Source organism: Microbacterium terregens, from assembly GCF_039534975.1.
Classification (GTDB): domain Bacteria; phylum Actinomycetota; class Actinomycetes; order Actinomycetales; family Microbacteriaceae; genus Microbacterium; species Microbacterium terregens.
Genome location: NZ_BAAAWH010000001.1, coordinates 2,621,360 through 2,677,243, shown reverse-complemented (window position 1 = coordinate 2,677,243; position 55,884 = coordinate 2,621,360). Strand labels below are relative to the sequence as shown.

Sequence of the window (55,884 nt, the reverse complement as noted above, 5' to 3'; positions counted from 1 at the left end):
AGCGTGTTGCGTGCCAGTCGAGGACGCCGGCTGCACGCGAGGTGTCGAAACCGCCGACGTGGTCCGGGAAATCCCGTCTGCGGGTAGCGGTCGGGAGGTGACGGTCGAGCAAGTCGCTGGTGGGGGTGTGCGAAAGGGTTTCGTCGCTCGCGATGACGACCGCTTCGTAGCCACGGTGTCCGCTGCGCGGATGCAGGGCGAGCACGCACGCTCGGGCGGCGTCCTCGAGTTCGACCCAGCCCCACAGGTTCGCCGCGCCCTCGGCGTCGTCGGCGACGTGGGCGACGTGCTCAGCCTCGGCCGCGGAGAGGATCCAATGCAGCCGGAGCGCCGTGACGGTCATCCCGCGTCGGGCGTACATCTCACCCATCCGCTCGGTGAAGTCCTTTGTCAGCGCATACGGGTCGACGAACTCGAGCGGCGTCGACTCGTCGACCGGGACGGCGGAGAAGGTGAGCGGATCAGGGGAGAACGCGGTGCCGTAAATGGACCCGCTCGATGCCAGAACGGCGGTTCGCACCCCCGCTTGCCACGCCTGCTCGAGTGCGTTGAAGCAGGCCATCGTGTTGTTGCGAACGAGCTCGCTGGGCTCGACGTGCTCGGGGCTCGGGATCGCCGCGCAGTGGATGATCGCAGACGCGCCGCGCATGGACCTGGCGACCGCCCCCGCATCGGTCAGGTCCACGCCGGTCGGTCCTCGCAGATCAGCCTCGAGAACCTCCACGCCGACGGCGCGCAGCTGCCGGCACACTGCTCGCCCGAGCTTGCCCTGCGCACCGCTCACCCACACCACCGACGAAGCAGTCGTCGCGCCGATTGACGCGTCAAGGGTGCTGAGGTTCACGCGTCGACCCCATGACCGTCCGGCTCCGTCGGGTACCCAGGGACCGAGCGAGTCCGCCTTCGGCACGTCCGTGGCTGGTCGTCTGCACGCGCGCCGACTCAGCCCGATCGGAACACTTCCACGTGGCGGCTAGGCGCACGAGAAGCGAGCACGAGGGCGATGATCCCGAGGCCGAGCGTCCGCGAGAGGAAGCCCAGCGTTCCCAGTATGACCGCAGCCCCGACAGCATTCTGGGAACCGACCGGGCCGGCGAAAGCGAACAGCAACTGGGGGAGCACCCCGCCGGCGACGGATGCGAGCAGCGCCCAGAGTGGCGCCCACTGCCATGGCCTCGGGATGATTCCCGCCCGCGCGATCTGAACGACGGCGATCAGCGCCGCGGCGAGCGAGACGAGGAGGTTCACGAAGAAGACTGTCGTCAGCGCGCCTTCGGCGGCACGATATGCGTCTAGGCCAGCCTCGAACGTGGCGGCGTCGATCGTCGGCAGGAGCGGTTGCGCAAGGTGAACGACAAGCGGCCACAGCGCGACGACCACGAGTGCGGTGACGCCGAGCGGACGTCGCGCAACCACGCTCGCTTCCTCCGACAGTCCGATCGCGAACAGAAGCACGGAGGCCGCGAAGACAACGTCGCGCGTGATTGCGATGGCTGAACCACCGCCGGGGAGGGAGTACTGCATCATCCCGATCACCGCGCAAAGCACCAGGCCGCCGCCGCCGATCGCCCAGGTCAGCCTCACCGCTCGCATGCTCCGACCCTAGACCGCGAGGCGACTCCGCTCTCCATGGAGCAGAGCGGGGGCTGCTAGACGAGGCGCCGCTGCGCGCACCTGTGCTTGTCGTGCCGTCCGTTCGCGGCGTACCGTGTCGGTCATGCAGCCGAAGGCGCGTGCAGCCGTCATCATCATCGCCGTCGCCGGAGCGACCGCAGGGATCGCGGCGATGCGCGTGCGTCGCCGGGCCGCGGAGTACGAGTACGAATACGGCCTGTCGCCGGCGACGACGCCGGCGCCGGCACCGGGGGATTCCGATCGACCCGGCGGAGCTTCTCCGTGAGCGAGAACGAGGACCCGCCGCGTACCCCGCCGATCACGCGCCCGCCGGCTGACCCGCAGACCCCGCCGATCACGCGGCCACCGGCCGGCCAGACCGCGGCTCAGGCCGGACCGAACCCCAACCCGGGTGTCACCCGCACCTCGCTGATCTGGATGGGTGTCGCGGTGATCGGGCTGTCCTTCGTGGCGTCCTTCCTGGGCGCAACACTCGCCCGCTCGCAGGACTCCGCACCGGTGGCCGAGCCCATCGCAACGACCGCCGCCACACCGACCGAGACGAGTGAGCCGAGCACCGAGGAGTACGAGGAGGCGCTCGAGGAGATCCTCCCGGCCGGAGCTGCGGTGCGTGCCGGAGCAGGGGCCCCAGAGGCCGGCAAAGGCTATGAAGGCGAGGTCTACATCGACATCGCCACCTCGGACGTGTACCTCTTCCGGGACGGCGAGTGGGTGAAGGTCGGCAACATCCGTGCCTCGGCGGCGGAGAACCTCACCGGCGAGACCGGGCCCACGGGAGAGACGGGAGAGACAGGCGCAACCGGCGAAGCGGGCGCACCGGGGGCTCCCGGCACCCAGATCTCGCTCGGCATCGGCGCCCCGCAGGACGAGACGTGCGAGACCGACGGTGACATCTACATCGACACCGAGGTCGCCGCGTTCTACCAGTGCGCGGCCGGTACATGGACGCTCTTCGGGCCGGCGGCGGGCGTCGCCCCGGCCCCCCTGCCGACCCCGACCACGGACTCCGGGACGAACGGCTGATCCCAAGCGGCCGACGCGGCATCCGATGGCACTTCCCGAGGCCATGAACCGGCACTCCTATACTGCGTCCATGAGCACGGGGGACACACGCGATCGAGTGCCGATCGAACCGCAGAGCATCGACGCACCGCTCTCACGCGCCGCCGTGTTCCTGACCGTGGTGCTCTCGGATGCGGCCGGCGCGGCCGACCAGGTCCGATCGGCGCTGGGGGACGTCGGCGGTCTCGTACGCGCGGTGGGGTTCCGCGACCTCGGCGGCCGCCTCTCGTGCAACGTCGGCATCGGCCACGACGTCTGGTCGGCCGTGACGGGTATGCCGATGCCCGCGCAGCTGCATGCCTTCGTGTCCGTAACGGGCGGCACGTACACGGCGCCGGCGACGCCCGGCGACCTCTTCTTCCACATCCGTGCCGACCGCGCCGACATGTGCTTCGAGTTCGAGAGGCTGCTGCTGCACGCGCTCGGCGGTGCGGTGACGGTCGCGGACGAAACCATCGGATTCCGCTACTTCGACTCGCGCGACCTGCTCGGTTTCGTCGACGGCACTGAGAATCCCACCGGCTCGAAGATGGCTCACTGGACGCTCGTGGGCGACGATGATCCTCCCCACGCCGGAGGCAGCTATCTCGTGGTCCAGAAGTACCTGCACGCCCTCGACGCGTGGCAGGCACTGTCCACCGAGGTCCAGGAGCAGATCATCGGTCGCACCAAGGCGGACAACGTCGAGCTCGATGACGCCACGCTGCCTCGCCCGTCGCACAAGGGGCTCACCACGATCGTCGACGCCAATGGTGAGGAGCACGACATCCTGCGCGACAACATGCCGTTCGGCCGTCCCGGTCAGGGCGAATTCGGCACGTACTTCATCGGGTACTCAAAGGATCTGTGGGTGATCGAGCAGATGCTCAGCAACATGTTCCTCGGCGACCCGGTCGGCTCCTACGATCGGATCCTCGACGTGTCGACAGCCGTGACGGGAGGCACCTTCTTCGCTCCCGCGAACGACGTGCTCGACTCGTTCGGCGATTAACGGAATCAGCTCGCCCGGTCTGCGGCAGCGAGAAGGTCGCGCCAGTCGGCCGGTACCCGCTCCGCCGGGCCTGGAACGGTCTGGTTCGCGGGGTGGCTCTCGGGTGGTGCGAGCCGCGGACCGCGCGCGTAGTCGTTCGTGACGTAGTCCCAGAACCAGTCCTCGCCCGGTTCGTAACTGCGCATGATGCGGTGTCCCGTGGCGCGGAAGTGCGCCGATGCGTGCTTGTTCAGGGAGTCGTCACAGCAGCCGATGTGTCCGCACAGCGCGCAGCGCCGCAGATGAACCCACCACGAGCCGGTCTCGTCGCATTCCACGCAGCCGTCGCCGCTCGGCGGAACGCGCGGATCGATGAACTCGGAGAGCTCGGTCATGCGTGCTCCTCATCGGGTGAGTGGAGTGCCTGCCCGCGATGGTAGCGGAGAACCGCGGCGCCCGCCCGGCCGCGTGCCGGTCTGCGGATGCTGGGAATACCCTCGGCGGTAGGTCGTTTAACTTGATACGAGTCCGCTCAAGTACCTAAACTTGACATAGCAAGACTCAACTTTCATCAGGAGAGATTCCGAGAGAAAATGCCCCAAGACTTCACACCCCAGGACGGCGAGAACGGCTCGAGTGCGTTCGACGAGTTCCTCGCGCGCTACCTCGACGGCGAGCGCGCCCGCGCGTCACGGTCCATCGACCTGACGCGGTTCCTCAGTCTGCGCACGCAGCAGTTCCTGCAGCAGGCCGGCGCGTTCGCGCTCGAGCGCGGTCAGCGTGAGCTGGACGCCCTGCACGTCCTGCGCATCCTCGTGAGCGAGGCCCCCGCCAAGGACGCGGTGGAGCGCATCGGTGCCGACCCGGCCGCGATCGCGCGTGCCGCGGAGCAGCGTCTGCCGCAGACATCCGACCCGGCCGACGTCGAAGGCGCCGTGATCACCCCCTCCGTGCAGCGCGCGCTGTTCCACGCGTTCCAGGTGGCGCGTTCGTCGGGCTCGACCTACGTGGACCCCGAACACCTCTTCTTCGCGCTCGTGCTCGGCCAGGATGCACCGGCCGGACAGATTCTCGCTCAGGCGGGCGTCACGGCCGACGCACTCCTGCAGGGCGCTCGCGAGACCGTGACTCCCACCGGTGAGCCGGTGGCAGAGCAGGGTCAGGATGCCGCGGCATCCGAAACGCCCATGCTCGACAAGTTCGGCACCGACCTGACCGCGCTCGCGCGCGCCGGTTCGCTGGACCCGGTCATCGGTCGCGAGGACGAGATCGAGCAGACCATCGAGATCCTGAGCCGCCGCACCAAGAACAACCCGGTGCTGGTGGGCGAGGCCGGCGTCGGCAAGACGGCGATCGTCGAGGGTCTGGCGCAGGCGATCATCGCGAATGCGGTGCCCGAGCAGCTGCGCGACAAGCGTGTCGTGTCGCTGGACCTGCCCGCCATGCTCGCCGGTACCCGGTACCGTGGCGACTTCGAAGAGCGCCTCACCGCCCTGATGGACGAGGTCTCCGGCCTGGCCGGTGAGCTCATCCTGTTCATCGACGAGGTGCACACCGTCGTCGGTGCGGGCGGTGGCGGCGGTGATGGCTCAATGGATGCCGGAAACATCCTGAAGCCGCGCTTGGCGCGCGGGGATCTTCACCTGGTCGGTGCGACCACCCTCAAGGAGTATCGCGTCATCGAGAAGGACCCGGCACTCGAGCGGCGGTTCCAGCCGGTTCGTGTCTCGGAGCCGAGCCTGGAGGATGCCGTGCTGATCCTGCGCGGACTCCGGCCCGCCTACGAGGAGCACCACGCCGTCACGTTCACGGACGACGCCCTGCGCGCCGCCGTCGAACTGAGCGACCGCTACGTCTCGGACCGCGTCCTGCCCGACAAGGCCATCGATCTGATCGACCAGGCCGGCGCGAGACTGCGCCTCCGGCTCGGTGTCAAGGTCGATGTCTCGGCGCTGATGGCCCGGCTCGGTGAGCTGGAGGCCGACAAGAACGCTGCCGTGGGAGCGGAGAAGTACGAAGAGGCATCGCGCATCCGCGACCAGATCGCGGAGGTCCAGGGCCGCCTGGACGCGGCCACCTCACAGCCCGCACCGACCGCGGTCGTGGACGAGCCGGAGATCGCCGCCGTGATCAGCCGCGCCACCGGGATTCCGGTGCAGCGGCTGACCGAGACCGACCGCGAGCGCCTCGCCGCCCTTGAGGACGAGCTGCACGCGCGCGTGATCGGCCAGGACGATGCGGTGACCGCGGTGGCCAAGGCCGTGCGTCGCAACCGCACCGGGATGGGCGACTCGCGCCGGCCGGTCGGATCCTTCCTGTTCCTCGGACCCACCGGCGTGGGCAAGACGGAGCTCGCGAAGGCTCTCGCGGCGAGCCTGTACGACGACCCCTCGACGGGTACGGGTACGGGCGGAAACGTGATCCGGTTCGACATGAGCGAGTTCGGCGAGCGGCACACCGTCTCGCGGCTCGTCGGTGCCCCTCCGGGATATGTCGGCTACGACGAGGCGGGCCAGCTCACCGAACGCGTGCGGCGCAACCCGTACTCGATCGTGCTGTTCGATGAGATCGAGAAGGCACACCCTGACGTGTTCAACCTGCTCCTGCAGGTGCTCGACGACGGCCGGCTGACCGACGGTCAGGGTCGCACCGTCGACTTCCGCAACACCGTCATCGTGATGACCTCGAACATCGGAAGCGAGTTCCTCGCATCCCGCTCGGGTGCGATCGGGTTCGTCGCGGACGGCGGCGGTGAGACCGGCTTCGGCAGCGAGAAGGACCTGCGCGATCGCGTCATGGGCAAGCTCCGTGAGGCGATGCGCCCCGAGTTCATCAACCGCATCGACGAGATCGTGCTCTTCCGCAAGCTCGCGCGCGAGCAGCTGCGCGAGATCGTGCGGCTCATGCTCGGGACGACCGAGCAGCGGCTCGCCGGACGCGAGGTCACGCTCGAGATCACGGATGCCGCGATCGACTGGCTCGTGGAGAACGGGTACGAGCCCGAGTACGGGGCTCGTCCGCTCCGCCGCCTGATCCAGCGCGAGGTGGACGACCGGATCGCCGAACTCTTCGTCAGCGGCCAGCTCGCCGACGGGGGAGCAGTGACGGTCGATGCGGCCGACGGTGGGGTCACCGTCTGGAGCGCGCAGGTGCTCCCGGCTGCGGCCTGAGAATCCGCAAACCCTACGACAGAGGGTGCGTCGCGATCGCGACGCACCCTCTGTCGTTTCCGCCGGGCGTGTGCGCGCGGCACCCCACCGCACCGGTTCAGCGCACGAGGGACCGCGGCTCCAGCAGCGAGCGGGCCAGAGCCGTCGAGCCTGCGACGGCGGCCGGCATCGTGGCGACCGCCCCGAGGGGCACCAGGAAGCACAGCTGCGTGGCGACGCCGAATCCCAGCACGCGTGCACGGTGCGCACGCAGCAGCTGCCGCCGCTGGCGGCGGTCCATGCCGCGTGCGGACAGCGCCCGCGACGAGAGCTCGTCGGCCAGCAGCCAGCCGGTCAGCAGCACGGCCAGGACGGTGCCGAGGACACCACCCACCACGGGGATCAACCCGGCCAGCGCCGCGCAGATGGCGACCAGGATCCCGCGCACCAGCAGTCCTGCACCATCGCGCACCGACTGCCAGAATCCGTAGCGGGCGTCGATCTCGGAGTCGCCCAGGTCGTGTTCGACCGATCGCCAGATCCGCTCGTAGAACGGTTCGCCGACGATGAGCGTGAGCGCGGTGAACGACACGGCCACCAGGACGAGGGCGGCACCGACCATGGCCGTTCCGACGGTGATGCGCATCACCGTCGCCCACAGACCCGGCCATCCGTCAGCCCACGGCGTGATCGCGACCGTGACCGTGGGCAGCGCGACGCCCAGCGCGATGAGCCCTGCCAGCAGCAGAAACCCGACGATCGCGGCGGGGATCAACCCCAGTGCCATGAGTCGGGGCTTGCGACGCCAGTAGGCGAACCCGCGCCCCAGCAGACCCATGCCTCGGATGAACTCGCGCATCGCCCACAGCTTACGGGCGTGAGGGTGCCCGCTCGCGCCCACGTAGGCTCGGAGGTTCCGCCTTCCGTCCCGCCATCCGTCTGGGAGACACGTGTTCCACGCACCCCGCAACCTGTTTCGCACACTCGCGGTCGCCGAGGCCGTCTCGTGGACGCTGCTGATCACCGGGCTGATCCTCCGGGCGACCCTCGACATCCCCGTGGCCGTCGCGATCGGCGGCGGCATCCACGGATTCGTCTTCCTGTCCTACGCCGCGACCGCCATCCTGGTCGCCAAGAATCAGCGATGGGGCGCAGCGCCCACCGCCATCGCGGTCGTCAGCGCGATCATCCCCTACGCGACCATCCCCACCGAGCTCTGGCTCGCCCGCAGCGGACGCCTCTCCGGAGCGTGGAGAATCGCGGAATCCGACGACCCACGCGACGCCGCATGGCACGACCGACTCCTGCGGGTGCTGCTGCGCCGTCCGTGGATCCTGGCGCTTCTGCTCGCGGCCGGCGTGATCGTGGTCTTCGCGGTGCTGCTGATTCTCGGCCCGCCGGGAGGACGCGAGTAGCACCCGCGCCGGGCGGCCCCGGTCAGTCGCGGGCCGGCAGTTCCTGCAGGGTCCAGGTGTTCCCGTCAAGGTCGTCGAAGGTCACGAAGCGGCCCCAGGCCTGATCGTCGACGCCGCTCGCATCGACGCCGAGGGAGCGAAGGTGCGCCAGCGCCTCGTCTGCGTCCGGCACGACAACCTGAATCGTGTTCTGCTGGCCCGGTTCCAGTTCGATGCCGAGGCCCTCCCCGAAGGCGATCGAGCATGCCGATCCTCGAGGCGTCATCTGCACGAACCGAAGTCCGTCGAACGGCACCTGGTCGTGATCGGCGACGAAGCCGACCCTGCTGTAGAACTCCTTCGCGCGGTCCACGTCGGTCACCGGCACGAAGATGAGTTCGATCTTCCAGTCCATGTTCCTGCCCTTCCTCGGGGGCGCGTGTCCGTGGCGCGCCACGATTTCCCAATGCCACGATAGGAAGCACCCCGGACACATCCGGTCCGCTTCCGGATTCAGAGGGAGCGGAAGCGCCTCAGCGTCTCCGCGGCGATCGCGTGGTCGATCACGTCCGGCTCACCCGACATCGTGATCGTGCCGACGACCTCTCCCGAGACGAAGATCGGCACCGCTCCGCCGTGGGCGCGGAAGACGGCGTGGTCGATGTCCGTCCGATCCTGGAACGGCGTGCCGGCCGCTTCATGCCGCCGCCGCACCAGCAACGACGGCTCGCCGAACCTCTCCGCCACCGCTGCCTTTCCCGCCAGCCAGACATCGTTGGCCGGGCCGGTGGTGCCCAGCTTGGCGAGGAACACCTCGTCTCCTCGCAGCACGATGCGCACGGCGAGATTCGCGCCCTGCTTGCGGATCATCTCGACGGCGAGGAGGCCGAGCGTGACGGCGTCGTCGTTGTCGAACACGGGACGATCGAACGGAGGGACCACCTCGAGATCCTCGACGGTGAACACCGGAAGCTCCGCCATGTCAGCGGCTCACCTCCAGGGCGCTGATCCCCGGCATCCCGAACCATGCGCGACCACCGTCGCCTTCGACGAAGGTCGCCAGAACGCCGTCGCAGGTGCTGCAGCGTGCCACCGTGCCCATCGCGGTCGCGTAGACGACCGCGACGGCGATCATCCCGTGCGTGCCGCACGTCGTGCAGCGCGCGTCAGCGCCGGTGGCATCCCAGCCGAGCATGTCGACAAGGCGCCCGGCCAGGACGTTTCCATCCAACTTGGTCATCACGAACCTCCGAATCTTTCCGTGCGCACATTGCCGGGCCGGTGCCCGGCCTCGATCAGCCACTCCGCCACCGCCTCGACGAACGGCGTGGGACCGCAGACGAACACCAGCGGGTCGGATGCCGCGGGCAGCGTCGCGGCATCGAGCATCTCGCGCGTGATCCGGCCGGGCGGGGTCGGCCATCCGTCGGGAGCCTTGCGCGTGTAGACGAAATCAAGCCACAGCGCGGGCGCGGCGGCGGCGAGCGCCTCGAGCTCGGAGCGGAAGAACACGTCCTGCGGCGTGCGCACCGAGTACAGGAGGCGGAACTCGGTCGCATCGCGCGCCTCCGCGTGCGCGGTCGCCATCGAGAAGAGTGGGACCACGCCCGAGCCGCCGGCGATGAGCTGCACGGGTCGGGACATCTCGCCCGCCGGGGGCGGTGCCCACACGAAATACGCGCCGAGCGGCCCGTGCAGCTCCAGCTGGTCGCCCGCGCGCAGATCGTGCACCAGGAACGGCGAGACTTCGCCGTCGGGCAGCTCGTCGACGGCGAGCAGGACGCGGGTGCCCTCGCCAGCGGAAGCGATCGAGTACGACCGGGTCGCCTGGTATCCGTCGGGTGCGGTCAAGCGCACGTCCAGGTGGGATCCGGCGTCGTTGCCCGGCCACGTCGGCACGTCCAACTCGATGCGCCGTGCCGTCGGGGTCTCGGGCAGCGAAGTGACCACGGTCGCCGCATGCCAGGCCGCCTGCCGGTGCACCTTCGCGGGCGGCGCGTCCGCCGGCGCCGGCCCGCTCACCAGTACCGCTCCTCCAGCCACGGGTCGCCGTGCAGGTGGTAGCCGTTCTGCTCCCAGAATCCCGGATCGTCGGTGGGCATCGTCACCAGCCCCCGCACCCACTTCGCGCTCTTCCAGAAGTACAGGTGGGGCACCAGCAGCCGTGCCGGTCCGCCGTGCTCGGGATCCAGCGGCTCTCCGTCGGCCTCGAACGCGATCCAGCTCTTTCCGTCGAGCAGATCCTCCAGGGGGACGTTCGTCGTATAGCCGCCGTAGGAGTGGGCCATGACGTACTCGTGCTCGGTCTGGACGCTCTCCCAGATCTTGTCGAGCGGGACACCGCGCCACGGCATCTCGAGTTTGGTCCAGTGCGTGACGCAGTGGATATCGGTGGTGATGTCCTCGATGCCCAGGGCGCGCAGCTCGTCCCAGCTCCATCGTTGCGCGCCGTTCTCGGTGCGGACGGAGAACTCCCAGTCGGCGGTGTCGACGTGGGGGGTCGGACCGGCCGAGAGCACCGGCCAGTCGCTGACGAGCGTCTGGCCCGGAGGCAACCGCGGATCGCGCTCGCCGCGGCGGCCGGAGAAGCCTCGAGTGATGAAAGACATAGGGGGAGCCCCTTCCCGTTGGGGATCACACTAGTGAGGCGACCGCGTCCCTGTCACTGGCCATCTGAGTCGGCCCGCGGCCGAGCGCGTGCGCATAGGCTGAAGTCATGTCGACCCTCCTGCTCGGGATGCCGCGGATCCACCGCGATCCCTCGAGCGCGCCCGATACGGCCGGGCGTCCGGACACGGCCGACCTGGTCGATCGCTTCGGTCGCGTCGCCCACGACCTGCGCATCTCGGTGACCGAGAAGTGCTCTCTGCGCTGCACGTACTGCATGCCCGCCGAAGGGCTGCCCAGCATCCCGAAGAGCGACCTGCTCACTGCCGAGGAGATCGCGCGCCTGGTGGGCATCGCGGGCCGCGATCTCGGCATCCGTGAAGTGCGATTCACGGGCGGCGAGCCTCTGACCCGCGCCGACCTGGTCGACATCGTCGCGCGATCCGCGGCGGCGGCGCCGGGGCTGGATCTGTCGATGACCACGAACGGCATCGGCCTCGACAAGGTCGCCGCGCGCCTCGTCGACGCCGGACTCGGCCGGGTCAACGTCTCGATCGACACCATCGACCGGGAGCACTTCGCGCGGCTGACGCGGCGGGACCGCCTTCCGGCGGTCCTGGCCGGCATCGACGGCGCTGTTCGCGCCGGGCTCGGCCCGATCAAGCTCAACGCGGTCCTCATGCGCGAAACGCTCGACGACGCTCCCGCGCTCCTGGCCTGGGCGGTCGAGCGCGGGCTGCGCCTGCGGTTCATCGAGCAGATGCCGTTGGATGCCGACGCCGCCTGGCGGCGCGCGAACATGGTGCCCGCGGCCGAGCTGCTCGAGGTGCTGTCCCGGCGCTTCACCCTGACCGAACCGGGGCGCGACGACCCCTCCGCGCCCGCCGAGGAGTGGCGTGTCGACGGTGGTCCCGCGACGGTCGGCATCATCGCGTCCGTCACGCGCTCGTTCTGCTCCGCGTGCGACCGGACGCGGGTCACCGCCGAGGGCACCGTGCGATCGTGCCTGTTCGGCGACGACGAGACCGACCTGCGCACCCTGCTGCGCGGTGGCGCGAGCGATCAGGACATCGCAGACCGGTGGCGCGCGGCGATGTGGGGCAAGCAGGCCGGCCACGGCATCTCCGACCCGGGATTCGTGCCGCCCGAGCGTTCGATGGGAGCTATCGGTGGCTGACGTGCGTGTGCGCTACTTCGCGGCGGCGGCGGATGCCGCGGGCCGAGTCGACGAGACGCTTTCCGTGCCCGGGGCCACCGTCGGTGACCTGCGGGAGCTGCTGGTGAACCGCTACGGCGAGTCGATGGCGCGCGTGCTGCGATCCGGGTCGATCCTCGTCGACGGCGTGGTCAGCCGCGATCCGGAGCGCACGCTCGGAACCGGCGCGGACGTGCTGCCGCGCTTCTCCGGCGGCTGACCCGCACCCCTCTCCTCCGCGAGACTGGATAGACGCCACGAGACAGAGGCGAACGCAGTCGGTCTCGCGGCGTCTATCCAGTCTCGCGGCCAAGCCGTGACGGCTAGAGGCCGACCCACTCGGTCGTGCCGGCGGTCAGGTGCTGTCGCTTCCAGATCGGCGTGCGCTCCTTGACGAGGTCCACCAGCTGCGCGCACACGGCGAACGCATCGGCGCGGTGGGGTGCCGCGACCGCCGTGACCAGGGCGACGTCGCCGATGGCGAGCGAGCCGACGCGGTGGACGGCCGCGACGCGCAGACCCGACGCTTCGGCGATCTCGCGGCAGACGTCGGCGAGGAAGGCCTGCGCGTCCGGGTGCGCTTCGTAGTCGAGGGCGTGCACCGCCTCGCCGTGGTCGTGATCGCGCACGACCCCTTCGAACACGACGAGGGCACCGTCGGCGACCGTCATCACGAACGCCTCGGCCGCCGCGCGGTCGATGGGCTGGTCGGTGATGAGCGCGAGATAGCGCGCGGAGTCACTCATGCCCGCCACCGTCCGCCTGATCGAGCACGTGCGCCAGGAGCGGCTCGAGCACGGCGAGTCCGTCGCGCACCCCGCCGGTAGAGCCGGGCAGGTTGACGATCAGCGTGCGTCCGGCCATGCCCGCCACCGCGCGACTCAGCACGGCCGTCGGCACGGCAGTCCGCCCTGCCGCGCGGATGGCCTCGGCGATGCCGGGCAGTTCGAGGTCCAGCAGAGCGCGGGTGGCCTCCGGGGTGCGATCCTGCGGGTGCAGGCCCGTGCCACCCGTGGTCAGGACGACGTCGGGCGCGTCGGCGACGATCCCGGCCAGGGCAGGGCCCACCGCGGCATCCGCGGTCACCGACGCGCCGCTGACGACGAACGCCCGCGCGCGCAGCCACTCGACCAGCAGCGGGCCGGTGGTGTCCTGGCGCGTACCCGCGGCTGCGGCGGTGGAGGACACCAGCACCTCCGCGGTGCGTCCCAGACCGATCGGCGCCGGCTGCGTGTCCGACTCGGGATGCCGCGTCCCGCCGTCGCGCGACCACTCGCCGTGCTTGCCGCCCGACTTCTCCAGCAGGCGGATCTCGCCGAGCTCCGCACGCGGATCGACCGCTTTGATCATGTCGTGCAGCGTGAGCCCGGCGACCGCCACCGCCGTGAGTGCTTCCATCTCGACCCCGGTGCGCGCCGTGACCGAGACCGTCGCCTCGATCTGGATGGTGTCCCCGTCGAAGTCGAAGTCGATGGTCACCGAATCCAGCGGAAGGATGTGAGCGAGGGGGATCAGTTCGCTCGTGCGCTTGGCCCCGGCGATGCCCGCGATGCGGGCGGTGGCCAGCACGTCGGCCTTGGGCAGGTCGTCCGCGCGCACGAGCCGCAGGACCTCCGCCGTCGTGGCGAGGCGACCGGCGGCCCGCGCGACGCGGCGCGTGATCGGCTTCGCGCCCACATCGATCATCCGGGCTCGGCCATTGTCATCGAGGTGACTCAGCGTGCTCATAGGTCAACGGTATCTACCGTGGCGCCCACCGGGAGCCCGATGACCTCGGGCGGCACGTCGATCAGCACATCCGCGGCCGCGAGCGCCGCGACCAGATGCGATCCCGGACCGGCGACCGTGGCTACGCCGCCATCCTCGGTCAGCCGCCCGCGCAGGAATTGCCGGCGGCCGCTGGTGGACTGCAGCGGCGCGGCGAGAGCGAGCGTCCTTCGCACGGCGGGCGGCATCCCGGCGAGCTCGCGCAGCGGCGGGGCGACGAACAGTGCGAAGCCGAGCTGGCTGCTCACCGGGTTGCCGGGGAAGCAGACGACCGCGACGTCGCGGTACCGGGCGTACGCCTGCGGACCGCCGGGCTGCATGTCGACGGTGCCGACCGTGGCGCCGAGGGGTTCGAGCAGCTGCCGGACCGGCTCGTGCGCCCCCATCGAGATTCCGCCGCTGGTGAGGATCAGCTCGGCACCCGCCGCGATCGATCGGTCCAGCAGCGCGCCCAGTCGCGCGGGGTCGTCGCCGGACAGCTGCACGTCGACCACCTCGGCGCCGGCCGCTGTGACCGCTGCGGTGATCGCGATCCCGTTCGCGTCGGGCAGCCGCCCGTTCGTGAGCGGCGTGCCCGGGGCGACGAGCTCGTTGCCGGTGCTGACCACCGCCACGCGGACGCGCGCGCGCACGGCGACGTCCATGAGGTTCGCCGCCGCCAGCGCGGCGAGGTGGCGCGACGCGAGGCGCAGGCCGGCAGGCAGCAGGACCTCCCCGGCCGCGATGTCCGATCCCTCCTCGCGGACGTAGTCACCGGCATCCCGCCCCCGGAGGATCTCCACGACACCGTCCGTGCGCCGGGTGTCCTCCACCGGCACCACCGCGTCGGCGCCGGCCGGAAGCGGCGCGCCGGTCATGATCGCGATCGCGGAGCCCTGCGGCAGCGCTGCCGGGTCGACGGCGCCCGCCGCGATCTCGCCGAGTATGGGCAGCCGCACGGGGATGCTGCGGAGGTCGGAGGCATGGACGGCGAACCCGTCCATCTGCGAGTTGCGGAAGGTCGGCAGCGCGATCGGGCTGCGCACCTCGACGGCCGTCACCCGGCCCGCGGCCAGTGCGAGAGGGACGAGTTCGACCGGTCTGGTCTGCAGCGCTGCCAGATGGCCCCGGATGATGGCGGCGTAGTCCTCGACGGCGATCCGGTGCATGCCTTCAGTATCGCGTCTGCCTACGGCCAGTACCGCGTCTGCAGAGTGCGGGTATATCGTCTGCCGGTGCCGGTCGTCTGCTCAGTAGCGGGCGAGCGTCGGATCGACGGTCCGCGACCAGGCGTCGATACCGCCGGCGAGGTGCCGCGCGCGGGCGAAGCCGGCCGCGTGCAACTGGTCCAGCGCACGCGCGGAGCGCACTCCGAGGTGGCAGTACACGACCGTCGGGGCGCCGGGGTCGAGCTCGGCGAGGCGCTCGTCCAGCTGGCCGAGCGGGATCGTCACGGCACCCGGCAGTACGCCCAGCGCCACCTCGTGAGGCTCCCGGACATCCAGCAGCACCGGTCGCGTGCCCGCGGCATCCTCCAGGATTCCGGCGAGTTCCCGAGCCGAGATCGACCGATCGGATGCCGCGGCCTCCGGCCCCGCGGCGCCCGGCGCGGCCGCGGCATCCCTGCCCGGATCCCGGGCGTAGCGAAGCTCTTGCGTGGTGCCGCTCAGGGCATCGAAGAGGAGAACGCGACCCAGCAGCGGCCGGCCGATGCCGGTGAGGAGCTTGAGGGCCTCGGTCGCCATCAGACCGCCGGTCACCGTGCAGACGGTGGGAAGGATCCCGGCGATCTCGCACGTGTCCGCCTCGGTGTCCGGCCCGCCGGGAAACAGGTCGCGATAGTCGGTGCCGGCCCACGCGATACCGACCTGGCCGCCCCAGCGCAGCGCCGAGCCCCACACGAGCGGGATGCCGGCCGCGACGGCGGCGTCGTTCGCCGTGAAGCGGGTCTCGTTGTTGTCCGTGCCGTCGATGAGGATGTCGGCTCCGGACAGGAGCTGCGGCGCCGTCGCCCGCGTGAACGATCCGCGTCGCGGGATGATCTTCGTCCCCGGGGACTGCGCCCGGATGGTGTCGGCGGCCGAGTCCACCTTCGCCCGACCGACATCGGCTGCGCCGTGCAGGATCTGGCGGTGCAGGTTCGTCTCGTCCACCAGGTCGTCGTCGATGAGGGTGATCGTGCCGACTCCGGCGGCTGCCAGGATCGGCAGCACGGCGCTGCCGAGTCCCCCCGCGCCGATGAGAACCGCGTGCGCAGCGGCAAGCTTCTGCTGACCCTCGTCGCCGAAGCCGGGCAGGATGCGCTGGCGTGCGTAACGAGGGGCCTTCGGATCGATTGTGGTCGCCACTCCGCGATTCTTTCACCGATTCCGGCGCCCCGGCCCGGCCGCGCACCCAGCAGGGCGACCGTTCGACGGGCGGGCGGCGTCGCGGTTTGCCGGACCGGACAGCGGCGACCTCGGGTAGCGTCGAATCCATGAGTTCGTCCCCGGCACGCGGCGATGCGGTTCGCGCTGCCGCGCGCTGGGCGCTGGCCGGGGTTCTGGCGGCAGCCGGTGCGTCCCACCTCAGCTGGGGTCGACGCGGGTACCGCATCGTGGTGCCCGACTGGGCGACACGGCTGACCAGGCTGGACAAGGACGCGATCGTGGTCGCCTCGGGGGCGGCGGAACTGATGCTCGCCGGGGCGCTGGTCGCGCTGCCGAGGGAGCAGAGGAGCATCGGGGGGCTGGTCGCGGCGTTCCTCGTCGCGGTGTTCCCCGGCAATATCCACCAGTGGCAGACCGGCAGGCCGGCGCCGATGCTTCGCACCGACCGGGCGCGATTCATGCGCCTCCTTCTTCAGCCGCTGCTGGTCGTATGGGCGTGGAGGAGCACACATGGCAAATGACACTCGCCTGAGTTATCGCGTCTTCGGAACACCCGGCGCCGAGCGCCTCGTGGTCCTCGTCGGCATGGGGATCGCGGTCACCCTCGACCCGCACCCCGCCGAGACGGCCGCCCGCGACATCTGCGTGCTGGCGGTCGCGCTGGCCGGCGGAGAGGTCCTGGATCCGGGCACCTTCGGCAGCGAGACACCCGCCGAGAGCACAGCGAAATCCCTCGCCGATCTGATCCACGAGTCGCTGTCCGCCATTCAGACGGCGCGCGGCGGCGACCAGACGCGGACAGCGGCCATCGTCGCGTATCGGGACGGGGTGGATGTCGCGCTGCGCGCGGCGATCGCCCTGGGCAACACGGTCGACAGCGTCGCCCTCGTCGCGGCCGGCGCGCCTCTGGCGCCGCTGGACAGGGACGATTTCGGCAGTCTGCTCGGAGCAGTCTCGGCGCAGACGCTCATCCTCAACGGAGTGGGTGAGGACTCGGCGGGCGAAGAGGCGGCGCTCTGGTACGAGGACCACCTCGCTGCTGCCCGTGCCGAGATGGTTCCGGTCGAGCACGCGCTCACCCTGCCGGCCGTCTGGGGCCGGGTGCTCGCGCACGTCGCACCCGGAACGGAACGCTGAGGCGCGCGGGGTCGACGTCGCGCAGCGCTCGGATGACGGCCCGTGTCCGGGCGGGATGCCGCGCCCGGGCGATGGACCGGCTGCTCGCGCGCTGACTCCGCCCCGCGGAGCGGCGCAGCGGGCAGACTGGTCGGATGACGGCATCCGGCATTCCGCGATCCACGCCCGCTCGCACGATCGCACGGTGGGGACTGGGTGGGGCGATGGTGTTCGCAGGTCTGTCGCACCTGTTCTGGGCCCGTGAGGAGTTCCAGGCCCAGGTGCCGGACTGGACGGCCACGGTGATCGACAAGGACGGCGTGGTCGTGGCGTCCGGTGTCGTGGAGATCATGCTGGGTGCCGCTCTGGTCGCCCTTCCGCGGGAGCGCAGCCGCGTGGGAGCGATCCTCGCGGCATTCTTCGTCGCGATCTTCCCCGGCAACATCGAGCAGTACACGAAGGCCAAGAAGGGATTCGGTCTGGCCGATGACCGGAGCCGGCTGGTCCGCCTGTTCTTCCAGCCCGCACTGGTCGCTGTGGCTCTGTGGAGCACGCGCACGCCGAAGCGCTGAACCCAGCCGCTGTCGGGCAGGAGTGGAAGAATTCGGGGATGCTGCTTTCCGATGTCGTCGCCACCGCCGAGGCCGTGGCATCCACCTCATCGAGGCTCACCAAGACCGATGCCCTCGCCGCGCTCCTGCGCCGTCTCGAGCCGGATGAGATCGTGCCCGCGGTCGGGTTCCTCATCGCCCGCCCCCGGCAGGGGCGCGTGGGCATCGGCTGGCGTGGTGTGGCTGCGCTCGCGGTCACGCACGCGCAGCAGCCGTCACTGTCCGTGCTCGATGTCGATGCCGCGCTGGAACGGCTTGCCGGGGCCTCCGGCGCCGGATCGGTGGGGGCGCGCCGCACCGACCTGGATGACCTCGCCGCCCGCGCGACGGCGCCGGAGTGGGACTTCCTCACGCGGGTGATCCTCGGCGAGCTGCGCACCGGAGCCCTCGAGGGCGTCCTGCTGGACGCGATCTCACGCGCGTCGGACCAGGACGCCGCGACCGTGCGCCGGGCGGCGATGCTCTCCGGCGACCTGGGCGAGGCGGCCCGGATCGCCCTCGCCGGGGCTCCGGGCGAACTGGCCGAGGTCGGACTCGTCGTCGGCCGGCCTGTGCTGCCCATGCTCGCGTCCACCGCCGGTTCCGTGACCGAGGCGGTCGCGACGATGGCGGCCGCGGCATCCGTCGAATTCAAGCTCGACGGCGCGCGCATCCAGGTGCACCGGTCCGCAGACGTGGTCGGCGTGTACACGCGCAGCCTGGCGGACATCACCGCGCGCGTGCCCGAGATCGTCGCGGTGGCTCGCGCGCTGCCGGTGCAGGATGTGATCCTGGACGGCGAGACGCTCTCGCTCGACGCGGACGGCGGGCCGCGCCCGTTCCAGGACACGATGGCGCGCTTCGGCTCGGAGGCCATCAGCGCGACGGTGCTGCGGCCCTGGTTCTTCGACGTGCTGCACCTGGACGGACGCGACCTCATCGACGAACCGCTGCACGTGCGGCTGGCTGAACTCGAGCGCATCGCGGGGGAGTGGCGTGTCCCTGGTCTGATCACCTCGGACCCCGAGACGGCCGAGCAGGTGTCGCGCGACGCGCTCGCGGCCGGACACGAGGGAGTGGTCGTCAAAGCCCTCGACTCGCCCTACGCGGCCGGGCGGCGCGGCAAGAGCTGGATCAAGGTGAAGCCGGTGCTCACCTACGATCTGGTCGTGCTTGCCGTCGAGTGGGGGTCCGGGCGGCGCACCGGACTGCTCTCGAACCTGCACCTCGGAGCCCTCGATCCCAGCGGTGAGTACGGATCGGCCGGAGGATTCGTGATGGTCGGCAAGACCTTCAAAGGGCTGACCGACGCCCTGCTGCGGTGGCAGACGGAGCACTTTGCCTCGATCGAGACCTCACGCAGCGGAAATGCCGTGCACGTGCACCCGGTGACGGTGGTCGAGGTCGCGATCGACGGCGTGCAGCGGTCGACGCGCTATCCCGGCGGCGTCGCCCTCCGCTTCGCGAGGGTCAAGGGGTACCGCCCCGACAAGCGCCCCGATGAGGCCGACACGATCCAGACGCTCCGCGAGCTGCTGCGGTGACCGACGCCGTCGGCGTTCCGCCGCGCATCGTGGTGCTCACCGGTGCGGGCATCTCGGCGGAGAGCGGCCTGCGCACGTTCCGTGATGCGGGAGGGCTGTGGGAGGGCGCGCGCGTCGAGGACGTCGCGACACCCGAGGGATTCGCGCGAAACCCCGACGCGGTGCTCCGCTTCTACGATGCCCGGCGCCGTGCGGCCTCCGCCGTGTCCCCGAACGCTGCGCACCGGGCGCTCGCGCGTCTGGAGGGGGCGCTCGGCGACAGCATCCTGGTCGTCACGCAGAACGTGGACGATCTGCATGAACGCGCGGGTACGCGCAATCTCATCCACATGCACGGCGAGCTGCGTCGGGCGCGCTGCACCCTCTGCGGCACCCGGAACGCGTGGGCGGCGGATCTGCTCGACCGCCCGGCGTGCCCCGCCTGCGGTGCACGGATGCTGCGCCCCGACGTCGTCTGGTTCGGCGAGGTGCCGTACGAGCTGGATCGGATCGAGAACGCCGTCGTGGCCTGCGATGTGTTCGTCTCGATCGGCACCTCCGGGGCCGTCTACCCGGCCGCAGGCTACGTCGCGCTGGCCGCGGCGTTCGGTGCCCGCACGATCGAGTTGAATCTCGAACCGAGCGACGCCGCGGTGCCGTTCGATGAGGCGCGCACCGGGCGCGCGACGCAGATCGTTCCCGCGTGGGTCGACGAGCTCCTCGGCCGCGACTGAGCGAACGCCGGCGATCAGGCCCGCGTGGAGACCGTCACGGTGAACTTCGCGTTCCGGGCCACCTGTCGCGTCCGGCCGACGAGCCGTTCCAGGGCGGCGCGGTACTGGAGCGGTGAGTTCCACACCGTCCACAGCTCGCCGCCGGACGCCAACGCGCGGCCGGCCTCGGCGAACATCGGCTCGGCGACGCCATCGGCCACTGCGGCGCCGGTGTGGAACGGCGGGTTGAGGGCGATGAAGCTCGCGCTGGCGTCGGGGCGCGACCGCAGTCCGAGGTCGCGCACCACCGCGACGCGGCCGGCGACGCCGTTCGCCTCGGACGTCGCCCGTGCCGAGGCCACCGCGATCGAAGACTGGTCGGTCGCCAGAACGGACAGCGCGGGATGCCGCAGCGCCAACCAGGTCGCGACCACGCCCGTGCCGCAGCCGAAGTCGATGACGTCGCCCTCGGCGTCAGGATCCGGAGCACCCAGCTGTTCGAGCAGGAACCGGGTGCCGATGTCGATCGACGTGCCCGCGAACGCGCCGCCGAATGCGCACACGGTGATCGGGTCTTCGAGGCCGGGGACCGCCTGCGGGCGGGCGCGGGGTTCGGGGTCGCGAGCGGCCAGCGGCCCGCGTGCGATGAGGACGCGGGACTTCTGTCGGGCGTGGGTCACGTCGACCGATCCGAAGGATCGTCGCAGCACCTCGTTCATCGCCACGGTCATGTGCTTGATGCGTCCGCCGGCGAACACGACGACGTCGGGACCCGCGTGCGCCGCGATGAGCGCGGCGATGTCCGCCAGTTCGTCGAGTGCGCGGGGGAGGCGGAGGAGCACAACGCGGGCACCGGTGATGAGCTCCGGGGCGAGCGCGAGAGAGCGGAAGGCGCCGGTCAGGCCGGCTCGTTCGGCGTTGGCCTCCAGCGCCCGCTCGCCGGTGACGAGATCCTGGTGTACGCGGATGTCGGTTGCGCCCGCGTCCGCGGCTCCGAGGGTCAGCGCACCGTAGGCGTCCCCGATGACCACCAGGCTGCCGGCCGGTGCCTCCGCGCGAGCCGCGGCCGATTCGTCCAGGAGCAGGCGGTCGGCGGCGTCGATGGCGAACAGCTCGGCGGATTCGACGTCGGGCCAGCGGCGCAACGAGTCGGGGGAGTAAGAAGGCATTCGGACAGTCTCACCTACTCGACTGGGACTTCGCCTCAGGCAGTGCCCCCCGAGCACGCGAAAAGCGCCGGAACCATCCGGTCCCGGCGCTTTCGCCGACGGTGTTCGGCTAGACCCGCGTTCCGCCGGATCTCAGCCGCGAGAGCGCGTCGACCGTCGCCGCCAGGATCAGCACACCGCCCGTGACGAGCAGGTTGATGCCCGCGGGGAGGTTGAGCAGACCCAGGCCGTTCGCGATGACCGCGATCACGAGCGCGCCGATCGCGGCGTGCATGAGCCGGCCTTTTCCGCCGAAGAGGCTGACGCCGCCCACTACCGCTGCCGCGACGCCCGACAGGACGATGTCGCGACCCACCGTCGCATCGACCGCTCCGACGCGCGCGACGCTGAACAGCGCGGCCGCGACCGCGAGCGACGAACAGATCACGAACGCCCACCACTTCACCCAGCGCACCTTCACGCCCGAGCGGCGTGCGGCCTCGGCGTTGCCGCCGATCGCGTAGATGTAGCGGCCGAACTTCGTCCGGTCGAGCACGAACGTGCCGATCCACAGGATCAGCAGCACGACGGGAACGATGATCGGCACGCCGGCCACCTCATTCACCGACTGGCCGCGGTTCTGGCTCAGGACGAACACGAACGCGCCGCCCAAGACGGCGATGACCGCCAGCTTGATGAACACGAGCGAGATCGCGCGGTTGGGCACGCCCGCCCTCGTGCGACGGCTGCGGTCCCAGAACGCGGTGCCGCCCGAGATGAGGAGGATGATGACGAGCATCGCCCACCCCGCCCACACCGGGAGGTTGCCGTTCTGCAGCGCGATGAGCTCGGGCACCTCGAGGCGGAACAGGCCACCGGGGCCGATGATGACCAGCGCGAGTCCCTGGAAGCCCAGGAACAGACCCAACGTCACCACGAACGACGGGATGCCGACCCTCGCGACGAAGAATCCGATGAACGCGCCGGTGAGGAAGCCGAAGCCGAAGCCCACCAGCAGCGCGATCGGCCACGGGATATTGAATGTCGACGCCAGCACCACGAACAGGGCCATGCCGACGCCGCCGGTGACACCTGCGGACAGGTCGATCTCACCCAGGAGCAGCACGAACACGAGCGCCATGCCGAGCACCACCAGCGGTGCGGCCTGGTTCAGCAGGTTCGCGAAATTGCGCTCGGTGAGGAAGAACGGGCTCAGCACGCTGAAGAGGATCGCGAGGACCACCAGGCCGCCGACGGCGGGAAGGGCGCCCATGTCACCACCGCGGACGCGCTGCCACCAGGCCGCCACCTGATCGGCGAGGCCGCCCTCGACGCCGCTGCCGATCATGTCGCTGGCGAGCGGGTCGGGAGCGGCTTCCGTGCGAGTCGTGCTGGTCATTCCGGTACCTCCGTCACGATCGTGGACGTGCCGATGTGCTCGATGCCGCCCAGGGTCTTGGTTCCCGTGATGTAGCCGACGACGTCGTCACGCGTGGTGTCGGCGACGTTGATCTGCGCGACCATCTGTCCCAGGTAGAGGACCGCGATGTCATCGGCCACCTGGAACACATCCGCGAGGTTGTGGCTGATGAGGATCACGGCCACGCCCTGCTCGGACAGACGCGTGACGAGGTTCAGGACCTGCTCGGTCTGCGCGACGCCGAGCGCCGCGGTCGGCTCGTCGAGGATGACGACCCGCGCCTTCTTCAGCACCGCGCGGGCGATCGCGACGGTCTGGCGCTGACCACCGGACAGTGACGAGACCTTCTGCCGCACCGACTTCACCGTACGGACCGAAAGCCCGCGAAGGGTGTCGGACGCGTCCTTCTCCATGCGGCCCTCGTCGAACGTGCCGAACGTGAGTTCCTCGCGACCGAGGAACATGTTCTGCACGATGTCCAGGTTGTCGCACAGGGCGAGGTCCTGGTACACCACCTCGATGCCGAGGTGCGCGGCATCCCGGGGTGCGTGCAGGTCCCGGTGCTCGCCGTCGATGAGGACCTCGCCCTCGTCGTACGGCTGGACGCCGGCGAGGCCCTTGATCAGGGTCGACTTTCCGGCGCCGTTGTCGCCCACCAGGGCGGTCACCTTGCCGGGGTACACCTTCAGGTCGACGCCTTTGAGGACGTTGACGGGACCGAACGACTTCTTCACGCCGACCAGCTGGATGATCGGCTCTGCTGCTGTGATCGTGTCTGACATGCTCGCTTCCTTGCGATGGCGGAACGGGAGCGCGCAGAGGGCGTCGCGCCTTCGATGACGCGACGCCCTCGCGGCTGTGGCGGTTAGGTTACTCGGTGACGCCGAACTCCGTGCAGGCTGCGGCGACATCCGGCGTGCAGACGTCGTCGAAGGATGCGTCGCCGGCGGCGATGACGTCCTTGACCTCGTTGGGTCCGACCAGCAGCGGGGTGACCTGGATGTACGGCGTGCCGTCGTCCAGCTCGGCGTCGGTCTCGACCTCCTCGCCGCTCAGGAGCGCGATCGCGACCTCGACCGCCGCGGCAGCCTCATCCGCGACCGGCTTGTACACCGTGGCCGTCTGCCATCCGAGCAGGATGTTCTGCAGACCCGCGACGTTGGCATCCTGGCCCGAAACGGCAACTCCCTGGAGGTTGTTGTCCTGCAGGACCTTGATGACGCCGGCGGCGTTCGTGTCGTTGGCCGCCCAGACGCCGTCGACCTGTCCGCCGAGCGAGGTCAGCGCCTGCTCGAAGTTGGTCTGCGACTTGGCCTGGTCCCATGCCCCCGGGGGCTCGGCCGCCGGCACGATGCCCGCGCCTTCCATGACCTCGACCGCGCCATCGTGGAACATGGCCGCGTTGCCGTCGGTAGGGTCTCCGCCGATGTAGACGACTGTCGCGTCCGCGGGCGCGACGCCCTTGGCCTCGAGGCCGTCGAGCACGGTCTGACCCTGCAGGCGGCCGACCTCTACGTTGTCGAACGACACGTAGTAGTCGGCGCCCGAGAACGGGCGGTCGTACGCGATCACCGGGATGCCCTCGGCCTTGGCCTTGGTGGCGACCGCTTCGGCGGCACCCTGGTAGTCCACGAGCAGCATCACGCCGCAGCCCTGCGTGAGCTGCTGGTCGGCGATGGTCGAGTACTTGTTGACGTCGCCCTGCGCGTTCTGGATGTCGACCTCGAATCCGGCGCCCTCCAGGCCCTCCTGGAGGTACTTGCGGTCGAAGTTCTCCCACCGCGGCGACGAGGCCGCGTCGGGCAGGATGACGCAGGCACGGCCGGCGGCATCGCCTCCACCACTGTCACCACTGTCGCTGGGCGTCGCGCCACCCGAGCCGGAACAGCCGGCGAGGAGCAGCGCGGCCGCGCCGGCGAGAGCGGCCGCGGAGAGGATTGCAGACTTCTTCATCTTTCGCCTTTCGTCTTTGAAGATGCGAACGCCAGAGAACCCCCCAGCGTGGTTCGCGCTTGAGGAAGATCCTGACGACATGGGGCGTTGGCGTCAAGACATGAACGTAACGCTTTGACAACAGCCGCAATTCGACCGGTACAGACCCGTTCGGCATTACCGACCCGCGTCGGCGTCCGACCGAAATGCTCATTCGCCCCGCACGACAATGAGCATTGTGCTCGATTCCGGCCCTGCAGCCGAGAGTTCCTTGCTTGGGCGGGTTTTTCACTTGAACGCATGAAGCGTTCAGGCTCTGCCGACGGCGGCCCGCTTCCGTCGCGAAAGCGAGTCCACGGTCACGGCCAGCACGAGCACGACACCGGTGACCATGAACTTCACCGATGAGTCGAGATTCAGCAGCGTCAGGCCCGAGGCGATGGACTGGATCACCACGATGCCCAACAGCGCAGCGAATGCGGTGCCCCTGCCGCCGAAGAGACTTGCGCCGCCGATCACGGCGGCCGCAATCGCGTTGAGGTTCACATCACCCGCTCCGGAGCTCTGGTTCGCGGCAGCGAGCCGTGCAGCCGCCAGGATGCCGCCGATTGCGGCGAGACTCGAGCAGAAGATGAACACCGAGACGTAGATGCGGTCGACGCGGATCCCGGCCCGGCGCGAGGCCTCGACGGAGCCGCCCACGGCGTAGACGGCGCGTCCCCATCGCGTGCGCGTCAGGGCGAAGTTCGCGATCACCACGAGCGTCAGGAAGAACAGGAACATGACACCGACGCCCCGCGACAGGTTCAGGTACCACGAAGCGACGGTCAGAAAGGCGAGCAGTGCCACGCTGCGCAGGCCGATCTCGAGGTAGCTCTGACTCACGAGATTCGCTGCTGCCCGCTGGCGCGCGCGTCGTGTGAGGATCCACGCGTATCCGCCCGCGGCGAGTACGGCGACAACGTACGAGGCCCACGCGGGAAGGAACATCTGCTGGGCGAAGTACACCAGCCACGAATCGAAGGGCAGATTGATGGACCCGTTCGGGCCGAGCACCCACAGCTGCAGCCCCAGGAAGCCCAGCAGTCCGGCGAGCGTGATCACGAAGCTGGGCAGGCCGAATCGCGTGAAGAGGAAGCCGTAGAGCAGCCCCACCAGCGCACCGGCGGCGATGGCCGCGACGAGGGCGAGGATCAGGTTCCATTCGAGCTGGACGAAGCCCACCGCCAGGATCGCCGACGCCAGCCCGGAGACCGACCCGACGGACAGGTCGATCTCGCCCACGAGCAGTACCAGCACGATCCCCAGTGCGATCGTGCCGATCGCCGCGCACTGCATCGTCAGGTTCACGAGGTTCGTGCTCGAGAGGAAGACCGGGTTCAGGGCCTGGAACACGGTCCAGATCAGGACGAGGCCGACGATGACCGGAAGCGAGCCGAGGTCGCCGCCGCGCACCCGGGTCAGCAGCAGCGTGACCGCGCCGCGAAGTCTTCGTGGGCTCAGCAGGCGGTCCTCTGACGGGTCCAACGCCGCCGCCATCCCGCGATCCTCACGGGCCGCCTTCATGCGCCGCCGCCGCCGGGAGCGTTCCGTTTGCGGCGTCCGCTCTTGTCGGTCATGCGGATGATCTCACCCTCCGGCGCCGGCTCGGCGTCGGGTCGGTCGGCCGCGCGACGGGTGACCGCGTTGTCGGTGGCTCCGGTGATCGCGGCGATCAGCGTCGCGCTCGTGACGTCGGCGATGTTGTACACGCCGTTGTTGCGCCCGAGACGCAGGACGACCACCCGGTCCGCGACGGCCATGACGTCGGCCATGCTGTGGCTGATCAGCACCACGCCGTGCCCCCGTTCGCGGAGGCGCTCGATGAGGTTCAGGACCTCAGCGGTCTGAGCGACCCCGAGTGCGGCAGTGGGCTCATCGAGGATGACCACGCGCGGGTCGCCGATGAGCGAGCGGGCGATGGCGACGGTCTGACGCTGGCCGCCAGAGAGCGACGCGACCGGAGTGCGCACGGAGGGGATCTTCGCCGACAGCTCCCGCAGCAGCGTCCAGGTCTGCTGCTCCATGTCCACTTCGTCCAGAGTCCGCCCGCTGCGCAGTTCGCGGCCGAGCCAGAGGTTCGCGACCACGTCGAGGTTGTCGCACAGCGCGAGGTCCTGGAAGACCGTCGCGATCCCGAGTTCCTGCGCGTCTGCAGGGCTGGTGATCTCCACGGCGTCGCCGTCGTATTCGATGGTGCCCGAGTCGGGTGCGTGGACGCCGGAGAGCACCTTGACGAGCGTGGACTTGCCCGCGCCGTTGTCGCCGATCAGCGCCACGACTTCGCCCTCGTTCACCCAGAAGTCGACGTCCGTCAGCGCTCTGACGGCGCCGAACCGCTTCGCAATGCCTCGCATCGTCAGGACGCGCTCGCGCGCGCGTCCTGTGCGGGCGGCAGGCAGCGACATCCTCACGTCCTCATCGTCGGGCGGTCTTTTCGAAGAACCCTACCTGCCGTCCCGCGCACCGGCGTCAGCAACGGATCACTCCGTCAGCAGTCCGGCGGTCACGCACGCCTCGCGGTACGCGGGGGTGCAGATGTCCTCGATCGTCCAGAACCCGTCCGCGACCACCGTGGCGAGGATGTCGTGGATCGTCACGGCGACCGGGTCCAGCAGGGTCGTCGGGGTGCCGTCGATCTCGAGCGGGGCGGTGACCTCCTCGCCATGCAGCAGCGCGACGGCGACCTCGGCGGCCAGCTCGGCCTGAGGTTTGATGGCCTTGTACACGGTCATGTACTGATCGCCCGTGAGGATCCGCTGGATCGCGGACAACTCGGCATCCTGCCCCGTGACGACGGGCCAGGGGCTGACATTCGCCGCTTTGAGCGCCGAGACCGCGCCGCTGGCCGTCCCGTCGTTCGCCGCATAGACACCCACGATGTCGGAACCGTACTGCGAGATCTGCCCGGTCACCCACTCCTGGGCCTTGTCCGGGCTCCAATCCGGAGTCGCGTACTCCGCGAGGATGCGCAGCCCGGCCGCGTCGATGACGCTGTGCGCGCCCTCGGCGAAGCGGGTCGCGTTGCTGTCGGTGGGGGAGCCGTTGACCATCAGGATGCCGCCACTCAGGTCACCGCGTTCGGTGAGCGCCTCGACGAAGGCGGTCGCCTGAAGCTGCCCCACCTTCTCGTTGTCGAACGACACGTAGTAGGCGATGTCGCCTCCTGCGACCAGCCGATCGTAGGAGACGACCGGGACACCCTGCGCGTTCGCCGCGGCCACGATCGTGACAGCGGCACCGACGTCCACCGGGTCCAGGACCAGGACGCCCGCGCCGGCGGCGAGGGCGGACTCCGCCTGCTGCTGCTGCTTCGCGGCATCCTGATCCGCGTTCGTGTACAAGACCCGGTAGTCCCCGAGCTCGGCGATGCGGTCCTCGAAGAACGGGCGATCGAAGGTTTCATAGCGCGCGGTCTTGGCATCCGGCAGCAGCAGGGCGACGGTGCCCGCCGACCCGTCGCCGTCGGATCCGGCCGGCGCCCCGGTGCACGCCGTGAGCGCAGCGCCGATCACGGCGAGCGCGACCCCGACCGCGCTCGCCCGCCGAAGGAAGCGTCTCGCCGACGCCCGGTGAGCCATCGGGCGCCTAGGCCGTGAAGGGGAGCGCGTCGGCTTCGACGATGACGTGGTCGAGGGCGATCGTGATCGCTCCGCGCGTCTCGGCCCACTCGCCGAACGATGCGGCGACGATCTCGGGCAGACCGTTGGCTGAGGCCAGTGCGGTGCGTTCGAGCGAATGGCGCATCGGCGCCATAAGGATCTCGCCGGCCTGGCCGAGTTCGCCGCCGACGACGATCAGTTCGGGATCGAACAGATTGCACAGGCTGGCTGCGGCGATGCCGATGTGCCGGCCGGCGTCGGCGATGACCCGCCGCGAACTGCCGTCACCGCTATAGGACGCCTGGATCAGATCGCTGAGGCGCTGCATCCCCTCGCTCGGCGGAAAGAGCGAGAGGAGCGCGGGGCCACCGGCGTAGCTCTCGAGGCATCCGCGGTTGCTGCACCGGCAGATCGGGCCGTTCTCGTCGATCGTCACGTGCCCGATCTGACCCGCCTTGCCGTTGACCCCCCGGAAGAGATCGCCCCCGACGATGAGGCCGGCGCTGATCGTATGACCGACGCGGATGAACACGGAGGAGGATGCCGAGCGCGCACTGCCCTCGCGTGCTTCGGCGAGCCCGGCGAGATTCGCCTCGCTGTCGACGAAGACGGGGCGGCCGATGCGCGCGGTGAGGCTCTCGGCGACATCGATGCCCTCCCATCCCCGCAGAAGCCCCGGGGTGGAGACCATTCCGGTGCGCGGGTCGATGGGTGCGGGCAGGGCCAGTCCCACGGCGAGCAGCTCCCCGACGGTGCCGCCGAGGGTCTCCATCATGTCGCTGAGAAGGATGCTGAGGCGGTCCAGCTCGGCGTCGTGGCGATGATCCAGGGGAAGAGGGAGCGTCGTCTGGGTCACCACGGTGCGGGTGGCGTCGGCGATCGCGATGTGCAGCTGGCGCGCGCTGAAATGGACACCGGCGACCAGCCCGAGCTGTCGGGTGAGCGAGACCAGCGTGGCGCGGCGTCCGCTGCGCGAGGTGATCGACGTGTGCAGCAGCCCGGAGGCGGTCAGCTCTTTGACGATGTTCGACACCGTCGCGGGTGAGAGCCCGGTGCTCCCGGCCAGTTCGACCTGAGTGAGTCGCCCGTGGCGCTTGAGTGACTCGACAAGCCGGGCTCGGTTCGCTTCACGAAGCGAGGACTGCGAGCCTGGTGGAGCGATGCGCCGTACCACAGTCGACACTGTACCCGAAGGGTTTCGCGCGGACGAGGACCGAGCCGCCCCGCCGTGCGCTACTCGCGGAGGCGCACGAGGCGTTCGTGTCCGGTTTCCTCGAGCTCCGCGATCGACTCCCGCGCCTTGACGAAGTCCGAGAACGACCGGTAGCCGAGGGCCTTCTCGCTGAACGAGGGGTCCATCCGGCGCATGTGGGTCTTGACGGCCGAACTGTGCAGCCACTCGGCGTCGTCGTCCTTGTCATGCCCGAGTCGAAGCGCGCGCTCGAGCAGGCGCGTGGCGACCTCCTGGGGGTCTTCGGACGGCTCCTCCACCGTGGGCGGCGACGCATCGACGCCCGCCGCGACCGTGGTCGATGACGCACGACGGTTGGTGCGCTTGGGCGGCGCGGCCGGCCCCAGCGCGTCGATCAGGGATGCCTCCACCGCCGCAGCGGTGTTCTCGGCGGTCTCCGCGGCCGCCGTCGGCGCCTCCGCGTCCGCAGCCACGGCGGCCTCCGCGGCCGCAGCCTCCTTGGCCGGAGTCTTGCGTCCACCTCGTCCGCCCCGGGTCTTGACGGCGGTCGCCGCGGGCGCGTCGGGCGCGGCCGCCTCACCCGTCGTCTCGGTGGCGGCATCGCCGGCCGCCGCCTCCGAGGCCGCCTCGGCCGCTGCGGCCTTGGACCGGGAACCGGCCCCACGAGAGGGCGCGCGCGAACCGGACTCCTTCGCCACCGCCGCGACACGGGCGACGCGGGGCACTCCAGGAAGCGAATCGTAGGCCTCGAACTCGTCGCAGGCGGCGGCGAGGGACTTCGCGGTCGAGCCGGCCACGCCCACCGCGACCACGTAGCGTCCGAGGCGACGGCAGCGCTGAGCGAGCGGGACGTAATCGGAATCGCCGGCGACGATCACCACGTGCGTGAGATCGGGAAGGCGGAACATGTCCTCCACGACGTCGACGGCGAGGCGGATGTCGGCGCCGTTCTTCGCGTAGGCGGCGGCGGGGAACAGCTGTACGAGGTCGACGGCCCGCGCGACCAGCTGAGTGCGGTAGACCGCGTTGACCGGTGAGGACCAGTCGGCGTAGGCACGCGTGAGCACCAGTGTCCCGAAGGATGCCGCATAGTCGATGATCGCGCCCACATCGATCGTCGCCGCGGTCAGACGCTCGGCGATCTCGGGGTCTTCCGGCGTCTCGATGATGCGCTGCCGGTCGCGGCCGTAGGAGTTGCGGCCGTGTACGCGGTCGTACCAGGAGATGACGATGTTGTCGAAGTCCAGATAGACGGCGACGCGGGAATTCTGCGAGTCGGGCATGAGTACATTCTGACAGGCGGTACCCGGCGTCACCTGTGCGCGGAGGTCCCGACGGCCGTCGCTCAGCGCTCGGTGGGGTACTGCAGCCCGATCTGCCGGCGGATCTCATCGAGCGTTTCCATGATCGCCACGGTCTCGCCGATCGGCAGGATGTCGCTGTCGTTCCGCCCGTCGGAGACGTACTGCTCCGCGGCGATCGCCTGGTACTGCATCCCGCGTCCTTCGACCTCGGACTCGTACGATTCCATGACGCTGCCGTCGGGTGCGACCAGCCGGAACGAGGTCGGGTTGTACCAGACCGGGTCGATGTCGATCCGGGCATCCGTGCCCACGATGTGCGCCGTGTTCGGACCGGCGGCGTGGGATGCCGAGATCGACGTCGACAGCGCGCCGGAGGCGTGCGAGAGGATCGTCGCGACCTCGCCGTCCACGCCCGTGGGGCCGAGGGTGGCCGCGGCGGTGACCGCAACCGGCGCGCCGAGCATGTCCCACGCGAACGAGACCGGGTAGACGCCCAGGTCCAGCAGCGCGCCGCCGCCCAGTTCCAGCGCGTTCAGGCGGTGGCTCGGATCAGACGAGATGCGCTGCGTGTGATCGGCGAAAAGGGCCCGTACGTCACCCAGCGCCCCCGTGTCGAGGAGTTCGCGGATGCGGATCATGTGCGGCAGGTACCGGGTCCACATCGCCTCCATGGCCAGCAGTCCGCGTTCGGCGGCCGCATCGCGCACCGCAGCCGCCTCGGCGCCGGTCAGTGCGAAGGGCTTCTCGACGAGCACGTGCTTGCCGTGTTCGAGCGCGAGAATCGCGTTCTCCGCGTGCATCGGATGCGGGGTCGACACGTAGACGATGTCGACGTCGGGGTCCGAGACCAGGTCCTCGTAGGAGGCGTGCACGTGCGGGATCTCGAATTCCGCCGCGAACCGCGCGGCGGAATCCGCGGATCGCGATCCGACCGCCGCGACGTCGAGACCGGCGATGCGCAGATCGTGAGTGAAGGCGTGGGCGATGCCGCCCGTGGCGAGGATTCCCCAGCGCAGTCCAGTCATGCTCCGAGCGTACCGACCGTGGCCCGCGCCGCGCGGGTCCAGACCAGGGCCGCGTCCAGATCCGCGAGGATGTCCGCGGGATCCTCCAGCCCGAGCGACAGGCGGATCGTGGTCGGCCCGATGCCCGCGTCGGCGAGCTGGCGCGGCGTGAGGTGGCTGTGCGTCATCGAGGCCGGGTGGGCCACGAGGCTGCGTGCGTCGCCGATGTTGGCGACCAGTCGTACGACCTCGAGGCGCCCGATGAAGCGCTCCACCAGCGCGAAATCCGCATCCGGGTCCCCGGTGGAGTGCAGATCGAAAGAGAAGACGGACGCCGCGCCGCGCGGCAGATAGGTGCGGGCGAGGGTGTGCCAGGCGCTGGATTCCAGACCGGGGTGATGCACGTGGGCGACGGCGGGGTGGGCGTCGAGGAACCGTGCGGCGCTCAGGGCCGTCGCGGAATGACGCTGCATGCGCAGATCCAGCGTCTCCAGCCCCTGCAGCAGCTGGAACGCGTTGAATGCCGACAGCGAGGGGCCGAGGTCGTGCACGTACTTCGTCTTCACCAGCGCGATGTACGGCGACCCGGTGGCGCCGAACCGGTCCACGAGGCTTCCGCCGGGGACGCGGCGGTACGGCTCGGTCAGCTGCGGCCAGCGGGCGGGGTCGGCGGTGAAATCGAAGGTGCCCAGGTCGACGACCGCCCCGCCGAGGGCGGTGCCGTGACCGCCGAGGAATTTCGTCGCCGAGTGCACGACGATGTCGGCGCCGAAGTCCTTCGAGCGTTGCAGGTACGGGGTCGCGACGGTGTTGTCGATCACGAGGGGAACGCCGGCGTCATGGGCGATCCGGGCCACGGTGCGCACATCGAGGACCTGCGCGATGGGGTTGGTCACCGACTCCGCGAACAGCGCGCGCGTTTCGGGTCGCAGCGCGGCTCTCCAGGCGTCCGGATCGTCCTGGTCGACGAACGTGACCTCGATGCCCCAGTCGGCGAAGGTGTCCTGCAACAGGTCGATGGTGCCGCCGTACAGCTGGTTGGCGGCCACGATGTGCTCGCCCTGCTTGGCCAATGCGAGCAGCGAGAGTGCGACGGCCGCCTGCCCCGACGCGACGCCTGCGGCGGCGATGCCGCCCTCGAGCGCGGCCACGCGCTCCTCGAAGACGAGCACGGTCGGGTTGGCGGCGCGGCTGTAGATGTTGCCGTCCCGGCGGAGCGCGAAGCGGTCTCTCGCCTCACTGAGCGAGGAGAACTCGAACGCGTTCGACTGATAGATCGGCGGCACAGCGGTGTTCTCGGCGGTGCCCGGCCGGTAGCCCGCCTGCACCTGCGCCGTCGCGAAGGAACGGGGGGTCTCGGACATGCCCCCATTCTGGCCGGGACCGCCCGTACAGGCCGTGCCGTGTGTCGAACTGTTGCACCGGGGGCTGCGTCGAGGCCATGGTGCGGATGCACCATGGGGCCATGGCGCTTCTGATCTCACCGCCCGAGCTCGCCGACCTCCGCGACTCAGGCGCCCCCGTCCGTCTGCTGGATGTGCGCTGGCGGCTGGACCGCCCCGAAGGGCGCCCGGAGTACCTCGACGGTCACCTGCCGGGCGCGGTGTACGTGGATCTCGATCACGAACTCGCCCGGAAGGGGGAGCCAGCCGAGGGGCGGCATCCGCTCCCCACGCGGGCGGCGCTGCAGGACGCGGCCCGGCGCTGGGGGCTGCGCGCCGACGAGACGGTCGTGATCTACGACGACGTGCAATCGGTCGCCGCGGCGCGGGCGTGGTGGCTGTTGAGCCGCAGCGGGATCGAGGATGTGCGCGTCCTGGACGGCGGACTGCGCGCCTGGATCGCTGCCGAGCTGCCGCTGGAGACCGGCGACGTCCAGCCTCGCCGCGGAGACATCGTCCTCACCGAGCTGACCGGCGGGGTGGCCAGCATCGACGACGCGGCCGCGTGGCCGGGGCGGGGAGTGCTGCTGGACGTGCGTGCCCCGGAACGGTATCGCGGCGACCTCGAGCCGCTCGACCCGGTCGCCGGGCACGTGCCGGGTGCGGTCAACCTTCCGACCGTCGCGCACCTGGAGGCCGGGCGCTTCCGCGATCCGGCCGCCATCCGCGCCGCATTCGCCGCCGCCGGGGCCTCGGACGGCACTCCCGTCGCGGCGTACTGCGGCTCGGGCATCACGGCCGCCCACACCGCCCTGGCCGGCGCCCTGGCCGGCATCGATGTTGCGGTCTTCCCCGGGTCCTGGAGCGAGTGGTCCCACGCGCGCGGTCGGCTCGTCGCGACCGGTCCCACGCCGCAGGGGAACGTGGGACGGGCGTGACCGACCCGCTGATCGTCGGGGCCATGGTGCGCACGCTCGGCGCGTATCCGTCCGGCTGGCGCCACCCCGGCGCGCATGCGGATCCCCGAGCGGATGCCGCGATCCTCGCTCGCATCGCACGGCTGGCCGAGGACGCCGACCTGGACTACCTCTTCTTCGGGGACTGGCTGGCCACCGGCGCGGACCTGGAGTTCCGCGACCCGTACCTGCTCGCCCGCATCGACCCGGTGAGCGCCGTGCTCTACCTCGCCGGCCTCACCCGGCGGATCGGGCTGATCGCCACCGTGAACACGACCTATGCGGACCCCTACGCGATCGCGCGTGCCAGTGCATCGCTGGATGTCCTGACCGGAGGTCGCGGCGGGATCAACCTGGTCACCGGCGCGGAGCCCCGGGCGGCGGGCAACCATGGTCGGGATGCGCACGCCGACAACGACACGCGGTACGACCGCGCCGACGAGTTCGTCGCGGTCCTGCGGCGCCTGTGGGAGTCCTGGGATGACGCGGCCTGGATCGCCGACACCGAGGCCGGGGTGCTGATCGACCCGCACCTCCTGCGCCCCGCCGCCTTCGAGGGAGCGCAGCTGCTCGTCGAGGGGCCGCTGAACGTCGCCCGCCCGCCGCAGGGGCATCTTCCGATCGTCCACGCGGGCACGTCCAGCCGGTCGCGCGCGCTCGCGGCCGAGCACGCCGACCTCGCCCTGATCGCCGGTCCTGACGCCACCGCGGCGAAGCTCGCGCGGACGCAGCTGCGCGCGGCTGCCCTCGTCGCCGGGCGCGACCCCGACCGGCTGAAGGTGATCGCCACCGTGCTTCCCGTCGTCGCCGAGACCGATGGCGCCGCGCACGCGATCGTCGAGCGACTGCTGCGCCTGGTCCCCCTGGACGACGGGTCCGGCAACGGGCAGAGAGCGTCCTTCCCGCCCGGGCGCTCGCTCCGGGAGTTCCTGACGCTCGCCGGCGTCCCCGAGGACCACCCCGCCCGCGATCGGAATGTCGACGATGTGGTGGATGCCGCGGCATCCGATCTGTTCGCCGAACCGGCCGCGCGCACGCTGCAGATCGTGCAGGAGCGTACCGGACGCACCGTCGGGGGAGCAGAACCGGTGACCTGGCGGCACCTTGTCGCCGCGCACGCGGTGCCCGCCGCGTTCCTCGTGGGAGGGCCCGCAGCGATCGCGGACCACTTCGAACTCTGGCGCGACGAGGGCGCCGCGGACGGATTCAACGTGCTGTCGGCGTTCCAGCCGCAGCAGTTCGAAGCGTTCACGCGTCTTGCCGTGCCCGAGCTGCGCCGCCGAGGCCTGCTGGGCCGGGATGGCGCCACCCTGCGGGAACGTCTCGGCATCGGCGCACCGCGTCTGCTGCATCCGCCGGTGCGCGCCGGAGCCGGAGGCGTCCGGGCCTGAGCGAATGTGACGCCGCGTGACGGCGCGTGTCCGCGTCTTGCGGGCGGTGTCACGATGTGTCTTTCGCGGTTCGCGTCGCCGGTCAGCCTCCCTAGCGTGACTTCCAGTCCTCTCACGCACATCGTCAGCTCAGGAGCAGCACCCATGTCCCGACCTCTACACCGCGCCGCGGTCGGCGCCCTCGCGATCGTCACCGTCGCCTCGCTCGCCGCCTGCGCGTCGCCCACCTCCGGTGGTCAGAACGCCGTATCCGGCGCGGAGCCCGCCGCGGGCGGCACCCTGACCTACCTCGAACACCAGACCTACACGAACCTCTATCCGCCGCAGGCGGGCTTCTACCCGAACGGCGGGATCGTGAACAACATCGCGGCACGCCTGACCTGGCAGAACCCCGCGACGCTCGAGATCGAGCCGTGGGTCGCGACGGAGTGGACGGTGAACGCCGATGCCACCGAGTACACGTTCGACATCCGCGACGACGTCACCTTCTCGGACGGAACCGCCCTGGATGCGGCCGCCGTGGCGAAGAACTTCGACGTGTACGGGCTCGGCAACGCAGAGCTCGGGCTGACCGTGTCGGAGGCGATCAACAACTACGCCTCGAGCGAGGTCGTCGACGCAGACACGGTGACGTTCCGCTTCTCCGCCCCGGCCCCCGGCTTTCTGCAGGCCACCTCGACGATCAACTCGGGGCTGCTTTCGCCCGACACGCTCGACCTGTCGCTGGAGGACTTCGGCGCTGGGCACGCCGCCGAGATCGTGGGCGCGGGACCCTTCGTGGTCACGGACGAGGAGCTCGGCACCGAGCTCACGTTCGAAGCCCGCGAGGACTACGACTGGGCGCCGACGAGCGCCGCGCACCAGGGCCGTGCGTACCTCGACGGCATCCAGCTGATCGTCGCCCCCGAGGACAGCGTGCGGATCGGGTCGCTGCTGGCCGGTCAGGCGGACTACATCCGCTACGTGCAGGCCTTCGACGAGGCCCGCGTGGAATCTGCCGGCTTCGAGCTGTACGCCCCGCAGACCCGCGGGGTGAACAACGCGCTGAGCTTGCGCTTCACCAACCCGCTGCTCAGCGACATCCGGGTGCGCCAGGCGCTGGTCGCCGGCGTGGATGCCCAGGAGATCGTGGACACGATCTTCACGGCGAACTATCCCGTCGCGACGTCGGCGCTCAGCTCGTCCGCGCTCGGCTACAAGGACGAGTCGGAGTTCTATGCGTACGACCCGGAGCGCGCCGAGGACCTGCTCGACGAGGCCGGCTGGGTGGCGGGAGCAGACGGGATCCGTGAGAAGGACGGCGCGCGGCTGTCGCTCACGGTGTACGAGGCCAAACCGCAGCCCCTGTCCAAGCAGACCCTGGAACTGGTCGCCCAGCAACTCACCGTGATCGGTGTGGAGCTGAACGTGAAATCGGCGGATGCCGGCACCTACGCCGAGGACATCAAGGACCCGCTGAAGACGCCGCTGTACCACTCGATGGTCGGCCGCGCCGACCTGGACGTCATCAAGAGCCAGTACTTCACCAAGAACCGCAACACGCTGCTCTCCGACGACGCCGAACTGGATGCGCTGCTTCTCGCCGTCGCCTCGGAGCCCGATGGCGACAAGCGCATCGCGGCATCCCAGGCCGTACAGGACTACCTCGCCGAGCAGGCGTACGTGATCCCCCTCTTCGAGGAGCCGCAGGTCTACGGCACCGCTCCCTACGTCCACGGTGTCGAGTTCGAGTCCGTCGGCCGCCCGTCCTTCTACGACGTCCGGCTCGATCAGGACTGAGCCGGTCGCCCGACCGCACCCCCACACACGGACGGAAACCGAGTCGATGCGCTACGCACTCCGACGCGCCGGGCAGGCCGCGATCGTCCTGATCGCGGCCTTCACGGCCACGTTTCTCCTGCTGCAGCTGCTGCCGGGCGACGCGATCCTGATCAAGTTCGACAACCCCGAGCTGGGGCTCTCGCCCGAGCAGATCGCCGACATCAGGGCCGCGTACGGAGCGGATGTGCCCTGGTGGCAGCAGTACCTGCACACCCTCGGAGGGTTCCTGCGCGGGGACTTCGGCTACTCGACCCAGTACGGCACCGAGGTGCTGCAGCTGATCGGTGAGGCGCTGCCCCCGACGGCCGCGCTGGCCGGGCTCGGGTTCCTCGTCGCCGCACTCCTGGCGTCTGCGATCGCGTTCCTCTCGACGCTCACGCCCTTCGCGTGGCTGCGGGGCGCCCTCCGGGCGCTGCCGGGGGTGTTCGTCTCGGTGCCCGTGTTCTGGCTCGGGATCATCCTCATCCAGGTGTTCTCGTTCGGGCTCGGGTGGGTGCCGATCGTCGGAGCCGATCCCGTCCAGGGTCTCGTGCTTCCCGTCCTCACACTGGCCGTGCCGATCTCCGCGCCCCTCGCGCAGATCCTGGTGCGGAGCATCGATGAGGTGCAGTTGCAGCCGTTCGTCACCGTGGTGCGGGCCAAGGGTGCCGCACCATCCTGGGTGCTGTGGCGATCGGTCGCGCGCAATGCGGTTCTGCCGGCGCTGACGATCGCCGGAGTGCTGTTCGGCGAACTCGTCGGCGGCGCCGTGGTGACCGAGACGGTGTTCGGTCGGCCCGGCATCGGCCGTCTCACCGAGCAGGCCGTCGCCAACCAGGACATCCCGATTCTGCAGGGCATCGTGCTGCTGGCAGCGCTGACGTTCATCGTCGTGAACCTCGGAATCGACCTGCTCTATCCGGTCCTGGACCCGCGCCTGCGCCAGGGGTCGCGTCGTGCCCGCGTCGCCTCGGAGCCGGCCGCCTCGGAGGTACTCGCATGACCGCACCCGTACTGCCCACCGACACCGACCTCGAAGCCGCGCGCCGCGTCGAGGAGTCCGCCACCGTCACCGACCCCATCGCCCTGGACGCCGGTGCCGACGCAGACCGGCCGCTCCGGCGCGCGTCGACGGCCCGCCTCTTCGCCGTCGCGCGACGCCCGTCCTGGACGCTGATCCTGGCGTGTGCGGTCGTGGCGATCGCGTTGCTGTGGGCGGTCGCGCCGTGGCTGTTCACCGCCTACGACCCGATCGACGGCGTCCCGGCCGACAAGCTGCTCCCGCCGAGCGCCGCGCACTGGTTCGGCACCGACGCGATCGGGCGGGACCTGTACGCGCGGGTCGTCCACGGGGCGATCCATTCGCTCTCGGGGGCGCTGATCGCCGTCACCGTCGGTCTGGTGGCCGGAACCCTCCTCGGCGGAGTCGCGGGGTCGGTGGGCGGCCTGCTCGATGACGTCCTGATGCGCATCGTGGACGTGCTGCTGTCGATCCCCGGCCTGCTGCTCTCGCTCTCCATCATCATCCTGCTCGGGTTCGGCACGGTGAACGCCGCGATCGCCGTGGGCATCGGAAGCGTGGCATCCTTTGCGCGCCTGGCCCGCTCGGAGGTGGTCCGCGTCCGCCGCACCGACTACGTGGAGGCCGCGTTCGGCAGCGGGGGAACGTTCTTCACGGTGCTGCGCCGTCACGTGCTGCCGAACTCCCTCACGGCGGTGATCGGGTTGGCCGCACTGCAGTTCGGCACCGCGATCCTCGCGATCTCCACCCTCGGCTTCCTCGGATACGGGGCTCCGCCTCCGACACCGGAATGGGGACTGCTCATCGCCGAGGGGCGCAACTACGTCGCGACGGCGTGGTGGCTGACGACTCTTCCAGGCCTGGTGGTGCTCGTCGTCGTGCTGAGCGCCAACCGCATCAGTTCATCTGTGGGAAGGAGCGGCCGGTGAGCGTTCTGAGCGTCGAGGGGCTGAGGGTCTCGTATGCGAATCGATCCGGGCACCGGAATGTCGTCCACGGCATCGACTTCGAAGTGGGCGAGGGCGAGGTCGTCGCGCTGGTGGGCGAGTCCGGGTCGGGCAAGTCGACGACCGCGCACGCGCTGCTCGGACTGCTGCCGGATGGGGGTCGGGTCGAAGCCGGCGTCATCCGGCTCGCGGAGCTGGACATCGCCGGGTGGTCGCCCACGCAGCTGCGCGGCATCCGTGGGGCCCAGGTGGGCCTGGTCCCACAGGACCCCGGTGCGTCGCTGGATCCGGTGCGGCCGATCGGCGTCCAGGTCGGCGAGATCCTACGGGTGCACGGAGAGCGCAACCGCGACCTCATCCGCACCCGCGTGCTGGAGCTCCTCGAGCGAGTCGGGCTGGACGATCCCGTACTCCGTGCGCGGCAGTACCCGCACGAACTGTCCGGCGGGATGCGGCAGCGCGTTCTGATCGCGACCGCCATCGCGCTCGGTCCCCGCCTGATCATCGCTGACGAGCCGACGAGCGCGCTGGATGCGACCGTCCAGCGCCGCATTCTGGACCTCATCGACGACCTGCGCCGTGAGCAGGGCACCTCGGTGCTCCTGGTCACACACGACCTCGGTGTCGCCGCCGATCGCGCGCAGCGCGTCGTGGTGCTCAAAGACGGCCGCATCGTCGAACAGGGTGCCACCGCGGCCATTCTCGAGAACCCGCAGGACGCCTACACGAAGCAGCTGCTCGCCGACGCACCCGCGCTCGCCGTGGACGGCTTCCGGCGGGCCCCGGCCCCGCTGTTCCTGCGCGATGCGGGCGCCGCTGCGGCCGAGAATCCCCACGCGATCGTCGCGGCGGGACTCGTGAAGCAGTTCACCGTGCGCGGCCGGGAGCCTTTCCGCGCGGTCGATGACGTCTCGTTCCGAGTCCGCCGCGGAACCACGCACGCCCTGGTCGGCGAGTCGGGTTCGGGCAAGACGACGACCGCCCGTCTGGTCACTCGCTTCCTTCATCCCGACGCGGGAAGCATCGAACTGAGCGGGACGGACATCGCGGGACTCGCCGGCGGCGAACTGCGGCGCCTGCGCCGGCGGATCCAGCTCGTCTACCAGAACCCGTTCTCCTCCCTGGATCCGCGTCAGACGATCGAGAAGATCATCGCGGAGCCGCTCGACAACTTCCGGGAGGGCACCCGCCGGGAGCGCGGAGCGCGCGTCGCGGCGCTCGTCGACCGCGTCGCACTGCCCTCCGACGTGCTGCAGCGTTCCGCGCGCGAGCTGTCCGGCGGACAGCGTCAGCGGGTCGCGATCGCGCGTGCGCTGGCGATCAACCCCGACGTCGTCGTCCTCGACGAAGCGGTGTCGGCCCTGGACGTCACGGTGCAGGCGCGGATCCTCGAGCTGCTCGAATCGCTGCAGCAGGAGCTCGGGCTGACGTATCTGTTCATCTCCCACGACCTCGCCGTCGTGCGCCGGATCAGCAGCACGATCTCGGTGATGCGCCGCGGACGCATCGTCGAGGAAGGCACGACCGAGGACATCTTCACCCGACCCGCCCACGAGTACACGCGCGAGCTGCTGGCGGCCGTGCCCGGACGAACGGAGGTGGCGGCATGACCGTCCCCACCCTGGCGTACTTCACCCGCCTCCTCGACGACGCGCCGGCGGCGGAGCGCTACCGCCTCGCCACCGACCAGATCCGCCATGCCGAGCGCTTCGGCATCGCGCGGGCGTGGATCGCACAGCATCACTTCCGCGCGTCGGAGGGCGGGCTGCCCTCGCCGTTCGTCTTCCTCGCGCACGCGGCGGCCGCCACCAGCGAGATCCGCCTCGGCACCGGGGTGGTCACGCTTCCTCTCGAAGACGCGGTGCGCGTCGCGGAGGACGCCGTGGTGGCCGACCTGCTCTCGGGGGGACGAATCGATCTGGGCCTGGGCAGCGGGGGCACCCCGTCGTCATTCATCCCGTTCGGTCACGCGGTGAACGACAAGGCCGCCGTCTACGATGCGAAGCTCAGCCTTCTCCTCGCGGCGCTGCACGGCCGCGACATCGGGGGAGGGAACACGCTCTACCCGGATGCCGGGACCCTCGGTTCCCGCGTGTGGCAGGCGACGTTCTCCGCGGCCGGCGGAACCCGCGCCGGCATCCATGGCCACGGACTCCTCCTCTCCCGAACCCAGCCGCGCCCGGCGGAGGAGCCGCGCGCGTCGCTCGCGGCGATCCAGGAGCCGATCATCGACGCGTACCTCGCGGCGCTTCCGTCCGGCGCGGCACCACGGGTCACGGCATCCCGAACCGTGTTCGTGGCCGATGACCGGCGCGATGCGCTGCGCTTCGCCGAGGTCGGGCTGGCCCGCGCGGCCGACGGGTTCCGCCGCGCGGGTCAGACGATCCCCGGCGACACGCTCGAGGAGCTCATCCTCGCCCTGGACACGCATCTGGGCACGCCCGCAGAAGTGGCCGAGTCGCTGTCGCGCGACACCACGCTGTCCCGCACCACCGAGGTCGCCTTCCAGGTGCATTCCGTCGATGCCCCGCACGACTTCGTGCTGCGCTCGATCGAGCTGTTCGCCACGGAGGTCGCGCCCGCCCTCGGCTGGGCCACGCGAGACCGCGACCCGGCGACACGCGCACTGATTCCGACCGCGGCGCACGCGCCCGCATCCCCTCCGAGAAAGGACGACGCATGATCTCCTCCGCCCCTGACCTCATCGACGAATTGGCAGGCGTTGGCGCCGGCGGTTCGCTCGACGACCTCCGCCGCCGACGCCCCGTGACCAGGGATCAGCTGCAGGCCAGCAGCGACGCGCTGTTCGCCCCCGTCGACGACGCCGGCTTCCCCCTTGCAGAGCGTCTGCTGATCGCGGCTTTCGCGACGCGGCTGACCGCCGACGACGCCACCGCCCAGCGGTACGCGGCGCTCGCACGCGCCGCCGACCCGGCGGGTGCGGAGATCGTTCTCGCCGAGGCAGAAGCTGCCGCGACGCCCGGCCCTTTCGGTGCCTACGCCGAGGCCGGGCTTCGCAGCGAGGGCGCCGAGGGGCCGCGCTACTCTCCGAGCGCGTCGGTCGCTGAGACGCTCGGGCAGCGGGTCGCGGTCGCGCTCGCCCACGCCCAGCTGCTCGTGAGCCGGCCCCGCGAGGCGTCGTCGCCCGCGATCGACCGCCTGCTCGGCGCGGGCTGGAGCGCCGACTCGATCGTCACCCTCTCTCAGCTCGTGGCGTTCCTCGCGTTCCAGCAGCGGGTCGCCGCGGGCCTGCGCGTCCTCGCCGAGACGGGCATCGTCAGTGGCACGCATGCCGGCAGCGACACCGCGGGGGCGGCGGCATGACCGGCGCAACGATCCCCGCGGGCACACTGACCCATGAGGCTGCGTATCCGCACGCCTTCACGCGCGGCGAGGTCGGGTGGCTGCCGTGGCTGGAGCCGCTCCGCGTGGAGGAGCTGACCGAACGTCATTACGACGGCCTCGTGGATCGCGGGAGGGCGTCCAGCGACTACTTCCGACTGCTGGTCCGCGACCCCGAGATCCTGCGCGCACGCACCCTGGTCGACAAGGACATCTTCTACAACGTCGCCGAGGGCCTTCCTCGCGCCGAGCGCGAACTCGCCGCGGCCGCGGCATCCCGCGTCAACGGGTGCGTGTTCTGCGCTTCGGTGCACGCACGCTTCGCCGCGCACCACTCTCGGCGCCCCGACCTGGTCGATGAGCTGCTCGCGCGGGGCGTCCAGGCCGATCTGGGCGAACGGTGGAACGCCGTCACGGATGCCGCGGCCGCACTGACGGCCACTCCGATCGCGTTCGCTGCCGAGCACGTCGCCCGCCTGCGCGCGGCGGGGCTGGACGACCTCGAGATCGCCGACGTCGTGCACGGCGCCGCGTTCTTCAACTGGGCCAATCGGCTGATGCTGTCACTCGGACGCCCGGTCGCGCCGCCCGACTGACCGCGAGACCGGATAGGCGGCACCAGACAGAGGCGAACGCACTCCGTCTCGCGGCGCCTATCCGGTCTCGCGGACTGCGGGGTCAGGGGAGGAGGGTGATCTTGCCGGGGACGCCGTCCTCCACGGCCTGATGCGCCGCAGGGGCGTCGGCGAGGGGGAACGCGGGTCCGAGTTCGACCGAGAACCGCCCGGCCGCCAGCAGCGCCAGCGTCACGGGCATCGCCTCGCGCCGCCAACCCTGCTCGATCGCGCTGAGTGGACGGGGGCTGCCCCCGGAGAAGGCGCGGATGCCGAAGGATGCGGCATCCCGCCCCCGGACCAGCGTCGCGATGCGGTCGCGATCGGCCACGAGCGCGAGGGAGACCTCGATCGCCTCGTCGGTGCCGGCGGCATCGATCGCCGCGGTGACCCCCTGAGGTGCCAGCGCGCGCACGCGGTCGGCCAGCCCCTCGCCGTACGCGACCGGAATCGCGCCGAGCTCGCGGACCCGGTCGAACCGTCGCTCCGACGAGGTGGCCACCACCCTCGCGCCCCACAGCACCGCGTACTGGATCACGGCCTGCCCGACCGACCCGGATCCGGCGTGCACGAGAAGTGTGTCGCGCGGGCCGACCGCGAGCGAACGCAGGGTCTGGTACGCGGTTCCGACCGGAACGCCCAGGGCCGCGCCGATCTCGGCGCTCACCCCCGGGGGACGCGGCTGCGCGTCGCGCTCCGGCACGACGATCTCGGAAGCGTACGTCCCCGATGCGCCGAAGATCACCACCTCGTCGCCGACGCGGAAACCGTCGACGTCGTCGCCGACCGCGGAGACCACCCCCGCCGCGTCGGTGCCGACGCGACGCGGTCCCGTCAGCGCCGGCGACGCACGCCGGCCGGCGCGCAGCTTGGCATCGATGGGGTTGACGCCTGCGGCTTCGACCCGCACGGCGATCTCATCGACGCCGGGCGGAGGCACGGCGACGTCGGTCACGGTGAGGACCTCGGGCCCGCCGAATTCGGTGTAGACGATCGCTGTGGCCATGGCAGAGAACCTTTCGTTTCGGAAACCCTATTCCCGAAGAGACTTGAGAATCCGCTGCAGTGACACCGCCTCGGCGGTGCCGAGGTGCTGCGCGAACAGGCTCACCCGATATTCCTCGAGCAGCCACCGCGTGCGCTGGATCGCCGGAGCGGCGTCCGGCGCGAGCGGGATCGATCCGCCGGCCTCGGCGTAGACCGTCGCGGCGCGCTCGAACTCGGTCATGCGCTGGCGGTCTCGGCCGGGGTGATCCGCCAGCGCGTTCACGCGCTCGCGCGCGCCCTGCAGGTATCGGGGCACGTTCTGGAGCCGGGCCGCCCCGATGCGCGAAAGGAAATCGGGGAACACCAGTCCGGCGACCTGGCCGCGCACGTCGTTCAGGGCGCCGAGCAGGGTGAGCGAATTCTGCGAGCGGACCGCCCGGTCGACCTCCCGCGCGATGGTGAGGATGCGCGCGGCGAGCGACACCGTCTGGAACGTGTCCTCCACCACGGCGGAGGACAGCGCGTCCCTGGCGTTCTCGAAGGCGGCGCGCGTCCGCAACGGCGCCGATCCCTCGGTGCGCGCCAGAACGGCATCGGCCACCGCCACCCGCGCATCCTCGACCAGTGCCCTGGCCGAGGGATAAGGGGATGCCGCGAGCACGAGCTTCTCGGCGGAGGTGAGGTGCTCCAGCACGTACGGTGCGGGCGACGGCACGGCCAGCAGCAGAAGGCGGCGGACGCCCGCGTGTGTGGACCTCTCCGCGGCCTCGGGCGTGGCCTCCACCCGGAGGGCGACGCTGGAGCCCTCATCGACCAGCGCGGGGTACCCGCGAACGACCCCGCCGGCCACCTTCGTGTCGACCACCGGGGGAAGCTCTCCGAAGTCCCAGTCGGTGATGCCCGAGCGCGGCTGGATCCCCGCCGCCGGCGCGGCCGGGCCCGGAGGCCCCGCCACCGCCGTGGGCCCGGGTCGTTTCGTCTCGCCCGGCGTGCTCAGCGACCGGGTCAGCGACTTCTCCACCGAGGTGCGCGCACGGTCGGAGAACCGCTTCTGCAGGGCACGCAGATCCCGGTCGGACCCGACGGCGCGCCCGCGCTCGTCGACGACGCGGAACTTCACCATGAGGTGGACGGGGATCCGGTCCAGCTCGAAGTCGGCCTCGCTGACCGGCTGGTTCGCCACCCGCTGGATACGGACGGCCAGTGCCGCGCGCAGGGACGTGGGCGGCAGGCCCGCGTGCGCTTCGGGTCCTTGGCCTTCCAGCTCCTCGGCGAACCGCGCCGCCCAGTCCGCCGCAGGAACGACGTGCCGGCGGATCGACTTCGGCAGCGAACGCAGCAGTGCGGTGATCAGTTCGTCCCGCAGGCCGGGGACCTGCCAGTCGAACCCGTCCGGACGCACCTGTGCCAGGAGCGCGAGGGGGACCACGGCGGTCACACCGTCATCGTCCGTCCCCGGTTCGAAGCGGTATGTGAGCGAGAGCACCTGGTCCTGCTGGCGCCAGCGCGCAGGGAAGTCGCGTTCGTCCGCCCGCGCGGCGTCATCCAGCAGGTCGCCTTCGGTCATGTCGAGCAGGTGCGGAGTGCGGACCGCGGCATCCCGCCACCACGCCTCGAACGAGCGGACGTCGAACACGTCACGCGGCAGCCGCGCGTCGTAGAACGCGAACACCGCCTCGTCGCCGACGAGGATGTCGCGGCGGCGCTCGCGCTCCTCGATCTTCTCCAGGCGGCGGCGCAGCTCCAGGTTGCGCCGCTCGAAGGCGGTCAGGCGCTTGTCGAGTCCGGACGGATCCCACTCGCCCTCGACGAGGGCATGACGCACGAACAGCTCGCGGGCGAGCGGCCGGTCGAACCGGGCGAGCTGGGCACGGCGCCGGGGGATGATCTCCACCCCGAACAGTGTCACCTTCTCGTAGACGGATGCCGCGCCCGCCGCCTTCGACCAGTGCGGCTCGCTCAGCTGACGTTTGGCGAGGTCGCCGGCGAGCTGCTCCGCCCACGCGGGATCGACGGCGGCGACCGTGCGGGCGAACAGGCGGGAGGTCTCCACCAGCTCCGCGGCCATCACCGCGGTCGGTCGCTTCTTGCGCAGACCCGAGCCGGGGAAGATCGCGAAACGTGCTCCGCGCGCGCCGAGGTACTCGCCGCCCTGCGCGCGCTTGGGCTCGGCTCGTCCGCCGGACGAGCGCACGGCGGCGGATTTCGCGACGCTGCGCTCGTCCAGGATGCCGATGTGGGACAGCAGCCCGGACAGGATCGCTCTGTGCAGCTCGTCGGCGCCCCCACCCGGGGTCGAAGGCGGCCCGGCGGAGACGTCGGCTTTGTCGCCGCGCTGCCCGCCCATCAGCGTCCGCAGCTGCCGGTGTACGTCCACCCACTCCCGCACGCGCACATAGTTCAGGTACTCCGAGCGGCACAAGCGCCGGAACGCGCTGGAGCCGAGCGCGGCCTGCTGCTCCTGCAGGTGGTTCCAGAGGTTGAGCAGCGTGACGAAGTCGCTGGTCGGGTCCACGAAGCGCGCGTGCATCCGGTCCGCTTCCTCCCGGCGGTCTTCGGGGCGCTCGCGGACGTCCTGGATGGACATCCCGGACACGATGGCCAGCACGTCGCGCTGGACACCCGTCCGCCGAGCCTCGATGAGCATCCGGGCGAAGCGCGGATCGATCGGGAGCCGCGAGATCTCGCGGCCCAGGTCGGTGAGCCGGGTGCCGGCGGTCGCCGAGCTGCGCGCCGATCGCGCGTCGCGGTCCCGTCCGGTCCCCGCGCCGCCCGCCGGCCGGACGGCCCCGAGCTCGAGCAGCAGGTCGATCGCGGCCTTGACGCCTCGCGAGTCGGGGGGCGTGAGGAACGGGAACGATGCGATGTCGCCGAACCCGAGGGACAGCATCTGCAGGATGACCGAGGCCAGGCTCGTGCGCAGGATCTCAGGCTCGGTGAATTCGGGCCGCTTGTCGAAATCCTCCTCGGAGTACAGGCGGATCGCGATCCCCGCCGCCGTCCGACCCGCTCGTCCTGCCCGCTGCTGCGCCGACGCCTGCGAGATCGCCTCGATCGGCAGCTGCTGGATCTTCGTGCGGTTGCTGTAGCGCGAAATGCGCGCGGTCCCGGTGTCGATCACGTACTTGATGCCCGGCACCGTCAGGCTGGTCTCGGCGACGTTCGTCGCCAGGATCACCCGACGCCGCACGCCCGCGACCTTCGAACGCTCAAAGACGCGATGCTGTTCGGCGGCGCTCAGGCGGCCGTACAGCGGCAGCACCTCGACCGGGGCCGCGTCCTTCGCGTACATGCCCGAGACGGCATCCATCGCGTCCCGGATCTCGGCCTCACCCGGCAGGAACACCAGCACGTCGCCGGGGGCCTCGCGGTCCAGTTCGCGCAGGGCGGCGGTGATCCCGTCGACCTCGTCCCCGGTGCCCGACGCGTCCGGTCTGCGTTTCGTCTCGCCCTCGGCGCGCGCAGCCAGCTCGGCATCGGGGCACCGGTAGCGGATCTCGACGGGGTACGTCCGGCCGGAGACCTCGATGATGGGCGCGGGGTTGCCCGCGGCATCCGCGAAGTGCTTCGCGAAGCTCTCCGGATCGATGGTCGCGCTCGTGACGATGACCCGCAGATCGGGGCGCTTCGGAAGCACCTCCGTCAGGTACCCGAGCAGGAAGTCCACGTTCAGGGAGCGCTCGTGGGCCTCGTCCACGATGATCGTGTCGTAGCGGCGCAGCAGCCGGTCGCGGTGGATCTCGTTGAGCAGGATGCCATCGGTCATCAGCGTGACGCGCGTGTCCTCCTGCACCTTGTCGGTGAAGCGGACCTTGTAGCCGACGGTGGTGCCGAGCGGCACCTCGAGCTCCTCCGCGATGCGCTCTGCGATGGTGCGGGCGGCGATCCGGCGGGGCTGGGTGTGCGCGATGCGCGTGCGGCCCAGCTCGAGGCAGATCTTCGGCAGCTGGGTGGTCTTGCCCGAGCCGGTCGCCCCCGCCACGATCACGACCTGCGAATCGCGGATGGCGCGTGCGATCTCGTCCCGCGCGCCGCTGACGGGCAGCTCCGGCGGGTAGAAGATGACGGGTTCGGGCGCGCGCATAGCCTTCGATCGTACCGGCGCGGATCGAAGCTCCTAGGCTGGAGGCATGACGATTCCCACGGTTCAGCTCAACGACGGCTTCGACATCCCCCAGCTCGGCTACGGCGTGTTCAAGGTTCCGCCGGCCGACACGGAGCGCGCTGTCGCCGAGGCGCTCGAGGTCGGTTACCGTCACATCGACACCGCGGCGATCTACGGAAACGAAGAGGGCGTGGGGGCGGCCATCCAGAAGAGCGGCATCCCCCGCCACGAACTGTTCGTCACGACCAAGCTGTGGAACGACCGGCACGACGGCGACGAGCCGGCGGCGGCGATCCGCGAGAGCCTCGACAAGCTCCGTCTCGAGCGCGTCGACCTCTACCTGATCCACTGGCCGACCCCGGCCAAGGACAACTACCTGCATGCGTGGGAGAAGCTGATCGAACTGCGCTCGGCCGGCCTCGCGCGCAGCATCGGCGTCTCGAACTTCCTGGTGCCGCACCTCGAGCGCATCGTGGGCGCGACCGGCGTCACCCCTGCGGTCGACCAGATCGAACTGCACCCCGCCCACCAGCAGCGCAACGTGACCGACTGGGCCGCGGCGAACGGTGTGCGGATCGAGGCGTGGGGCCCGCTCGGGCAGGGCAAGTACGACCTGTTCGGCATCCCGGCTGTCAAGGACGCGGCATCCGCTCACCGCAAGACACCCGCCCAGGTGGTGCTGCGCTGGCACATCCAGAAGGGCAACATCGTCTTTCCCAAGTCGGTGCGTCGTGAGCGGCTCCAGGAGAACCTGGACGTGTTCGACTTCGAGCTCTCGGACGCCCAGATCCGTGCGATCGACGACATCGATCCTGGCGACGGTTCCGGCCGGGTCAGCGCGCACCCCGACGAGGTCGAGTGACCGCGTCGGCGCGCGCGAGCACCCTGCGGTAGCACCCCACGCCGAGAGCCTTCCGTCGTAACGTGAGGAGGGTGAATCCGCGTCTGCAGCACTCCGCCAGCCCCTACCTGAGGGCTCACGCGGGCAACCCCGTCGCCTGGTACGCCTGGGGCGACGAGGCCTTCGCGGAAGCGCGGCGGCGGGACGTGCCCGTCCTGGTCTCGATCGGCTACTCGACCTGCCACTGGTGCCATGTGATGGCGCGGGAGTCGTTCTCCGACGACGAGACCGCGGCCGCGGTCAACGCGGACTTCGTGGCGGTGAAGGTCGACCGCGAGGAGCATCCCGAGGTCGACGCCGCGTATATGTCCGCGGCCGCCGCGTTCACGCCGCACCTGGGCTGGCCGTTGACGGTGTTCGTGACCCCGAACGGTCGCCCGTTCTACGCCGGGACGTACTTTCCCCCCGAACCGCGGTCGGGCATGCCGTCGTTCCGTCAGGTGCTGGCCGCGGTCCGCGAGGCCTGGATCGAGCGTCGTGGCGAGGTCGACGGCACCGCCGACGCGGTGACGCAGGCGCTCGCCGAGGCGCGCAGCAGCGCGTCGACGGGCGGACAGATCCCCTCCGTCGAAGACCTGGCTGCGGCCGCCGCCGCGGTCGCAGCACGCGAGGACCGCGAGTACGGCGGTTTCGGAGACGGCGATCCCGCGACCCCGAAGTTTCCGATCGCGACCGCGCTGCGGTTCCTGCAGACTCCCGTCGTCCGGATCGCCGACCCCGCGGCATCCGCCGTCGCGGAGCGGGCACTGACCGCGATGGCGTCCTCGCCCCTGCGCGACCCCGTCGAGGGAGGCTTCTTCCGCTACGCCACCCGGCGCGACTGGACGGTCCCGCACTACGAGCGGATGCTGACCGACAACGCGCAGCTGCTGGAGGTCGCCGTCGACGCGGACGACGAGCGCACCGCGCGCGGCATCGCGGGATTCCTCACCGATGTCCTGCAGCAGCCCGCGGGCGGGTTCGGCGCCGCGCAGGACTCGGAGTCCTGGATCGACGGCGTGCGCAGCGAGGGCGGGTACTACCTGCGGGATGCCGCGTCCCGCGCGGGCATCGATCCGCCCGCCGTCGACGGCAAGGTCGTGACCGGGTGGAACGGGCTCGCCATCGCGGCCCTGGCCCGAGCCGGGGCGCGCCTGGACGAACCGGCGTGGATCGAGTCGGCGCGCTGGGCGGCGGACGCCGTGATCGGTGCGAACATCGACGCGGCCGGGCGACTCGTCCGCGCGGCGCTGGATGAGATCCCCTCCCGGGCCGCGGCGACCCTCGCCGACTACGGCCAGTTCGCCGCGGGACTGGTGGCCCTGGGCGCGGCCACGGGCGAGGTCGTCTACGCCGTGCGGGCCCGCGAGCTCGTCACCGCGTGCGTTGCCGAGGACGGCACGGTGCGGGCCCCGGGTGGCGGCGACCCTGTGCTGGCCGCGCAGGGCATCTCCAGCCCGGATGCCGCCTCCGACGGGGACGAGCCGTCCGGTCACGCCGCGCTGGCCGACGCCGCGCTGTCGCTGTGGCAGCTCGGGGCGAGCGAGGACCTCCGCCACCTCGCCACGGGCGTCGTCGCTGCGCACGCGGCCGGCGCGCTGGCCCAGCCGATCGCGCACGGCGCGCTGCTCCGCGTCGCCGCACGGCTGGCGCGGGCTCCCCGACAGGTGGTCGTCGTCGGGGATGACCCGGCATCCGCGTTGCTTCGAGCCGCCCGCCGCATCCCTGCGGAGGTCCTGGCGATCGTGACCGCGGCGCAGTCCGCGCAGTGGGCGACGGCGGGCTTCGCGCTGTTCGAGGGCAAGGCGCCGCTCGGCGGCCGGACGACGGCGTACGACTGCCGGGACTTCACCTGCCGTCTGCCGGTCACCGATCCGGCGGAACTCGAGTCCTGACCCGCCGCAGCCCTCTTCCGCTCCGCTGTCGCAACACGCCGCGCGGGGGCGCAGGTTGAGACGGGGGAGCGGATCTTGCGCCGCAGCCCCCGTTCGTTCCGCTGTCGCAACACGCCGCGCGGGCGCGCAGGTTGCGACGGGGGAGCCGACCGCGGGATCCGCGGCCGACCACGCGATCCGCGGCAGACCGCGCGGGGCCGGGGCTCTACACCCAGCCTGGCAGCCAGTTGTGGGCGCGCCAGAAGTCGTAGGGCACCGGCATCCCGGTGACGATCGGATACCAGAACGCCGACAGCACCGTCGCGACCAGCAGGAAGACCAGCACCATCCGTTGCCCGCTCAGCCGCCGATACAGGTCGGTGTGGTGGGCGCCGGCGACGTCCCGCAGGGCGAAGGTGAGCGCCAGCAGCACGAAGGGGAGCATCGCGATCGTATAGAACTGGAACATCGTGCGCTCGGGATACAGCAGCCACGGCACGTAGGTGACCCCGATGCCGGTGAACACGACCGCATAGCGCCAGTCGCGCGTCCGCACGAACCGGTACACGAGGTAGATCACCGCCGCGATGCCGGCGAACCAGATCAGCGGGTTCGGCATGCTGTAGATGTTCTCGATGCACCCGTTCGCGGAAAGACAGCCGGCCTCACCGTAGGGCGTCGTCTCTGCGTACATCGACGTGGGGCGCAGCAGAAGGGGCCACTGCCACGCCGGGCTGGCATAGGCGTGCGCCGAACTGAGTCCGACGTGGAAGTCGTAGATCGCCCGGTGGTACAGCCAGAGGCTGTGGAAGGCGGACGGCACCCACGACCAGACGCCCGTCGCCGGCGCGAGCTCCGCGCTGTGACGATCCCACCCACCATCGGTGGCCAGCCAGCCGATCCATGAGGCCAGGTAGACGACCACGGCGATCGGCACGAAGAGCACGAAGGTCACTGGTCCCTGCCGGAACGCGGCATCCGTCGGCCAGAATCCCACGCCGGCGCGGCGTCGCGCGAGCGCGTCAGTGACCACGAGGTAGATGCCGAGTCCGGCCACCACGTACACGCCGGACCACTTCACGCCCGTCGCGGCACCGGCCGCGGCGCCTGCGGCCATCACCCACGGACGACTCCAGAGCACCGGTCCCCAGGCCGGACGCTCTCCGTCCGCCGACCGGGTCGCGACCAGCGCGGCCAGCCGCACCGCGTGCTCCCGCCGATCGAGCAGCACGAACCAGAACGCCAGCAGCACGAAGAACGTCAGGAAGATGTCCAGCAGCGCGATCCGGCTCAGCACGATCGCCAGGCCGTCGATCGCCATCAGGAACGAGGCGACCGTCGCGAATGCCACCGACCCGGTCAGGGCCTTTGCGACGAGGTAGAGCACGAGCACCGTCGCGGTGCCGAACAGTGCCGTCGTGATGCGCCAGCCGAACGACGAGTCGGGGCCGAAGATCGCCATGCCGACGCCGATCAGGAACTTCCCCAGCGGCGGGTGCACGACGAAGCTGCCCGCCGAGGTGAAGCCCTCGGTATCGCCGGCCAGGAAGGCCGCATTGGCGCCGTCGGGCCACTTCGCCGCGTAGCCGAGGATCCACTGCGCCCACGCGTCCTTGACGTAATACGTCTCATCGAAGACGAGCGCGTGCGGGCGACCCAGGTCCCACAGCCGAAGGATGCCGGCAAGCACTGTCACGAGCAGCGGAGCAAGCCATGCCCAGCGCCGGGCCAGGCGCGGATCCGCGGCGGTGCGGCTCGTCCACCGATCGTAGAAGGACGGCCGCATCCGGGGGAGGAGAGGAGCGGTCGCCGTCACAGCCACCAGCCTAAGGTGGGAGCGTGATCATCCTGGCCGCGACCCCGATCGGAAACCTCGGCGACGCGTCACGTCGCCTGGTGGAGGCCCTGGAGTCGGCGACCGTGATCGCGGCCGAGGACACCCGCACCACGCAGAGACTGCTGGCCGGCCTCGGAGTGGTCAACCGCCCGCGCCTGATCGCCCTGCACGACCACAACGAGAAGGAGCGTGCCGGCGAACTGGTCGCCCTCGCCCGTGAGCAGGACATCCTGGTTCTGAGCGATGCGGGGATGCCGACCGTGAGCGATCCGGGCTACGGGCTGGTGGCCGCCGCCGCCGCGGCCGGCGTCGCGGTCAGCGTGATCCCCGGGCCGAGCGCGGTGCTGGCCGCGCTCGCGGTGTCGGGCCTTCCGACGGACCGGTTCACGTTCGAGGGGTTCCTGCCGCGCAAACCCGGTGACCGCCGGGCTGCGCTGCGCGCGCTGGCCACGGAGCGACGGACGATGGTCTTCTTCGAGTCGGCGACGCGGGTCGCGGCATCCCTCACCGACATCGCCGCGGCGCTGGGTGCCGAACGCCGTGTCGCGCTGTGCCGCGAGCTGACCAAGCTCTACGAGGAGGTCGTCCGAGGAACCGCCGCCTCGCTGGCGGAGTGGGCGGCCGACGGCGTGCGCGGCGAACTCGTCCTGGTCGTGGAAGGCGCACCGGCGGCGCAGATCTCGTTCCCGGATGCGGTCACGCAGGTGCTCGAGCTGGTGCGCACCGGCACTCGGCTCAAGGATGCCGCGGGCGAGGTGTCCGGCCACACCGGGCACTCGTCGCGCGAGTTGTACCAGGCCGCCCTCGCGGTCAAGAACTGACCACGAGACGGGATAGACGCCACGAGACCGAGGTCGACGCACTCCGTCTCGTGGCGTCTATCCCGTCTCGCGGGGGATGGCGGCGTCCGGCCCAACTAGAATCTCCTGGTGAGCACCGGGGAATCTTTCTACATCACGACGCCGATCTACTATCCGAGCGACGTGCCCCACATCGGCCACGGCTACACGACCGTGGCGGTGGACACGCTCGCACGCTGGCACCGCCAGGCGGGCGATGACACCTGGATGCTGACCGGCACCGACGAGCACGGGCAGAAGATGCTCCGTGCCGCCGCGGCGAACGGCGCCACCCCGCAGGAGTGGGTGGACCGGCTGGTCGCGGAGTCGTGGCACCCCGTGCTCGAGACGCTCGACGTCGCGAACGACGACTTCATCCGCACCACGCAGGAGCGCCACGAGGAGCGCGTGCAGAAGTTCGTGCAGGCGATCTACGACCGCGGCTACATCTACGCCGGCGAGTTCGAGGCGCTGTACTGCGTCGGCTGTGAGGAGTTCAAGACCGACTCGGAGATCGTCGACGGCACCGGGCCGTTCGAGGGGCTGAAGGTCTGCGCGATCCACTCCAAGCCCCTGGAGCTGCTGCAGGAGAAGAACTACTTCTTCAAGCTGAGCGAGTTCCAGGACAAGCTGCTCGAGCTGTACCGGACGGTGCCCGACTTCGTCCGGCCCGAGTCCGCGCGCAACGAGGTCGTCTCGTTCGTCAAGCAGGGACTGAAGGACCTGTCGATCTCGCGGTCCACGTTCGACTGGGGCATCAAGGTCCCGTGGGACCAGTCGCACGTGATCTACGTCTGGGTGGACGCGCTGCTGAACTACGCCACCGCCGTGGGCTACGGCTCCGACCCGGAGGAGTTCGCGCGCCGCTGGCCCGCCTACCACGTGGTCGGAAAGGACATCCTGCGCTTCCACGCGGTGATCTGGCCGGCGATGCTGATGGCCGCGGGCGTCGAGGTGCCCAAGGGCGTCTTCGCGCACGGCTGGCTGCTGGTCGGCGGCGAGAAGATGTCGAAGTCGAAGCTCACCGGCATCGCCCCGAGCGAGATCACCGACGTCTTCGGCCCCGACGCCTACCGGTTCTACTTCCTCTCGGCGATCGCGTTCGGACAGGACGGCTCGTTCTCGTGGGAGGACCTGTCGGCTCGCTATCAGGCCGAGCTGGCCAACGGCTTCGGCAATCTCGCTTCGCGCACGACGGCGATGATCGACCGGTACTTCGAGGGGATCGTGCCGCCCGCGGGGGAGTACACCGACGCGGACCTGCACATCCAGAAGATCGTGTCGGATGCCGCGTCCGCCGCGGATGCCGCCATCGAGCGGTTCCGCATCGACGAGGCGATCGCGGCGATCTGGACGATCGTCGACGCGCTGAACGGCTACATCACCGAGAACGAGCCGTGGGCGCTGGCCAAGGACGACGCGCAGCGCGCGCGTCTGGGCACGGTGCTGTACACGGCGGCCGAGGGGCTGCGCGCCCTGGCCGTGCTGATCTCGCCGGTGACGCCGATCGCGAGCGAGAAGCTGTGGGTCGCGCTGGGCGCGGCCGACACGCTCGGTCGTCTGCAGGATCAGCCGATCCGCGAGGCGGGGCGCTGGGGCATCCTGCCCTTCGGTGCGTCCGTGAACGCGCTGGCGCCGTTGTTCCCGCGCGTCGAACAAAGCGGATGACCGGGGATGACTGACGCCGCCGATCCCAGCGCGTACGTCCGGCAGCGCCACAACGACGGCACGCGCGACGTCCGCTGGCCCGCCGCGCCCGAGCCGCTGCGCGTGCCCGTCTACGACAACCACGCGCATCTGGAGATCGTCGACGGCGACGAGCCGCTCAGCCTCGAGCAGCAGCTCGAGCGCGCGGTCGCGGTCGGCGTGGCCGGGGTGGTGCAAGCGGGCGGCGACATCGACTCGAGCCGCTGGTCGGCGTGGGCGGCGGCATCCCACCCCCGTGTCCTCGCCGCGGTGGCCATCCACCCCAACGAAGCGCCGGCGTACGAGGCGGCCGGTGAATTGGATGCCGCGATCGCGGTCATCGATGACCTGGCAGCTCAGCCGCGCGTGCGCGCGATCGGCGAGACGGGTCTGGACTTCTTCCGCACCGGACCGGAGGGGTTCGCCGCACAGTCCCGCTCCTTCGAGGCTCACATCGAGCTGGCCAAGAAGCACGGTCTGGCCATGCAGATCCACGACCGCGACGCCCACGAC

53 protein-coding genes (2 of these 53 only partly in view) are annotated in these 55,884 nt (G+C 70.6%); 26 read left to right on the top strand and 27 right to left on the bottom strand.

The features are described from left to right. Positions 1–844, bottom strand: partial view of an NAD-dependent epimerase/dehydratase family protein gene (locus ABD655_RS12420; protein WP_344714357.1) — the 5' portion only. It extends 17 nt beyond the left edge of the window; only the first 844 of its 861 coding nucleotides appear in the window; its start codon is at positions 842–844; the stop codon falls past the left edge of the window. A gap of 98 nt (positions 845–942) precedes the next feature. After that, positions 943–1,593: a hypothetical protein gene (locus ABD655_RS12415; protein WP_344714356.1), complete on the bottom strand. Its 651-nt coding sequence runs from the start codon at positions 1,591–1,593 to the stop codon at positions 943–945. A gap of 124 nt (positions 1,594–1,717) precedes the next feature. Here ABD655_RS12415 and ABD655_RS12410 point away from each other — a divergent pair, with 124 nt between their 5' ends. From ABD655_RS12410 to ABD655_RS12400, 3 genes are all read left to right on the top strand, one after another. Beyond that, complete coding sequence (locus ABD655_RS12410; RefSeq protein WP_344714355.1) at positions 1,718–1,900, top strand: hypothetical protein; 183 nt, start codon at positions 1,718–1,720, stop codon at positions 1,898–1,900. Then, entirely contained in the window at positions 1,897–2,658 is a 762-nt protein-coding gene (locus tag ABD655_RS12405; RefSeq protein WP_344714353.1) for a hypothetical protein, read from the top strand. Before ABD655_RS12410 ends, ABD655_RS12405 begins: the two co-directional genes overlap by 4 nt. A 70-nt stretch (positions 2,659–2,728) precedes the next feature. Further along, positions 2,729–3,688, top strand: a complete 960-nt coding sequence (locus tag ABD655_RS12400) for a Dyp-type peroxidase (protein WP_344714352.1) — start codon at positions 2,729–2,731, stop codon at positions 3,686–3,688. 5 nt (positions 3,689–3,693) lie between these two features. On the opposite strand, the gene ABD655_RS12395 is transcribed toward ABD655_RS12400, so the two are convergent. After that, positions 3,694–4,062, bottom strand: coding sequence for a UBP-type zinc finger domain-containing protein (locus tag ABD655_RS12395; protein WP_344714350.1), 369 nt, complete (start codon positions 4,060–4,062; stop codon positions 3,694–3,696). Positions 4,063–4,260: 198 nt separating this feature from the next. Between ABD655_RS12395 and ABD655_RS12390 the strand changes: the two genes are divergently transcribed. Then, on the top strand, positions 4,261–6,837 hold the full coding sequence (locus ABD655_RS12390) for an ATP-dependent Clp protease ATP-binding subunit (RefSeq protein ID WP_344714348.1): 2,577 nt from the start codon (positions 4,261–4,263) through the stop codon (positions 6,835–6,837). A 97-nt stretch (positions 6,838–6,934) separates the two neighbouring features. Here ABD655_RS12390 and ABD655_RS12385 read toward each other — a convergent pair whose 3' ends face one another. Next, positions 6,935–7,675 carry an EI24 domain-containing protein gene (locus ABD655_RS12385; RefSeq protein WP_344714347.1) on the bottom strand — a complete coding sequence of 247 codons (741 nt, stop codon included), beginning with the start codon at positions 7,673–7,675 and terminating at the stop codon, positions 6,935–6,937. A gap of 91 nt (positions 7,676–7,766) precedes the next feature. Between ABD655_RS12385 and ABD655_RS12380 the strand changes: the two genes are divergently transcribed. Continuing rightward, the gene (locus tag ABD655_RS12380) at positions 7,767–8,231 is read left to right on the top strand and encodes a DUF3817 domain-containing protein (protein ID WP_344714345.1); all 465 of its coding nucleotides are present in this window, start codon (positions 7,767–7,769) and stop codon (positions 8,229–8,231) included. A 22-nt stretch (positions 8,232–8,253) separates the two neighbouring features. Here the strand turns inward: ABD655_RS12380 and ABD655_RS12375 are convergent, their stop codons facing one another. The 5 genes from ABD655_RS12375 to ABD655_RS12355 form a co-directional block, all read right to left on the bottom strand. Beyond that, entirely contained in the window at positions 8,254–8,625 is a 372-nt protein-coding gene (locus ABD655_RS12375; protein ID WP_344714343.1) for a VOC family protein, read from the bottom strand. A gap of 98 nt (positions 8,626–8,723) precedes the next feature. Beyond that, a complete protein-coding gene (locus tag ABD655_RS12370; RefSeq protein WP_344714341.1) occupies positions 8,724–9,191 on the bottom strand; it encodes a heme-degrading domain-containing protein in 468 nt (155 codons plus the stop codon). Between the two features lies 1 nt (position 9,192). Next, positions 9,193–9,450 (bottom strand): DUF6510 family protein, encoded by a 258-nt coding sequence (locus tag ABD655_RS12365; RefSeq protein WP_344714339.1) that lies wholly within the window; start codon positions 9,448–9,450, stop codon positions 9,193–9,195. Next, the gene (locus ABD655_RS12360; protein WP_344714337.1) at positions 9,450–10,232 is read right to left on the bottom strand and encodes an FAD-binding oxidoreductase; all 783 of its coding nucleotides are present in this window, start codon (positions 10,230–10,232) and stop codon (positions 9,450–9,452) included. Before ABD655_RS12360 ends, ABD655_RS12365 begins: the two co-directional genes overlap by 1 nt. Further along, positions 10,229–10,819: a molybdopterin-dependent oxidoreductase gene (locus ABD655_RS12355; protein WP_344714335.1), complete on the bottom strand. Its 591-nt coding sequence runs from the start codon at positions 10,817–10,819 to the stop codon at positions 10,229–10,231. The genes ABD655_RS12360 and ABD655_RS12355 overlap by 4 nt, the downstream gene beginning before the upstream one ends. Positions 10,820–10,926: 107 nt before the next feature. Between ABD655_RS12355 and moaA the strand changes: the two genes are divergently transcribed. Further along, positions 10,927–11,994, top strand: a complete 1,068-nt coding sequence (moaA, locus tag ABD655_RS12350) for a GTP 3',8-cyclase MoaA (protein ID WP_344714334.1) — start codon at positions 10,927–10,929, stop codon at positions 11,992–11,994. Further along, positions 11,987–12,232, top strand: coding sequence for a MoaD/ThiS family protein (locus tag ABD655_RS12345; RefSeq protein ID WP_344714333.1), 246 nt, complete (start codon positions 11,987–11,989; stop codon positions 12,230–12,232). The genes moaA and ABD655_RS12345 overlap by 8 nt, the downstream gene beginning before the upstream one ends. A gap of 103 nt (positions 12,233–12,335) precedes the next feature. Here ABD655_RS12345 and ABD655_RS12340 read toward each other — a convergent pair whose 3' ends face one another. The 4 genes from ABD655_RS12340 to ABD655_RS12325 form a co-directional block, all read right to left on the bottom strand. After that, positions 12,336–12,758: a molybdenum cofactor biosynthesis protein MoaE gene (locus ABD655_RS12340; protein ID WP_344714331.1), complete on the bottom strand. Its 423-nt coding sequence runs from the start codon at positions 12,756–12,758 to the stop codon at positions 12,336–12,338. Next, the gene (gene moaCB, locus ABD655_RS12335; RefSeq protein WP_344714329.1) at positions 12,751–13,740 is read right to left on the bottom strand and encodes a bifunctional molybdenum cofactor biosynthesis protein MoaC/MoaB; all 990 of its coding nucleotides are present in this window, start codon (positions 13,738–13,740) and stop codon (positions 12,751–12,753) included. Before moaCB ends, ABD655_RS12340 begins: the two co-directional genes overlap by 8 nt. Then, positions 13,737–14,927, bottom strand: coding sequence for a molybdopterin molybdotransferase MoeA (locus ABD655_RS12330; protein ID WP_344714328.1), 1,191 nt, complete (start codon positions 14,925–14,927; stop codon positions 13,737–13,739). Before ABD655_RS12330 ends, moaCB begins: the two co-directional genes overlap by 4 nt. Before the next feature lie 81 nt (positions 14,928–15,008). Beyond that, the gene (locus tag ABD655_RS12325; RefSeq protein ID WP_344714327.1) at positions 15,009–16,106 is read right to left on the bottom strand and encodes a ThiF family adenylyltransferase; all 1,098 of its coding nucleotides are present in this window, start codon (positions 16,104–16,106) and stop codon (positions 15,009–15,011) included. Between the two features lie 128 nt (positions 16,107–16,234). Between ABD655_RS12325 and ABD655_RS12320 the strand changes: the two genes are divergently transcribed. The 5 genes from ABD655_RS12320 to ABD655_RS12300 all read left to right on the top strand — a co-directional run bounded on the left by ABD655_RS12320 (position 16,235) and on the right by ABD655_RS12300 (position 20,090). Continuing rightward, positions 16,235–16,648 carry a DoxX family protein gene (locus tag ABD655_RS12320; RefSeq protein WP_344714325.1) on the top strand — a complete coding sequence of 138 codons (414 nt, stop codon included), beginning with the start codon at positions 16,235–16,237 and terminating at the stop codon, positions 16,646–16,648. Continuing rightward, positions 16,638–17,264, top strand: a complete 627-nt coding sequence (locus tag ABD655_RS12315; protein WP_344714324.1) for a hypothetical protein — start codon at positions 16,638–16,640, stop codon at positions 17,262–17,264. Before ABD655_RS12320 ends, ABD655_RS12315 begins: the two co-directional genes overlap by 11 nt. A 134-nt stretch (positions 17,265–17,398) precedes the next feature. Continuing rightward, the gene (locus tag ABD655_RS12310) at positions 17,399–17,815 is read left to right on the top strand and encodes a DoxX family protein (protein ID WP_344714321.1); all 417 of its coding nucleotides are present in this window, start codon (positions 17,399–17,401) and stop codon (positions 17,813–17,815) included. A gap of 38 nt (positions 17,816–17,853) precedes the next feature. After that, on the top strand, positions 17,854–19,377 hold the full coding sequence (locus ABD655_RS12305; protein WP_344714319.1) for an ATP-dependent DNA ligase: 1,524 nt from the start codon (positions 17,854–17,856) through the stop codon (positions 19,375–19,377). Next, positions 19,374–20,090 carry an NAD-dependent deacylase gene (locus ABD655_RS12300; RefSeq protein WP_344714317.1) on the top strand — a complete coding sequence of 239 codons (717 nt, stop codon included), beginning with the start codon at positions 19,374–19,376 and terminating at the stop codon, positions 20,088–20,090. Before ABD655_RS12305 ends, ABD655_RS12300 begins: the two co-directional genes overlap by 4 nt. Before the next feature lie 14 nt (positions 20,091–20,104). On the opposite strand, the gene ABD655_RS12295 is transcribed toward ABD655_RS12300, so the two are convergent. The 11 genes from ABD655_RS12295 to ABD655_RS12245 form a co-directional block, all read right to left on the bottom strand. After that, a complete protein-coding gene (locus tag ABD655_RS12295; RefSeq protein WP_344714315.1) occupies positions 20,105–21,238 on the bottom strand; it encodes a class I SAM-dependent methyltransferase in 1,134 nt (377 codons plus the stop codon). 109 nt (positions 21,239–21,347) lie between these two features. Next, a complete protein-coding gene (locus ABD655_RS12290) occupies positions 21,348–22,616 on the bottom strand; it encodes a sugar ABC transporter permease (RefSeq protein ID WP_344714314.1) in 1,269 nt (422 codons plus the stop codon). Further along, on the bottom strand, positions 22,613–23,419 hold the full coding sequence (locus tag ABD655_RS12285; RefSeq protein ID WP_344714312.1) for an ATP-binding cassette domain-containing protein: 807 nt from the start codon (positions 23,417–23,419) through the stop codon (positions 22,613–22,615). Before ABD655_RS12285 ends, ABD655_RS12290 begins: the two co-directional genes overlap by 4 nt. Before the next feature lie 88 nt (positions 23,420–23,507). Next, positions 23,508–24,590 (bottom strand): sugar ABC transporter substrate-binding protein, encoded by a 1,083-nt coding sequence (locus tag ABD655_RS12280; protein WP_344714310.1) that lies wholly within the window; start codon positions 24,588–24,590, stop codon positions 23,508–23,510. Between the two features lie 288 nt (positions 24,591–24,878). After that, positions 24,879–26,108 carry a sugar ABC transporter permease gene (locus ABD655_RS12275; RefSeq protein WP_344714309.1) on the bottom strand — a complete coding sequence of 410 codons (1,230 nt, stop codon included), beginning with the start codon at positions 26,106–26,108 and terminating at the stop codon, positions 24,879–24,881. A gap of 23 nt (positions 26,109–26,131) precedes the next feature. Further along, positions 26,132–27,016 carry an ATP-binding cassette domain-containing protein gene (locus tag ABD655_RS12270; protein ID WP_344714308.1) on the bottom strand — a complete coding sequence of 295 codons (885 nt, stop codon included), beginning with the start codon at positions 27,014–27,016 and terminating at the stop codon, positions 26,132–26,134. Between the two features lie 75 nt (positions 27,017–27,091). Next, positions 27,092–28,189: a sugar ABC transporter substrate-binding protein gene (locus tag ABD655_RS12265; RefSeq protein ID WP_344714306.1), complete on the bottom strand. Its 1,098-nt coding sequence runs from the start codon at positions 28,187–28,189 to the stop codon at positions 27,092–27,094. A 7-nt stretch (positions 28,190–28,196) separates the two neighbouring features. After that, the gene (locus ABD655_RS12260; RefSeq protein WP_344714305.1) at positions 28,197–29,384 is read right to left on the bottom strand and encodes an ROK family transcriptional regulator; all 1,188 of its coding nucleotides are present in this window, start codon (positions 29,382–29,384) and stop codon (positions 28,197–28,199) included. 59 nt (positions 29,385–29,443) lie between these two features. After that, positions 29,444–30,685, bottom strand: coding sequence for an NYN domain-containing protein (locus ABD655_RS12255; protein ID WP_344714304.1), 1,242 nt, complete (start codon positions 30,683–30,685; stop codon positions 29,444–29,446). Positions 30,686–30,747: 62 nt separating this feature from the next. Continuing rightward, entirely contained in the window at positions 30,748–31,731 is a 984-nt protein-coding gene (locus ABD655_RS12250) for a Gfo/Idh/MocA family protein (protein WP_344714303.1), read from the bottom strand. Then, the gene (locus tag ABD655_RS12245; RefSeq protein ID WP_344714301.1) at positions 31,728–33,074 is read right to left on the bottom strand and encodes an O-acetylhomoserine aminocarboxypropyltransferase/cysteine synthase family protein; all 1,347 of its coding nucleotides are present in this window, start codon (positions 33,072–33,074) and stop codon (positions 31,728–31,730) included. The genes ABD655_RS12250 and ABD655_RS12245 overlap by 4 nt, the downstream gene beginning before the upstream one ends. A gap of 101 nt (positions 33,075–33,175) precedes the next feature. On the opposite strand from ABD655_RS12245, the gene ABD655_RS12240 reads away from it, so the two are divergent. The 9 genes from ABD655_RS12240 to ABD655_RS12200 all read left to right on the top strand — a co-directional run bounded on the left by ABD655_RS12240 (position 33,176) and on the right by ABD655_RS12200 (position 43,145). Continuing rightward, complete coding sequence (locus tag ABD655_RS12240; protein WP_344714299.1) at positions 33,176–34,030, top strand: sulfurtransferase; 855 nt, start codon at positions 33,176–33,178, stop codon at positions 34,028–34,030. Further along, entirely contained in the window at positions 34,027–35,439 is a 1,413-nt protein-coding gene (locus ABD655_RS12235; protein WP_344714297.1) for an NtaA/DmoA family FMN-dependent monooxygenase, read from the top strand. Before ABD655_RS12240 ends, ABD655_RS12235 begins: the two co-directional genes overlap by 4 nt. A 144-nt stretch (positions 35,440–35,583) precedes the next feature. Then, complete coding sequence (locus ABD655_RS12230; protein WP_344714295.1) at positions 35,584–37,218, top strand: TIGR04028 family ABC transporter substrate-binding protein; 1,635 nt, start codon at positions 35,584–35,586, stop codon at positions 37,216–37,218. 46 nt (positions 37,219–37,264) lie between these two features. Then, positions 37,265–38,242, top strand: coding sequence for an ABC transporter permease (locus tag ABD655_RS12225; protein ID WP_344714293.1), 978 nt, complete (start codon positions 37,265–37,267; stop codon positions 38,240–38,242). Then, positions 38,239–39,189, top strand: coding sequence for an ABC transporter permease (locus ABD655_RS12220; protein ID WP_344714291.1), 951 nt, complete (start codon positions 38,239–38,241; stop codon positions 39,187–39,189). Before ABD655_RS12225 ends, ABD655_RS12220 begins: the two co-directional genes overlap by 4 nt. Further along, complete coding sequence (locus ABD655_RS12215) at positions 39,186–40,817, top strand: dipeptide ABC transporter ATP-binding protein (RefSeq protein WP_344714289.1); 1,632 nt, start codon at positions 39,186–39,188, stop codon at positions 40,815–40,817. Before ABD655_RS12220 ends, ABD655_RS12215 begins: the two co-directional genes overlap by 4 nt. Continuing rightward, on the top strand, positions 40,814–41,890 hold the full coding sequence (locus tag ABD655_RS12210) for a putative FMN-dependent luciferase-like monooxygenase (protein ID WP_344714287.1): 1,077 nt from the start codon (positions 40,814–40,816) through the stop codon (positions 41,888–41,890). Before ABD655_RS12215 ends, ABD655_RS12210 begins: the two co-directional genes overlap by 4 nt. Further along, a complete protein-coding gene (locus ABD655_RS12205) occupies positions 41,887–42,531 on the top strand; it encodes a CMD domain protein (RefSeq protein WP_344714285.1) in 645 nt (214 codons plus the stop codon). The genes ABD655_RS12210 and ABD655_RS12205 overlap by 4 nt, the downstream gene beginning before the upstream one ends. After that, positions 42,528–43,145, top strand: coding sequence for an alkylhydroperoxidase domain protein (locus ABD655_RS12200; protein ID WP_344714283.1), 618 nt, complete (start codon positions 42,528–42,530; stop codon positions 43,143–43,145). The genes ABD655_RS12205 and ABD655_RS12200 overlap by 4 nt, the downstream gene beginning before the upstream one ends. Before the next feature lie 82 nt (positions 43,146–43,227). Here the strand turns inward: ABD655_RS12200 and ABD655_RS12195 are convergent, their stop codons facing one another. Together ABD655_RS12195 and hrpA are read right to left on the bottom strand one after the other, a co-directional pair. Then, positions 43,228–44,169, bottom strand: a complete 942-nt coding sequence (locus ABD655_RS12195; protein WP_344714281.1) for a quinone oxidoreductase family protein — start codon at positions 44,167–44,169, stop codon at positions 43,228–43,230. Positions 44,170–44,196: 27 nt separating this feature from the next. Continuing rightward, positions 44,197–48,234, bottom strand: coding sequence for an ATP-dependent RNA helicase HrpA (gene hrpA / locus ABD655_RS12190; protein WP_344714279.1), 4,038 nt, complete (start codon positions 48,232–48,234; stop codon positions 44,197–44,199). A gap of 46 nt (positions 48,235–48,280) precedes the next feature. On the opposite strand from hrpA, the gene ABD655_RS12185 reads away from it, so the two are divergent. After that, a complete protein-coding gene (locus ABD655_RS12185; RefSeq protein WP_344714278.1) occupies positions 48,281–49,117 on the top strand; it encodes an aldo/keto reductase in 837 nt (278 codons plus the stop codon). Positions 49,118–49,188: 71 nt separating this feature from the next. Continuing rightward, positions 49,189–51,030, top strand: coding sequence for a thioredoxin domain-containing protein (locus ABD655_RS12180; protein ID WP_344714276.1), 1,842 nt, complete (start codon positions 49,189–49,191; stop codon positions 51,028–51,030). Between the two features lie 205 nt (positions 51,031–51,235). Here the strand turns inward: ABD655_RS12180 and ABD655_RS12175 are convergent, their stop codons facing one another. Next, positions 51,236–52,825 carry a dolichyl-phosphate-mannose--protein mannosyltransferase gene (locus tag ABD655_RS12175; RefSeq protein WP_344714274.1) on the bottom strand — a complete coding sequence of 530 codons (1,590 nt, stop codon included), beginning with the start codon at positions 52,823–52,825 and terminating at the stop codon, positions 51,236–51,238. Positions 52,826–52,848: 23 nt separating this feature from the next. Between ABD655_RS12175 and rsmI the strand changes: the two genes are divergently transcribed. The 3 genes from rsmI to ABD655_RS12160 all read left to right on the top strand — a co-directional run. After that, positions 52,849–53,667, top strand: coding sequence for a 16S rRNA (cytidine(1402)-2'-O)-methyltransferase (gene rsmI, locus ABD655_RS12170; RefSeq protein WP_344714270.1), 819 nt, complete (start codon positions 52,849–52,851; stop codon positions 53,665–53,667). Positions 53,668–53,775: 108 nt separating this feature from the next. Next, positions 53,776–55,353, top strand: a complete 1,578-nt coding sequence (metG, locus tag ABD655_RS12165; protein ID WP_344714267.1) for a methionine--tRNA ligase — start codon at positions 53,776–53,778, stop codon at positions 55,351–55,353. 6 nt (positions 55,354–55,359) lie between these two features. Next, on the top strand, positions 55,360–55,884 hold the 5' portion of the coding sequence (locus tag ABD655_RS12160; RefSeq protein WP_344714266.1) for a TatD family hydrolase. Its footprint extends 369 nt past the window's final position; only the first 525 of its 894 coding nucleotides appear in the window; it begins with the start codon at positions 55,360–55,362; the stop codon falls past the right edge of the window.

What these genes read in the sequence shown, in the direction of transcription:
- ABD655_RS12210 (WP_344714287.1), top strand. Translation starts at nt 40,814, where the DNA reads ATGACCGTCCCCACCCTGGCGTACTTCACCCGCCTCCTCGACGACGCG.
- ABD655_RS12270 (WP_344714308.1), bottom strand. Translation starts at nt 27,016, where the DNA reads ATGTCGCTGCCTGCCGCCCGCACAGGACGCGCGCGCGAGCGCGTCCTG.
- ABD655_RS12365 (WP_344714339.1), bottom strand. Translation starts at nt 9,450, where the DNA reads ATGACCAAGTTGGATGGAAACGTCCTGGCCGGGCGCCTTGTCGACATG.
- hrpA (WP_344714279.1), bottom strand. Translation starts at nt 48,234, where the DNA reads ATGCGCGCGCCCGAACCCGTCATCTTCTACCCGCCGGAGCTGCCCGTC.
- ABD655_RS12355 (WP_344714335.1), bottom strand. Translation starts at nt 10,819, where the DNA reads ATGTCTTTCATCACTCGAGGCTTCTCCGGCCGCCGCGGCGAGCGCGAT.
- ABD655_RS12385 (WP_344714347.1), bottom strand. Translation starts at nt 7,675, where the DNA reads ATGCGCGAGTTCATCCGAGGCATGGGTCTGCTGGGGCGCGGGTTCGCC.
- ABD655_RS12400 (WP_344714352.1), top strand. Translation starts at nt 2,729, where the DNA reads ATGAGCACGGGGGACACACGCGATCGAGTGCCGATCGAACCGCAGAGC.
- ABD655_RS12410 (WP_344714355.1), top strand. Translation starts at nt 1,718, where the DNA reads ATGCAGCCGAAGGCGCGTGCAGCCGTCATCATCATCGCCGTCGCCGGA.
- ABD655_RS12225 (WP_344714293.1), top strand. Translation starts at nt 37,265, where the DNA reads ATGCGCTACGCACTCCGACGCGCCGGGCAGGCCGCGATCGTCCTGATC.
- ABD655_RS12280 (WP_344714310.1), bottom strand. Translation starts at nt 24,590, where the DNA reads ATGAAGAAGTCTGCAATCCTCTCCGCGGCCGCTCTCGCCGGCGCGGCC.
- ABD655_RS12240 (WP_344714299.1), top strand. Translation starts at nt 33,176, where the DNA reads ATGGCGCTTCTGATCTCACCGCCCGAGCTCGCCGACCTCCGCGACTCA.
- ABD655_RS12370 (WP_344714341.1), bottom strand. Translation starts at nt 9,191, where the DNA reads ATGGCGGAGCTTCCGGTGTTCACCGTCGAGGATCTCGAGGTGGTCCCT.
- ABD655_RS12330 (WP_344714328.1), bottom strand. Translation starts at nt 14,927, where the DNA reads ATGCACCGGATCGCCGTCGAGGACTACGCCGCCATCATCCGGGGCCAT.
- ABD655_RS12245 (WP_344714301.1), bottom strand. Translation starts at nt 33,074, where the DNA reads ATGTCCGAGACCCCCCGTTCCTTCGCGACGGCGCAGGTGCAGGCGGGC.
- moaA (WP_344714334.1), top strand. Translation starts at nt 10,927, where the DNA reads ATGTCGACCCTCCTGCTCGGGATGCCGCGGATCCACCGCGATCCCTCG.
- ABD655_RS12205 (WP_344714285.1), top strand. Translation starts at nt 41,887, where the DNA reads ATGATCTCCTCCGCCCCTGACCTCATCGACGAATTGGCAGGCGTTGGC.
- ABD655_RS12265 (WP_344714306.1), bottom strand. Translation starts at nt 28,189, where the DNA reads ATGGCTCACCGGGCGTCGGCGAGACGCTTCCTTCGGCGGGCGAGCGCG.
- ABD655_RS12220 (WP_344714291.1), top strand. Translation starts at nt 38,239, where the DNA reads ATGACCGCACCCGTACTGCCCACCGACACCGACCTCGAAGCCGCGCGC.
- ABD655_RS12415 (WP_344714356.1), bottom strand. Translation starts at nt 1,593, where the DNA reads ATGCGAGCGGTGAGGCTGACCTGGGCGATCGGCGGCGGCGGCCTGGTG.
- ABD655_RS12305 (WP_344714319.1), top strand. Translation starts at nt 17,854, where the DNA reads ATGCTGCTTTCCGATGTCGTCGCCACCGCCGAGGCCGTGGCATCCACC.
- ABD655_RS12340 (WP_344714331.1), bottom strand. Translation starts at nt 12,758, where the DNA reads ATGAGTGACTCCGCGCGCTATCTCGCGCTCATCACCGACCAGCCCATC.
- ABD655_RS12250 (WP_344714303.1), bottom strand. Translation starts at nt 31,731, where the DNA reads ATGACTGGACTGCGCTGGGGAATCCTCGCCACGGGCGGCATCGCCCAC.
- ABD655_RS12255 (WP_344714304.1), bottom strand. Translation starts at nt 30,685, where the DNA reads ATGCCCGACTCGCAGAATTCCCGCGTCGCCGTCTATCTGGACTTCGAC.
- ABD655_RS12390 (WP_344714348.1), top strand. Translation starts at nt 4,261, where the DNA reads ATGCCCCAAGACTTCACACCCCAGGACGGCGAGAACGGCTCGAGTGCG.
- ABD655_RS12310 (WP_344714321.1), top strand. Translation starts at nt 17,399, where the DNA reads ATGACGGCATCCGGCATTCCGCGATCCACGCCCGCTCGCACGATCGCA.
- ABD655_RS12295 (WP_344714315.1), bottom strand. Translation starts at nt 21,238, where the DNA reads ATGCCTTCTTACTCCCCCGACTCGTTGCGCCGCTGGCCCGACGTCGAA.
- ABD655_RS12230 (WP_344714295.1), top strand. Translation starts at nt 35,584, where the DNA reads ATGTCCCGACCTCTACACCGCGCCGCGGTCGGCGCCCTCGCGATCGTC.
- ABD655_RS12395 (WP_344714350.1), bottom strand. Translation starts at nt 4,062, where the DNA reads ATGACCGAGCTCTCCGAGTTCATCGATCCGCGCGTTCCGCCGAGCGGC.
- ABD655_RS12285 (WP_344714312.1), bottom strand. Translation starts at nt 23,419, where the DNA reads ATGTCAGACACGATCACAGCAGCAGAGCCGATCATCCAGCTGGTCGGC.
- ABD655_RS12195 (WP_344714281.1), bottom strand. Translation starts at nt 44,169, where the DNA reads ATGGCCACAGCGATCGTCTACACCGAATTCGGCGGGCCCGAGGTCCTC.
- moaCB (WP_344714329.1), bottom strand. Translation starts at nt 13,740, where the DNA reads ATGAGCACGCTGAGTCACCTCGATGACAATGGCCGAGCCCGGATGATC.
- ABD655_RS12290 (WP_344714314.1), bottom strand. Translation starts at nt 22,616, where the DNA reads ATGACCAGCACGACTCGCACGGAAGCCGCTCCCGACCCGCTCGCCAGC.
- ABD655_RS12185 (WP_344714278.1), top strand. Translation starts at nt 48,281, where the DNA reads ATGACGATTCCCACGGTTCAGCTCAACGACGGCTTCGACATCCCCCAG.
- ABD655_RS12375 (WP_344714343.1), bottom strand. Translation starts at nt 8,625, where the DNA reads ATGGACTGGAAGATCGAACTCATCTTCGTGCCGGTGACCGACGTGGAC.
- ABD655_RS12315 (WP_344714324.1), top strand. Translation starts at nt 16,638, where the DNA reads ATGGCAAATGACACTCGCCTGAGTTATCGCGTCTTCGGAACACCCGGC.
- ABD655_RS12320 (WP_344714325.1), top strand. Translation starts at nt 16,235, where the DNA reads ATGAGTTCGTCCCCGGCACGCGGCGATGCGGTTCGCGCTGCCGCGCGC.
- ABD655_RS12275 (WP_344714309.1), bottom strand. Translation starts at nt 26,108, where the DNA reads ATGGCGGCGGCGTTGGACCCGTCAGAGGACCGCCTGCTGAGCCCACGA.
- ABD655_RS12200 (WP_344714283.1), top strand. Translation starts at nt 42,528, where the DNA reads ATGACCGGCGCAACGATCCCCGCGGGCACACTGACCCATGAGGCTGCG.